54 protein-coding genes, 5 tRNA genes and 4 pseudogenes (1 of these 63 running past the window's edge) are annotated in these 56,799 nt (G+C 51.9%); 23 read left to right on the top strand and 40 right to left on the bottom strand.

Annotated elements, in window-relative coordinates:
- A protein-coding gene (norV, locus tag C2U41_RS16395) for an anaerobic nitric oxide reductase flavorubredoxin (RefSeq protein ID WP_044699694.1) crosses the window boundary here: on the bottom strand, positions 1-1,390 show its 5' portion. 59 nt of this gene lie to the left of the window's left edge; 1,390 of the gene's 1,449 nt are visible here — the first part of the coding sequence; it begins with the start codon at positions 1,388-1,390; its stop codon lies off the left edge, out of view.
- Between the two features lie 188 nt (positions 1,391-1,578).
- On the opposite strand from norV, the gene norR reads away from it, so the two are divergent.
- Positions 1,579-3,099: a nitric oxide reductase transcriptional regulator NorR gene (norR, locus tag C2U41_RS16390; RefSeq protein WP_003846057.1), complete on the top strand. Its 1,521-nt coding sequence runs from the start codon at positions 1,579-1,581 to the stop codon at positions 3,097-3,099.
- On the opposite strand, the gene gutQ is transcribed toward norR, so the two are convergent.
- From gutQ to srlA, 7 genes are all read right to left on the bottom strand, one after another.
- Positions 3,096-4,061 (bottom strand): arabinose-5-phosphate isomerase GutQ, encoded by a 966-nt coding sequence (gene gutQ / locus C2U41_RS16385; protein ID WP_003037353.1) that lies wholly within the window; start codon positions 4,059-4,061, stop codon positions 3,096-3,098. The two genes, norR and gutQ, sit on opposite strands and share 4 nt — an antisense overlap.
- Positions 4,054-4,827, bottom strand: a complete 774-nt coding sequence (gene srlR, locus C2U41_RS16380; RefSeq protein WP_003037350.1) for a glucitol operon DNA-binding transcriptional repressor SrlR — start codon at positions 4,825-4,827, stop codon at positions 4,054-4,056. Before srlR ends, gutQ begins: the two co-directional genes overlap by 8 nt.
- Before the next feature lie 137 nt (positions 4,828-4,964).
- Positions 4,965-5,324 (bottom strand): transcriptional regulator GutM, encoded by a 360-nt coding sequence (gutM, locus tag C2U41_RS16375; protein ID WP_086538553.1) that lies wholly within the window; start codon positions 5,322-5,324, stop codon positions 4,965-4,967.
- Positions 5,325-5,379: 55 nt separating this feature from the next.
- Positions 5,380-6,159 carry a sorbitol-6-phosphate dehydrogenase gene (srlD, locus tag C2U41_RS16370; protein WP_103848299.1) on the bottom strand — a complete coding sequence of 260 codons (780 nt, stop codon included), beginning with the start codon at positions 6,157-6,159 and terminating at the stop codon, positions 5,380-5,382.
- Positions 6,160-6,176: 17 nt separating this feature from the next.
- The gene (gene srlB, locus C2U41_RS16365) at positions 6,177-6,539 is read right to left on the bottom strand and encodes a PTS glucitol/sorbitol transporter subunit IIA (RefSeq protein ID WP_003846051.1); all 363 of its coding nucleotides are present in this window, start codon (positions 6,537-6,539) and stop codon (positions 6,177-6,179) included.
- A gap of 13 nt (positions 6,540-6,552) precedes the next feature.
- Positions 6,553-7,524, bottom strand: coding sequence for a PTS glucitol/sorbitol transporter subunit IIB (gene srlE, locus C2U41_RS16360; protein WP_003840246.1), 972 nt, complete (start codon positions 7,522-7,524; stop codon positions 6,553-6,555).
- Positions 7,521-8,084 (bottom strand): PTS glucitol/sorbitol transporter subunit IIC, encoded by a 564-nt coding sequence (gene srlA, locus C2U41_RS16355; protein ID WP_003037339.1) that lies wholly within the window; start codon positions 8,082-8,084, stop codon positions 7,521-7,523. Before srlA ends, srlE begins: the two co-directional genes overlap by 4 nt.
- Positions 8,085-8,349: 265 nt before the next feature.
- Between srlA and mltB the strand changes: the two genes are divergently transcribed.
- The 16 genes from mltB to C2U41_RS16275 all read left to right on the top strand — a co-directional run bounded on the left by mltB (position 8,350) and on the right by C2U41_RS16275 (position 21,340).
- Positions 8,350-9,429, top strand: coding sequence for a lytic murein transglycosylase B (mltB, locus tag C2U41_RS16350; protein WP_003037336.1), 1,080 nt, complete (start codon positions 8,350-8,352; stop codon positions 9,427-9,429).
- A gap of 192 nt (positions 9,430-9,621) precedes the next feature.
- Positions 9,622-10,119: a nicotinamide-nucleotide amidase gene (gene pncC, locus C2U41_RS16345; RefSeq protein WP_003037333.1), complete on the top strand. Its 498-nt coding sequence runs from the start codon at positions 9,622-9,624 to the stop codon at positions 10,117-10,119.
- Between the two features lie 92 nt (positions 10,120-10,211).
- On the top strand, positions 10,212-11,276 hold the full coding sequence (gene recA / locus C2U41_RS16340) for a recombinase RecA (protein WP_003037330.1): 1,065 nt from the start codon (positions 10,212-10,214) through the stop codon (positions 11,274-11,276).
- Between the two features lie 86 nt (positions 11,277-11,362).
- A complete protein-coding gene (gene recX, locus C2U41_RS16335) occupies positions 11,363-11,863 on the top strand; it encodes a recombination regulator RecX (RefSeq protein WP_046670379.1) in 501 nt (166 codons plus the stop codon).
- Positions 11,864-11,991: 128 nt separating this feature from the next.
- On the top strand, positions 11,992-14,619 hold the full coding sequence (gene alaS, locus C2U41_RS16330) for an alanine--tRNA ligase (RefSeq protein WP_016150875.1): 2,628 nt from the start codon (positions 11,992-11,994) through the stop codon (positions 14,617-14,619).
- Between the two features lie 237 nt (positions 14,620-14,856).
- Complete coding sequence (gene csrA, locus C2U41_RS16325; RefSeq protein WP_000906486.1) at positions 14,857-15,042, top strand: carbon storage regulator CsrA; 186 nt, start codon at positions 14,857-14,859, stop codon at positions 15,040-15,042.
- A gap of 341 nt (positions 15,043-15,383) precedes the next feature.
- Positions 15,384-15,476 (top strand) — tRNA-Ser (locus C2U41_RS16320).
- Positions 15,477-15,479: 3 nt separating this feature from the next.
- A tRNA-Arg gene (locus C2U41_RS16315) sits at positions 15,480-15,556 on the top strand.
- Between the two features lie 90 nt (positions 15,557-15,646).
- Positions 15,647-15,723: transfer RNA gene (locus C2U41_RS16310), tRNA-Arg, on the top strand.
- A gap of 39 nt (positions 15,724-15,762) precedes the next feature.
- Positions 15,763-15,839, top strand: a tRNA-Arg gene (locus C2U41_RS16305).
- A gap of 171 nt (positions 15,840-16,010) precedes the next feature.
- A tRNA-Arg gene (locus C2U41_RS16300) sits at positions 16,011-16,087 on the top strand.
- Between the two features lie 248 nt (positions 16,088-16,335).
- Positions 16,336-16,902, top strand: coding sequence for a fructose-1-phosphate/6-phosphogluconate phosphatase (gene yqaB, locus C2U41_RS16295; RefSeq protein WP_044699675.1), 567 nt, complete (start codon positions 16,336-16,338; stop codon positions 16,900-16,902).
- The gene (locus tag C2U41_RS16290; protein ID WP_003839664.1) at positions 16,899-17,327 is read left to right on the top strand and encodes a YqaA family protein; all 429 of its coding nucleotides are present in this window, start codon (positions 16,899-16,901) and stop codon (positions 17,325-17,327) included. The genes yqaB and C2U41_RS16290 overlap by 4 nt, the downstream gene beginning before the upstream one ends.
- 77 nt (positions 17,328-17,404) lie before the next feature.
- Entirely contained in the window at positions 17,405-18,961 is a 1,557-nt protein-coding gene (gshA, locus tag C2U41_RS16285; RefSeq protein WP_003037314.1) for a glutamate--cysteine ligase, read from the top strand.
- A gap of 149 nt (positions 18,962-19,110) precedes the next feature.
- The gene (gene luxS / locus C2U41_RS16280; protein ID WP_003037312.1) at positions 19,111-19,626 is read left to right on the top strand and encodes an S-ribosylhomocysteine lyase; all 516 of its coding nucleotides are present in this window, start codon (positions 19,111-19,113) and stop codon (positions 19,624-19,626) included.
- A gap of 346 nt (positions 19,627-19,972) precedes the next feature.
- Complete coding sequence (locus C2U41_RS16275; protein WP_048232664.1) at positions 19,973-21,340, top strand: carbohydrate porin; 1,368 nt, start codon at positions 19,973-19,975, stop codon at positions 21,338-21,340.
- A gap of 48 nt (positions 21,341-21,388) precedes the next feature.
- Here C2U41_RS16275 and emrB read toward each other — a convergent pair whose 3' ends face one another.
- From emrB to C2U41_RS16180, 18 genes and pseudogenes are all read right to left on the bottom strand, one after another.
- Entirely contained in the window at positions 21,389-22,927 is a 1,539-nt protein-coding gene (emrB, locus tag C2U41_RS16270; protein WP_003037306.1) for a multidrug efflux MFS transporter permease subunit EmrB, read from the bottom strand.
- Between the two features lie 16 nt (positions 22,928-22,943).
- Positions 22,944-24,116 (bottom strand): multidrug efflux MFS transporter periplasmic adaptor subunit EmrA, encoded by a 1,173-nt coding sequence (gene emrA / locus C2U41_RS16265; RefSeq protein ID WP_003037303.1) that lies wholly within the window; start codon positions 24,114-24,116, stop codon positions 22,944-22,946.
- Positions 24,117-24,246: 130 nt separating this feature from the next.
- Complete coding sequence (gene emrR / locus C2U41_RS16260) at positions 24,247-24,777, bottom strand: multidrug efflux transporter EmrAB transcriptional repressor EmrR (RefSeq protein WP_003037300.1); 531 nt, start codon at positions 24,775-24,777, stop codon at positions 24,247-24,249.
- A 90-nt stretch (positions 24,778-24,867) separates the two neighbouring features.
- Positions 24,868-25,203 carry an L-valine transporter subunit YgaH gene (ygaH, locus tag C2U41_RS16255; RefSeq protein ID WP_003037297.1) on the bottom strand — a complete coding sequence of 112 codons (336 nt, stop codon included), beginning with the start codon at positions 25,201-25,203 and terminating at the stop codon, positions 24,868-24,870.
- Complete coding sequence (locus C2U41_RS16250; protein WP_103848300.1) at positions 25,193-25,930, bottom strand: AzlC family ABC transporter permease; 738 nt, start codon at positions 25,928-25,930, stop codon at positions 25,193-25,195. Before C2U41_RS16250 ends, ygaH begins: the two co-directional genes overlap by 11 nt.
- A 122-nt stretch (positions 25,931-26,052) precedes the next feature.
- Entirely contained in the window at positions 26,053-27,237 is a 1,185-nt protein-coding gene (locus tag C2U41_RS16245) for an MFS transporter (protein WP_103848303.1), read from the bottom strand.
- Positions 27,238-27,428: 191 nt separating this feature from the next.
- Complete coding sequence (gene proX / locus C2U41_RS16240; protein ID WP_003037288.1) at positions 27,429-28,424, bottom strand: glycine betaine/L-proline ABC transporter substrate-binding protein ProX; 996 nt, start codon at positions 28,422-28,424, stop codon at positions 27,429-27,431.
- Between the two features lie 68 nt (positions 28,425-28,492).
- Positions 28,493-29,557 carry a glycine betaine/L-proline ABC transporter permease ProW gene (proW, locus tag C2U41_RS16235; protein ID WP_003037285.1) on the bottom strand — a complete coding sequence of 355 codons (1,065 nt, stop codon included), beginning with the start codon at positions 29,555-29,557 and terminating at the stop codon, positions 28,493-28,495.
- Positions 29,550-30,752: a glycine betaine/L-proline ABC transporter ATP-binding protein ProV gene (proV, locus tag C2U41_RS16230; RefSeq protein ID WP_003037282.1), complete on the bottom strand. Its 1,203-nt coding sequence runs from the start codon at positions 30,750-30,752 to the stop codon at positions 29,550-29,552. The genes proW and proV overlap by 8 nt, the downstream gene beginning before the upstream one ends.
- A 354-nt stretch (positions 30,753-31,106) precedes the next feature.
- A pseudogene (locus C2U41_RS16220) lies at positions 31,107-31,283 on the bottom strand (class 1b ribonucleoside-diphosphate reductase subunit beta); the annotation flags it as partial.
- A 6-nt stretch (positions 31,284-31,289) separates the two neighbouring features.
- A protein-coding gene (locus tag C2U41_RS16215) for an IS1-like element IS1B family transposase (RefSeq protein WP_095033700.1) occupies positions 31,290-31,987 on the bottom strand; the annotation gives its coding sequence in 2 pieces (ribosomal slippage) (positions 31,290-31,738 and positions 31,738-31,987; 699 coding nt in all).
- Between the two features lie 55 nt (positions 31,988-32,042).
- Positions 32,043-32,843, bottom strand: a pseudogene (nrdF, locus tag C2U41_RS16210) (class 1b ribonucleoside-diphosphate reductase subunit beta); the annotation flags it as partial.
- A gap of 10 nt (positions 32,844-32,853) precedes the next feature.
- Positions 32,854-34,200, bottom strand: a pseudogene (nrdE, locus tag C2U41_RS16205) (class 1b ribonucleoside-diphosphate reductase subunit alpha); the annotation flags it as partial.
- A 255-nt stretch (positions 34,201-34,455) separates the two neighbouring features.
- On the bottom strand, positions 34,456-35,460 hold the full coding sequence (locus tag C2U41_RS16200) for an IS110-like element IS4321 family transposase (protein WP_022542389.1): 1,005 nt from the start codon (positions 35,458-35,460) through the stop codon (positions 34,456-34,458).
- A gap of 67 nt (positions 35,461-35,527) precedes the next feature.
- Positions 35,528-36,325: pseudogene (locus C2U41_RS16195) on the bottom strand (ribonucleotide reductase N-terminal alpha domain-containing protein); the annotation flags it as partial.
- The gene (gene nrdI, locus C2U41_RS16190) at positions 36,298-36,708 is read right to left on the bottom strand and encodes a class Ib ribonucleoside-diphosphate reductase assembly flavoprotein NrdI (RefSeq protein WP_003037273.1); all 411 of its coding nucleotides are present in this window, start codon (positions 36,706-36,708) and stop codon (positions 36,298-36,300) included. The pseudogene C2U41_RS16195 and the gene nrdI, both read right to left, overlap by 28 nt.
- Complete coding sequence (gene nrdH / locus C2U41_RS16185; protein ID WP_003037270.1) at positions 36,705-36,950, bottom strand: glutaredoxin-like protein NrdH; 246 nt, start codon at positions 36,948-36,950, stop codon at positions 36,705-36,707. The genes nrdI and nrdH overlap by 4 nt, the downstream gene beginning before the upstream one ends.
- Before the next feature lie 279 nt (positions 36,951-37,229).
- Complete coding sequence (locus tag C2U41_RS16180; RefSeq protein ID WP_003037267.1) at positions 37,230-37,661, bottom strand: carboxymuconolactone decarboxylase family protein; 432 nt, start codon at positions 37,659-37,661, stop codon at positions 37,230-37,232.
- Between the two features lie 90 nt (positions 37,662-37,751).
- On the opposite strand from C2U41_RS16180, the gene pdxR reads away from it, so the two are divergent.
- Both pdxR and C2U41_RS16170 read left to right on the top strand, forming a co-directional pair.
- Positions 37,752-39,086, top strand: a complete 1,335-nt coding sequence (gene pdxR, locus C2U41_RS16175; protein ID WP_048217216.1) for a MocR-like pyridoxine biosynthesis transcription factor PdxR — start codon at positions 37,752-37,754, stop codon at positions 39,084-39,086.
- Between the two features lie 248 nt (positions 39,087-39,334).
- Positions 39,335-39,685 carry a DUF2002 family protein gene (locus tag C2U41_RS16170; protein ID WP_044699663.1) on the top strand — a complete coding sequence of 117 codons (351 nt, stop codon included), beginning with the start codon at positions 39,335-39,337 and terminating at the stop codon, positions 39,683-39,685.
- Positions 39,686-39,721: 36 nt separating this feature from the next.
- On the opposite strand, the gene alaE is transcribed toward C2U41_RS16170, so the two are convergent.
- A complete protein-coding gene (gene alaE / locus C2U41_RS16165) occupies positions 39,722-40,171 on the bottom strand; it encodes an L-alanine exporter AlaE (RefSeq protein WP_003037259.1) in 450 nt (149 codons plus the stop codon).
- Positions 40,172-40,728: 557 nt separating this feature from the next.
- Between alaE and stpA the strand changes: the two genes are divergently transcribed.
- On the top strand, positions 40,729-41,130 hold the full coding sequence (stpA, locus tag C2U41_RS16160) for a DNA-binding protein StpA (protein ID WP_003839690.1): 402 nt from the start codon (positions 40,729-40,731) through the stop codon (positions 41,128-41,130).
- Positions 41,131-41,166: 36 nt separating this feature from the next.
- Here the strand turns inward: stpA and C2U41_RS16155 are convergent, their stop codons facing one another.
- From C2U41_RS16155 to C2U41_RS16145, 3 genes are all read right to left on the bottom strand, one after another.
- The gene (locus tag C2U41_RS16155; RefSeq protein WP_003037253.1) at positions 41,167-41,346 is read right to left on the bottom strand and encodes a hypothetical protein; all 180 of its coding nucleotides are present in this window, start codon (positions 41,344-41,346) and stop codon (positions 41,167-41,169) included.
- A gap of 90 nt (positions 41,347-41,436) precedes the next feature.
- A complete protein-coding gene (locus C2U41_RS16150) occupies positions 41,437-41,964 on the bottom strand; it encodes a rhodanese family protein (RefSeq protein ID WP_103849172.1) in 528 nt (175 codons plus the stop codon).
- A gap of 9 nt (positions 41,965-41,973) precedes the next feature.
- Positions 41,974-42,273: an ArsR/SmtB family transcription factor gene (locus C2U41_RS16145; protein ID WP_096878955.1), complete on the bottom strand. Its 300-nt coding sequence runs from the start codon at positions 42,271-42,273 to the stop codon at positions 41,974-41,976.
- Between the two features lie 184 nt (positions 42,274-42,457).
- Here C2U41_RS16145 and C2U41_RS16140 point away from each other — a divergent pair, with 184 nt between their 5' ends.
- Positions 42,458-42,616: a YqaE/Pmp3 family membrane protein gene (locus C2U41_RS16140; protein ID WP_003037242.1), complete on the top strand. Its 159-nt coding sequence runs from the start codon at positions 42,458-42,460 to the stop codon at positions 42,614-42,616.
- Positions 42,617-42,711: 95 nt separating this feature from the next.
- Positions 42,712-43,161: a peptidoglycan-binding protein LysM gene (lysM, locus tag C2U41_RS16135; protein WP_003037241.1), complete on the top strand. Its 450-nt coding sequence runs from the start codon at positions 42,712-42,714 to the stop codon at positions 43,159-43,161.
- 12 nt (positions 43,162-43,173) lie between these two features.
- Here lysM and csiR read toward each other — a convergent pair whose 3' ends face one another.
- The 9 genes from csiR to C2U41_RS16090 form a co-directional block, all read right to left on the bottom strand.
- Positions 43,174-43,860 carry a DNA-binding transcriptional regulator CsiR gene (csiR, locus tag C2U41_RS16130; RefSeq protein ID WP_003037236.1) on the bottom strand — a complete coding sequence of 229 codons (687 nt, stop codon included), beginning with the start codon at positions 43,858-43,860 and terminating at the stop codon, positions 43,174-43,176.
- A 45-nt stretch (positions 43,861-43,905) separates the two neighbouring features.
- Positions 43,906-45,306, bottom strand: coding sequence for a GABA permease (gabP, locus tag C2U41_RS16125; RefSeq protein ID WP_103849468.1), 1,401 nt, complete (start codon positions 45,304-45,306; stop codon positions 43,906-43,908).
- 142 nt (positions 45,307-45,448) lie between these two features.
- The gene (gene gabT, locus C2U41_RS16120) at positions 45,449-46,732 is read right to left on the bottom strand and encodes a 4-aminobutyrate--2-oxoglutarate transaminase (RefSeq protein WP_046670394.1); all 1,284 of its coding nucleotides are present in this window, start codon (positions 46,730-46,732) and stop codon (positions 45,449-45,451) included.
- A gap of 25 nt (positions 46,733-46,757) precedes the next feature.
- On the bottom strand, positions 46,758-48,206 hold the full coding sequence (gene gabD / locus C2U41_RS16115; RefSeq protein ID WP_003846020.1) for an NADP-dependent succinate-semialdehyde dehydrogenase: 1,449 nt from the start codon (positions 48,204-48,206) through the stop codon (positions 46,758-46,760).
- 23 nt (positions 48,207-48,229) lie between these two features.
- A complete protein-coding gene (gene lhgO / locus C2U41_RS16110) occupies positions 48,230-49,498 on the bottom strand; it encodes an L-2-hydroxyglutarate oxidase (protein WP_102191029.1) in 1,269 nt (422 codons plus the stop codon).
- A 19-nt stretch (positions 49,499-49,517) separates the two neighbouring features.
- The gene (gene glaH, locus C2U41_RS16105; protein WP_003839704.1) at positions 49,518-50,495 is read right to left on the bottom strand and encodes a glutarate dioxygenase GlaH; all 978 of its coding nucleotides are present in this window, start codon (positions 50,493-50,495) and stop codon (positions 49,518-49,520) included.
- 239 nt (positions 50,496-50,734) lie between these two features.
- Complete coding sequence (locus C2U41_RS16100) at positions 50,735-51,448, bottom strand: MgtC/SapB family protein (protein WP_003037218.1); 714 nt, start codon at positions 51,446-51,448, stop codon at positions 50,735-50,737.
- A gap of 31 nt (positions 51,449-51,479) precedes the next feature.
- Entirely contained in the window at positions 51,480-52,715 is a 1,236-nt protein-coding gene (locus C2U41_RS16095; protein WP_003037215.1) for an MFS transporter, read from the bottom strand.
- A gap of 11 nt (positions 52,716-52,726) precedes the next feature.
- On the bottom strand, positions 52,727-53,551 hold the full coding sequence (locus C2U41_RS16090; protein ID WP_003037212.1) for an MBL fold metallo-hydrolase: 825 nt from the start codon (positions 53,549-53,551) through the stop codon (positions 52,727-52,729).
- A gap of 334 nt (positions 53,552-53,885) precedes the next feature.
- Between C2U41_RS16090 and C2U41_RS16085 the strand changes: the two genes are divergently transcribed.
- Positions 53,886-56,060, top strand: coding sequence for an extracellular solute-binding protein (locus C2U41_RS16085; protein WP_181013981.1), 2,175 nt, complete (start codon positions 53,886-53,888; stop codon positions 56,058-56,060).
- A gap of 52 nt (positions 56,061-56,112) precedes the next feature.
- Here C2U41_RS16085 and C2U41_RS16080 read toward each other — a convergent pair whose 3' ends face one another.
- Positions 56,113-56,718: a short chain dehydrogenase gene (locus tag C2U41_RS16080; RefSeq protein WP_103849170.1), complete on the bottom strand. Its 606-nt coding sequence runs from the start codon at positions 56,716-56,718 to the stop codon at positions 56,113-56,115.
- Between the last annotated feature and the right edge of the window lie 81 nt (positions 56,719-56,799).

Here is a 56,799-nt window from a genome sequence, read left to right as displayed (position 1 = left end):
ACAGGAAGTTGTCCGGAACTTCGCTCCATGGCGTACCCGGCGCAACGTCCTGCAACGGTTCGCCTTTCGCCGGATCGTAAATCCACTGGCACACGCTGCACTGCATGCTTGGACCAAGATCGGCGGCAGCCGCAGCGGCACACGCACAGGCTTCTTCCTGGGCGACGGCTTTCACGGTTGTTTCCGGCAATGGAGCCAGCGCCCACTGACGCGCGATTTCACGGCCGTGCTGGCGGCACAGTTCCAGTGCATCCAGGTCCGGACGCCATTTCGCTTTCAGGCTCAGTGACATCTCGAAACCTGCATCCTGCAAACGCGTGGACAAACGGTCTACTGCACCGCCGCTCCAGCCGTGCGAGCCAAAGGCGCTGGCACGCTTGTTACGAAAACGCAGGCCAGTCATCTCTTCCACCAGACCGGCAATTTTCGGCATCATCACGTTGTTCATTGTGGAAGTCCCGACCAGCACGCCTTTAGAGCGGAAGACGTTGGTCAAAACTTCGTTTTTGTCGCTACGGGCGACGTTAAAGATTTTTACCGCTACATTCGGGTCGACTTCGTTGATGCCCTGGGCAATCGCGTCCGCCATCATGCGGGTGTTGTTGGACATGGTGTCGTAGAAAATGGTGATGCGGTCTTCCTGATAATCCGCCGCCCATTTCAGGTACAGCTCAACGATTTGTGTCGGGTTGTCGCGCCATACCACGCCATGGGAAGTGGCAATCATATCGACCGGCAGGTTGAAGCCGAGGATCTCAGTAATTTTCGGTGTAACCAGACGGCTGAATGGCGTCAGGATGTTGGCGTAGTAACGCTGGCACTGTTCGAACAGTTCAGTCTGGTCAACTTCGTCGTTAAACAGACGTTCGTCGCAGTAGTGCTGACCGAAGGCGTCGTTACTGAACAGCACCGCATCGCCGGTCATGTAAGTCATCATACTGTCCGGCCAGTGCAGCATCGGCGTTTCAACGAAGATCAGCTGCTTGCCGTTACCGATGTCCAGGCTGTCACCGGTTTTCACTACGTTAAAGTTCCATTCCGGGTGATGGTGGTGCCCGTTGATAGAGTCAATGGCGTTGGCGGTGCAGTAAATCGGCGTGTCCGGGATGCAGGACATCAGCTCGGTCAGCGCTCCGGCATGGTCTTCTTCAGCGTGGTTAATGATGATGTAGTCGATATCCGCGAGGTCAATTTCACTGCGCAGGTTCTGCACGAATTCACGACTAAACTTGTGGTCTACTGTATCGATCAGGACATTTTTTTCTTCACGGATGAGATAGCTGTTGTAGCTGCTGCCGCGCAGCGTTTTGTATTCAGTTCCGTGGAAATCACGCACTTCCCAGTCACGTTGGCCAACCCAATGAATGTTATTTTTAACCAGAATAGACATAACAACCTCAATTAATTCAGCGTTTTTCAAAAAAGATGTTTTGCTAATTGCAGGTTGCGTGCCAACTTTTTATTTGTTTGATTTTAAAGGATTAGTTGTTTTACCACCTATAAGGTGGTAGTCAAAATGACTATATGTTTTATTGTCAATATGACAATATGAATTGTCAAAATGACAATGAGGTAGACATGAGCTTTTCCGTAGACGTGCTGGCGGGCATCGCCATTGAATTACAAAGCGGTATTGGGCATCAGGACCGTTTTCAACGACTGATAACCACCTTGCGTCAGGTGCTGGAGTGCGACGCGTCGGCACTGCTGCGCTACGAGTCGCGACAGTTTATTCCGCTGGCGATCGATGGGCTGGCGCAGGATGTTCTCGGCAGACGCTTTACTCTGGAAGGGCATCCGCGTCTGGAGGCGATTGCCCGCGCCGGGGACGTGGTTCGTTTCCCTGCCGACAGCGATTTGCCAGACCCGTATGATGGTCTGATTCCGGGGCAGGAGAGTCTGAAGGTGCATGCCTGTATTGGACTGCCGTTGTTCGCCGGTCAAAATTTGATTGGTGCGTTAACCCTGGATGGCATGGAGCCCGATCAGTTCGATGTTTTCAGCGATGAGGAGCTTAGGCTGATTGCCGCGCTGGCGGCTGGCGCATTGAGCAATGCGTTGCTGATTGAACAGCTGGAAAGCCAGAATATGCTGCCAGGTTCGTCGACGGCTTTCGAGCAGGTGACGGAAACCCAGATGATTGGCCTGTCGCCCAATATGATGCAGTTGAAAAAAGAGATTGAGATTGTGGCGGGGTCCGATCTCAACGTGCTGATTAGCGGCGAAACAGGGACCGGGAAGGAGCTGGTGGCTAAAGCTATCCATGAAGGTTCACCGCGCGCGGTGAATCCACTGGTGTATCTGAACTGCGCGGCGTTGCCGGAAAGCGTTGCCGAAAGCGAACTGTTTGGTCACGTAAAAGGCGCGTTTACCGGGGCTATCAGCAATCGTAGCGGTAAGTTTGAAATGGCCGACAATGGAACGCTATTTCTCGACGAGATAGGCGAACTCTCGCTGGCGCTACAGGCTAAGCTGCTGCGCGTATTGCAGTACGGTGATATTCAGCGCGTGGGTGACGATCGCAGCTTGCGCGTGGATGTGCGAGTGCTGGCGGCGACGAACCGTGATTTACGCGAAGAGGTGTTGGCCGGGAATTTCCGTGCGGATTTGTTCCACCGGCTGAGCGTCTTTCCCCTTTCGGTACCGCCTCTGCGTGAGCGCGGTGAAGATGTGGTTTTGCTGGCGGGTTATTTTTGCGAACAGTGTCGGCTGCGGCTGGGACTTTCCCGCGTGGTGTTAAGTCCTGGCGCGCGTAGTCATCTGTTGAGCTACGCCTGGCCCGGGAATGTGCGCGAGCTGGAACATGCCATTCACCGCGCGGTGGTTCTGGCAAGGGCGACCAGGGCAGGGGATGAAGTGGTGCTGGAGGCGCAGCATTTTGCCCTGCAGGATGAAGCGCCAGTAACACCGGCGGCGGAAGTTGTTGCGGAGATCCCACAGCATCACAACCTGCGTGAAGCAACAGAGTCGTTCCAGCGGGAGATGATCCGCCGGGCGCTGGCACAAAATAACCATAGTTGGGCGGCAAGTGCGCGGGCGCTGGAAACAGACGTCGCCAACCTGCACCGGCTGGCGAAGCGTCTGGGGTTGAAGGATTAGATAATACCGGCCTGATAGAAATCCTGCAGGTTGATAGCACCGGTGAGTTTACCGTTTTCATCGACCACCGGTGCGGCAGTGATTTTGCGCTTCATCAGGATCTCTTTGGCGTCAATCGCGCGGCTCTGCGCCTGCAGTGTAATGCCATTCTGGGTCATTGCTTCGCTAACCTGAGTGGTGAGCGCTCCGCCGCCAACTAGCCAGCGGCGCAGGTCGCCGTCGGTAAAGACCCCTTTCACCAGTGACTGGTCGTCGCAGACCGCGACCAGGCCAAGACCCGTGCGGCTGAGCTCCAGCATCGCGTCCATGACGCTGGTGGTAAGCGTCACCTGCGGGATGGCATCGTCACGGCGCATCAGATGATGCACTTTATTTAACAGACGAGCGCCCAGCGCACCTGCCGGATGCGAGCGGGCAAAATCTTCCTCGTTAAAGCCGCGCGCCTGCATTACGGCGATTGCCAGCGCATCGCCCATCATCAACGTATTTACGGTACTGGACGTCGGTGCCAGGCGCATCGGACAGGCTTCGCGCTCAACGGAAATATCCAGCACGGCTTTGGCGGCCAGGCCCAACGGTGAGGTCGGTTTTCCGGTCATTGCCAGCAGGGCGACGGATTTGTCTTCCAGGCGCGGAATGATGAGATCCAGCTCTTTCGCACCGCCGGAGTAGGAGATAAACAGCATGACATCACGGCTTTCGATCATCCCTAAGTCACCGTGCAGCGCTTCCGCCGGATGCACAAAAAAGGCAGGCGTGCCGGTACTGGCGAGGGTCGCCGCAATTTTTTTGCCAATATGACCTGATTTACCAATACCGGAGACAATGACTTTGCCTTCACAGTGGATGATAGTATTGGCGGCGCGGACAAAATCATCGCCCAGTCGCTCAGGCAAACGGCTGGCTTCCTGTAGTTCCAGCATTAACGTCTGACGGCCCGCGTTCAGTAGTGCATCACTCATTGGTTTCTCCGGTTATGATCACTTCAATCCCTTTTGCTTCCAGCGCCTGACGAAATGCAGGGTCGATACCTGCATCGGTAATCAGCTTGTCGACGCTTTCCAGACTGCATACAACATTAGGGCTTTTGCGCCCAAATTTTGACGAGTCAGCCATCAGAATCACTTCGCGAGCGGCATTACACATCGCTTTACTGACGCTAAACACCTCATTAAAAGTGGTCACGCCGGCATTGAGGTCAATGCCGTCGGTTCCCATGAAGAGTTTATCAAAGCTGAACTGCTCAAAGGCGTTTTCTGCCAGCTGACCGTGAAATGACGCAGATTTTTTGCGAAAGGTCCCGCCCGGCATCAGGATGGTTTGCTCGTTGTCCAGCTCCGAAAGGGCGTTAACAATGTGCAGGCTGTTGGTCATAACGGTGATGTTGCTAAAGCGCGTGAGCATCGGCACCATCTGCAGTACGGTGCTGCCCGCATCCAGAATAATAGAGTCGCCATCGTGTATAAAACGGACGGCAGCTTCGGCAATCTGCTCTTTTTTATGCGTATTAATTAGCGTTTTGTGATCGATTGGCGGGTCGGATTCGTCTTTATTTAATACTACGCCGCCATAGGTACGAATGACGGTTCCGGCGTTCTCCAGAATGACCAGGTCTTTGCGAATGGTCGTGCCAGTCGTGTCAAAGTAGTGGGCCAGTTCTTCAACCGAGCATTTTCCCTGCTTTTGCAGGTGCTCCAATATGGCAGCCTGACGCTGACGAGGTTTCATAGGCGTGATTACCCTGACTTATGTATTTACCCGTCATACTTCAAGCTGCATGTGCGTTGGTCTTCCTGCAACTCGAATTATTTGGGGTATAGGTTGCAAAATGATAATTTCGCAAGCTATTAGCATTCACAACGAAATTACCCATGTTTCAGTTTAAGCGCCAATGATAGTGCATTCTGCGCTAACGGATCATGGGGAAAGATCACATCAGGCTGTAAATCATCAAGATGTTTGCCCATTATTGTGGCAATTTTGCCGGGTCTGGCGAATACGGTAAGACCTTTCATAAATAACGTATCAGTTACCCGCTGTTGTTCATCCAGCGCGATGGCGACCACCACGCGCGGTTTAAAACGTCCGCCGGAACGACCCACGCCGACCCGACCCTGCTGGCAGAGCTTATCGAATGCCCGATTAAAGCGGGAAATTTGCCAGCCACCAAGCGCCAGTTGCAGGCACCAGGCGATAGCGGCGACGGTAATCAGTGCGGAAACCATTATGTACTCCTTTGATTTTGCCGGATAAGCGCAGACGCCATCCGGCAATTCAACATTAAAACATCACCTGACCGCCGGTGACGTTGATGGACTGCCCGGTACAGTAAGAGGCTTTCGGACTGGCGTAAAACAGCAGCATGTTTAGCACGTCCTGATAATCGCAGCCGCGCTTAAGCGGGACCTTATCAATGTAGTACTGCTCCACCTGGTCCGGCTTAAGGCCAAGTTTGGTTGCATATTGCGGTAATAACGACTGGAACATCGGTGATTTCAACAGATTGCCGAGCATCAGTGAATGCACGGTGATCCCGTATTCCGCCAGATCCAGCGCCAGTGACTGGGTTAAGCCCACGCCGCCAAATTTTGCCGCGCTGTAGCCTGAATTGTGTTTGCTGCCCACTTTCCCTGATTTGGAGTTGATCTGGATAATGCGTCCCTGCACGCCATCGCGGATCATCAGGCGTGAGAATTCACGTGCACAGAGGAAGTAGCCAACCAGATTGACCTGCAGCGAGCGGTCGAAATCCCCAAGCTGAAAGTCGCTGATAAACGCGGCTTTAGCGATACCCGCGCTGTAAACCAGCAGATCAACACGACCGAATATTTCATCCACTCCGCGCGACAGCGCCAGCACGCTCTGTTCGCTGGTGGCATCTGCGCCAAAACCGTAGGCGGTGCCTTCGCCAAACTCGGCGTTAATTTCTTGCGCCACGTTGGCGGCTTTATCGCTTTGAATATCCACCACCGCGACGCGGTATCCTTCTGTCGCAAGCCCACGGCAAAGGAATGCCCCAAGGGTCTGGCCTCCACCAATGACAACGGCAACCTGATTCATCTTTATCTCCTTCAATCTTAAGCAACAAACTTCAAAATACAGCCCGGCGCGATACCGTCCGGTACGGGACCTGCAACGTGTACGGTACCGGGGAATTCCGCTTCACTCAGTCCGTCAAAGCGCAGAGTGATATGCCCGAGTTCACGTAAGTTTTGTTCCGCCACGCTGCCAACGGCGGTGACCGGGTAGTGATGCTGGCCTAGTTCAAACTGGATCCCAGCTTGCAACGAACCGTTCAGCTCGCCGTGGCAATGGATGAAGCAAAACTCCTCGATATCCGCGGGCGCGCCTTCACGAAAGGTAATCAGCATCTGGTCGCACAATGCATCCGGGGCGCTCTGGCCGATACGGGTGATGGTGGTTTGATAAATCACGGTCATTTTTGAGTGCCTCTTATTGGTAAATAAAGCCGGAAACAAACCAGGCGATGAGAACGGTTGGCGCGCCGGTCAGAAAGCGGCTCACCAGAACGGATGGCACGCCGACGCGGACCGTGTCCTGACGCGCTTCGGCCAGCGACAACCCGACAGGAATAAAGTCACATGCGGCCTGGGCGTTAATGGCGAACAGGGCAGGTAGCGCCAGATGTGGGGGAATATTCCCCAAACCAATCTGTACACCGATCAGCACTCCGATAACCTGGGCGATGACCGCACCGGGGCCGAGGAAAGGCGAAAGCAGTGGGAAAGAGCAGATCAGTGCCAGCGTGACCAGTCCCAGCGGATGGCTGGCCAGTGGTGCGAGTCCATGGGCGATCCAGTCTCCCAGACCCGAAGCCATAATGATGCCGATCAGTGCTGAGACGAATGCCATAAACGGCAGAATGGTTTTCAGGACGGTATCAATAGTGTCGCGCCCGGCCTGGAACAGAACCGCAACGGCTGAACCCATGCCCATTCCGACTTTTGCCAACAGACCATCACTTTGCTCGGTAATTTTCTTGCTGGTGTCGTAATCGCGTCCCATGCTGCTGCTTGCGGGCGTTGGCGTGGCGGACGCTTCGCCGACAACGGTAATGTTTTCTTCTTTTACGCCAGAGACATAGATATCTTCGACAATGTACTGAGCCAGTGGGCCGGATTTACCCGTAGCGTGAATATTCACCGTCGGTATACGGCGTTTAGGGTAGATCCCACAGCGCAGCGTGCCGCCGCAGTCGATGATCGCCACACCAATTTCGCTCTCCGGCGGCTCGCCCTCTTTGAAGCCATCAACGGCCTGCCAGCCGGTCAGGCTTGCTATCCTGTCGACGATCGCGGGGCGAGTTCCTGCGGTGATATAGACAATTTTCTTGCCCGGAACGGCATCCAGTTCAAGCGGGCCACCCCAGCCGCCGGTGCCTTTTTCAATACGAATACGTGTCATGATGTTGCTCCCGCCAGATGTACCTTCTGCTCAAGTTGAATGCCCATTTTTTTCTCGAAGATAGTGGTGGTGAAATCGGTCACCCAGCCACGGAAGAAGTTGGTCACCAGACCGACCAGCAAATAGCTCACCGCCAGTGGGCCAAGCGGAAGCCCCAGCGTGGTCAGTCCGCTGGCGATCCCCAGATAGACAAACAGTTCGCCGGGGTTGATGTGCGGGAATAAGCCGTTCATGGAATGGCAACTGTAAGACGCGGCGGCGTAGTAACTGGGCTTGTATTTTTCTGGCATAAAGCGACCCAGACTCAGCGTCATTGGGTTACAAAACACAAATGTGCCGATGCACGGCAGTAGCAAATAGCGGGACAGCGGGTTTCCGGCGCAACGCTGGGCAAAACGTTCAATACGCTGCTGACCGATAAAGTTAATCAGCGCATTCATGATGACCAGCAGACTGATCAGCAGTGGCAGAATACCGGTCACCATGCCGGTAAACACTTCTCCGCCTTTCTGGAACAGCCCGATAAACCACTCAGCACCGAGTGTGATGGTGTCGATCATTATTCTCTCCTGTAGGGATTTTTAGTTATCTTGCCAAACGGTGGCTGATTTTAATCAGATTGAAAGATATAAAAGTGTTATTTTGATCTCAAAATAAAAGATAAATATTTTAATTTGAAAGTTTTTGCGTGAAAGCTCGCAAATGTGATGGTCAGAGATGAAAGGGGATGTAAATTCTGTGAAGGAGAGCGACTACCGCTTCCTTGTATGGCGGAGGATGCTTTACCATACTTCTCCCAGGCTGAATTTGTTTAATGGATGTCTCATGTTCAAGCGTCGTTATGTAGCGTTACTCCCCCTTTTCGTACTGCTCGCTGCCTGTAGCAGCAAACCTAAACCTTCAGAGACTCAAACGACTACGGGTGCGCCATCCGGCGGCTTCCTGCTTGAGCCACAGCACAACGTCATGCAAACGGGCGGCGATTTTGCCAATAATCCGAACGCGCAGCAGTTCATCGAGAAAATGGTGAACAAGCACGGCTTCGACCGCCAGCAGCTGCAGGAGATCCTGTCGCAGGCCAAGCGTCTGGACTCGGTATTGCGTTTGATGGACCGCCAGGCACCGACGACTCAACCGCCAGCCGGACCTAACGGCGCATGGCTGCGCTATCGCAAACAGTTCATCACACCTGACAACGTGCAAAACGGCGTGGCTTTCTGGAATCAATATGAAGATGCGTTGAACCGTGCGTGGCAGGTCTACGGAGTTCCGCCGGAAATTATTGTCGGTATTATTGGTGTAGAGACTCGCTGGGGCCGCGTGATGGGTAAAACGCGGATTCTGGATGCGCTGGCGACGCTTTCGTTTAACTATCCTCGTCGTGCGGAATACTTCTCTGGTGAACTGGAAACCTTCCTGCTGATGGCGCGAGATGAAAGCGACGATCCGCTCGATTTGAAAGGTTCTTTCGCGGGGGCAATGGGATACGGCCAGTTTATGCCGTCTTCCTATAAACAATATGCCGTTGATTTCAATGGCGATGGACACATTAACCTGTGGGATCCGGTTGATGCCATCGGTAGTGTGGCGAACTACTTCAAGGGCCACGGCTGGGTGAAAGGCGATACGGTCGCGGTTCCGGCAAATGGTCAGGCACCTGGGCTTGCGAACGGCTTTAAAACCCAGTACAGCATTTCTCAGCTTGCTGCCGCGGGTCTGACGCCGCAGCAGTCGTTGGGGAATCATCAGCAGGCCAGCCTGCTGCGCCTGGATATTGGCACGGGTTATCAGTACTGGTATGGGTTGCCGAACTTCTACACGATTACCCGCTATAACCACAGCACGCATTACGCGATGGCAGTCTGGCAGTTAGGTCAGGCGGTGGCGCTGGCGCGCGTACAGTAATCGCTCCACCGGCCTACCGGAAGATATCTCTGGTAGGCCGGATAAGATGTCCTGGCATCGCCATCCGGCAGGCCTTATTTGTGCAACGGAGCAATTTTTGGAATCCCCCTCGTAAAACGTTCTCCCCATCCCCACATTGGTCATGAAAGTGCTATCTTGTCCGGCATATTTTTTTAACTGACAGAGGCTGAAATGACCGACAGTGAACTGATGCAGTTAAGCGAGCAGGTTGGCCTGGCGCTGAAAGCGCGCGGGGCAACCGTGACGACGGCGGAATCCTGCACCGGCGGCTGGGTAGCCAAAGCGATTACGGATATTGCCGGAAGCTCCGCCTGGTTTGAACGCGGGTTTGTGACCTACAGCAATGAAGCCAAAGCGCAGATGATTGGCGTGCGCGAAGAGACGCTGGCCCAGCATGGCGCGGTGAGTGAGCCTGTGGTGGTAGAGATGGCGATAGGCGCGTTAAAAGCCGCCCGTGCGCATTTCGCTGTTTCGATAAGCGGTATTGCGGGGCCGGATGGCGGTAGCGAAGAAAAACCTGTGGGAACGGTATGGTTTGCCTTTGCCAGCGCGAGCGGCGAGGGGATTACCCGCCGGGAATGCTTTAGCGGCGATCGCGATGCGGTCCGTCGACAGGCGACCGCCTACGCGTTACAAACCCTGTGGCAACAATTTCTACAAAATACTTGATACTGTATGAGCATACAGTATAATTGCCTCAACAGAACATTATCTATCACGTTTCGCGGTTTAACCCGAAAGCGGCATGACAGGAGTAATTAATGGCTATCGACGAAAACAAACAGAAAGCGTTGGCGGCAGCGCTGGGTCAGATCGAAAAGCAATTCGGTAAAGGCTCCATCATGCGCCTGGGTGAAGACCGTTCCATGGATGTGGAAACTATCTCCACCGGTTCGCTTTCTTTGGATATCGCATTGGGCGCGGGCGGTTTGCCAATGGGCCGTATCGTCGAAATCTACGGGCCTGAATCCTCCGGTAAAACAACGCTGACCCTGCAGGTTATTGCCGCTGCGCAGCGTGAAGGTAAAACCTGTGCATTTATCGATGCAGAACACGCACTGGACCCGGTCTATGCCCGTAAGCTTGGCGTTGATATCGATAACCTGCTGTGTTCTCAGCCGGATACCGGTGAACAAGCGCTGGAAATCTGTGATGCACTGGCGCGCTCCGGTGCGGTTGACGTTATCGTTGTCGACTCCGTTGCCGCATTGACGCCGAAGGCAGAAATCGAAGGCGAGATTGGCGACTCTCACATGGGCCTTGCGGCGCGTATGATGAGCCAGGCAATGCGTAAGCTGGCCGGTAACCTGAAGCAGTCCAACACGCTGCTGATTTTCATCAACCAGATCCGTATGAAGATTGGCGTTATGTTCGGTAACCCGGAAACCACCACCGGTGGTAACGCCCTGAAATTCTATGCGTCTGTTCGTCTGGATATCCGTCGTATTGGTGCGGTGAAAGAAGGTGACAACGTGGTTGGCAGCGAAACCCGCGTTAAGGTTGTGAAAAATAAAATTGCAGCGCCGTTCAAACAGGCTGAATTCCAGATCCTTTACGGTGAAGGCATCAACTTCTACGGCGAACTGGTTGACCTGGGCGTGAAAGAGAAGCTGATTGAAAAAGCTGGTGCATGGTACAGCTACAACGGTGAGAAAATCGGTCAGGGTAAAGCGAATGCGACCAACTGGCTGAAAGAAAACCCGGCAACTGCGAAAGAAATTGAGAAGAAATTACGTGAGCTACTGCTCAATAACCAGGATTCAACGCCTGATTTCTCCGTTGATGACAGCGGCGAAGACGTAAAAGAAACGAACGAAGATTTCTGATAATCTGTTTTGAATCGCATGTTTTGAATCGCATATATTAAAGGGCTGCATATCATGCAGCCCTTTTTCATTTCTGAAGGTTTACTATGACAGAAGCAACTTCCCGCCGTTCCGCTTATTCCCGACTGCTTGACCGCGCCGTACGTATTCTGGCGATGCGCGATCACAGCGAGCAGGAACTGCGGCGCAAGCTGGCCGCTCCGGTGATGGGGAAAAATGGACCAGAAGAAATTGATGCCACGCCGGAGGATTACGACAAGGTCATCGCTTGGTGTATTGAAAGTCGTTATCTGGATGATGAACGCTTCGTGCAGCAGTTTATCGCCAGCCGTAGCCGCAAAGGTTATGGGCCTGCCCGGGTGCGCCAGGAATTAAACCAAAAAGGGATCACGCGTGAAGCTATCGAGCGGGCCATGCGTGAGTGCGAAATTGACTGGGCAGTGCTTGCGCGTGAGCAGGCCATTCGGAAGTACGGTGAACCTTTACCTGTCGATTTTTCAGATAAGGTAAAGGTCCAGCGTTTTTTGCTCTATCGCGGCTATCTGATGGAAGATATTCAGGCAATATGGCGAAATTTTGACGATTGACCGCATACGGGATTTTACTTCCCAGTAAAGAAAACTTATCTTATTCCCACTTTTCGATTGCCAGAGGCGCAGTTTGCTTGCCGATGCTGGTAATGACATTTCGTTAGCTTGATTTCTTCAGGATAATTATGAGCAAGAGCACCGCTGAGATCCGTCAGGCGTTTCTCGATTTTTTCCATAGTAAAGGACACCAGGTAGTTGCCAGCAGCTCCCTGGTACCGAACAATGACCCTACTTTGTTGTTTACCAACGCCGGGATGAACCAGTTCAAGGATGTTTTCCTTGGCCTCGACAAGCGTAATTATTCCCGCGCAACCACCTCGCAGCGTTGTGTACGTGCGGGTGGTAAGCACAATGACCTGGAAAACGTCGGTTACACTGCACGTCACCACACTTTCTTCGAAATGCTGGGCAACTTCAGCTTCGGCGATTACTTCAAACACGATGCTATTCAATATGCATGGGAACTGCTGACCGGTGAAAACTGGTTTGCCCTGCCAAAAGAGCGTCTGTGGGTCACCGTCTATGAAACTGACGATGAAGCCTATGAAATCTGGGAAAAAGAAGTCGGTATTCCGCGCGAACGTATCATCCGCATCGGTGATAACAAAGGTGCGGCTTATGCGTCCGACAACTTCTGGCAGATGGGTGATACCGGTCCTTGCGGTCCATGCACCGAAATTTTCTACGACCACGGCGACCATATCTGGGGTGGGCCTCCGGGAAGCGCTGAAGAAGATGGCGATCGCTACATTGAGATTTGGAACATCGTCTTCATGCAGTTCAACCGTCAGGCTGACGGCACCATGGAACCGCTGCCGAAACCGTCCGTGGATACCGGTATGGGTCTGGAGCGTATTGCGGCCGTGCTGCAACACGTTAACTCCAACTATGAAATCGACCTGTTCCGTTCACTGATTGAGTCCGTGGCGAAAGTCACCGGCGCGACCGATCTGAGCAACAAGTCGCTGCGCGTTATCGCCGACCATATCCGTTCCTGTGCGTTCCTGATTGCCGATGGTGTTGTGCCGTCGAATGAAAACCGTGGCTATGTGCTGCGCCGTATCATTCGTCGCGCGGTGCGTCATGGCAACATGCTGGGCGCGAAGGATACCTTCTTCTACAAGCTGGTTGGTCCGTTGGTGGACGTCATGGGCTCTGCTGGTGAAGAACTGAAGCGTCAGCAGGCTATGGTTGAGCAGGTTCTGAAAACCGAAGAAGAGCAGTTTGCGCGTACGCTGGAGCGTGGTCTGGCGCTGCTGGATGAAGAACTGGCAAAACTGTCTGGCGATACGCTGGACGGCGAAACCGCATTCCGTCTGTATGACACTTACGGTTTCCCTGTTGACCTGACGGCAGACGTTTGCCGCGAGCGTAACATTAAGGTTGATGAAGCTGGCTTTGAAGCTGCAATGGAAGAACAGCGCCGTCGTGCGCGTGAAGCCAGCGGTTTTGGCGCAGACTACAATGCAATGATTCGTGTTGATGGCGCTTCTGAATTTAAAGGCTACGAGCAGCTGGAACTGAACGGCAAAGTCACCGCGCTGTTTGTTGATGGTAAAGCGGTAGACGCAATTAACGCTGGTCAGGACGCTGTTGTCGTACTGGATCAGACGCCGTTCTATGCGGAATCTGGTGGTCAGGTTGGCGATAAAGGCGAACTGAAAGGCGCAGGTTTTGCGTTTGCCGTTAGCGACACACAGAAATATGGCCAGGCCATTGGTCACATTGGCAAGCTGTCTGCGGGTTCTCTGAAAATTGGTGATGCAGTGCAGGCTGATGTGGATGAAGCGCGTCGTGCGCGTATTCGCCTGAACCACTCCGCAACGCATCTGATGCACGCGGCGCTGCGCCAGGTTCTGGGCACTCATGTGGCACAGAAAGGCTCGCTGGTTAACGATAAACTGCTGCGCTTCGACTTCTCTCATACCGAAGCGATGAAGCCTGCTGAAATTCGTGCTGTTGAAGATCTGGTGAATGCGCAAATCCGTCGCAACTTGCCGATTGAAACGAACATCATGGATCTCGAAGCGGCAAAAGCCAAAGGCGCAATGGCGCTGTTTGGCGAGAAATATGACGACCATGTGCGCGTTCTGAGCATGGGTGATTTCTCTACCGAACTGTGTGGCGGTACTCACGCCAGCCGTACGGGTGATATCGGTCTGTTCCGCATAGTGTCCGAGTCAGGTACTGCGGCAGGCGTTCGTCGTATCGAAGCGGTAACCGGTGAAGGCGCTATCCAAACCGTGCATGCTGAGAGCGATCGCTTAAGCGATGTTGCGCAGCTGCTGAAAGGCGATAGCCAGAATATCGCTGACAAAGTTCGTTCCGTGCTGGAGCGTACACGTCAACTGGAAAAAGAATTGCAGCAATTGAAGGAACAGGCTGCGGCGCAGGAGAGTGCAAATCTTTCCAGCAAAGCGGTTGATATCAACGGTGTGAAGCTGCTGGTCAGTGAACTCGCGGACGTTGAGCCGAAAATGTTGCGTACCATGGTTGATGATCTGAAAAATCAACTGGGGTCTACCGTTATCGTTCTGGCAACGGTAGTGGAAGGTAAGGTTTCTCTGATTGCGGGTGTGTCTAAGGACGTGACAGATCGCGTGAAAGCAGGGGAACTGGTTGGAATGGTCGCTCAGCAGGTCGGCGGTAAGGGTGGCGGTCGTCCGGACATGGCGCAAGCCGGTGGTACGGATGCAGCGGCTCTGCCTGCAGCGTTAGCCAGTGTGAAAGGCTGGGTCAGCGCAAAACTGTAATAACTATAAGCGTCAGCGCATGCCGAAACCCTAAGTTACGGCATGCGAATCAACGCTATCGACAATGATAAAGTCAGGTTGAAGTTGTGTATATCGGCTAAACTTAGGTTTAACAGAATGTGATGCCGTGACTGCTTACACTTAGGTGTTTGTCATCGCTTACTTTTTGGCGTTATATGATGGATAATGCCGGGATACAGAGAGACCCGACTCTTTTAATCTTTCAAGGAGCAAAGAATGCTGATTCTGACTCGTCGAGTTGGTGAGACCCTCATGATAGGCGATGAGGTCACCGTGACAGTTTTAGGGGTGAAGGGCAACCAGGTGCGCATTGGCGTAAACGCCCCGAAAGAAGTTTCTGTCCATCGTGAAGAGATCTACCAGCGTATCCAGGCTGAAAAATCCCAGCAGTCCAGTTACTAAGGTTTTCGCGTCTCACCTTTCTGGTGAGGCGCAACCTGATTGAGTCACCCTTTTTCTTCTCTTCTCTTTTCTTCTTCGTCCTCCCCATTTTTTCGATTCTACTGGGCGTAATGCCTTTCCCGACGAAGTTTCCGTTTGTTCACTGCTTCAGGAAATTGCCAATTTATCTGTTGATAAAACACTCTTTTTGCCGTTTTTGCAGACTAATTGCGCGTGAAATGTGCAAACGATAAAAGCTCTGGAAAAATTGTTTGACTTATAAGTCCCAGAAAGTAATATGTGCGCCACGCAGCGACGATGAGCAGAAACAAGTTCTTCGAAGCACTCGCAAGAGGCGTGTTGGTGAGGTGGCCGAGAGGCTGAAGGCGCTCCCCTGCTAAGGGAGTATGCGGTCAAAAGCTGCATCCGGGGTTCGAATCCCCGCCTCACCGCCATTTGCATCCGTAGCTCAGCTGGATAGAGTACTCGGCTACGAACCGAGCGGTCGGAGGTTCGAATCCTCCCGGATGCACCATCTTCTCTGCAATAACGCATTAGCGTTGTTACGGAAATCGATATCACTTTAGCAGCGATATCAAATCTGCAGTAAGTAAGTTTTCCTGATGCATCCGTAGCTCAGCTGGATAGAGTACTCGGCTACGAACCGAGCGGTCGGAGGTTCGAATCCTCCCGGATGCACCATCTTCTTCGCAGTATCAGTAGTAATCAGCAATTCCCGATGCATCCGTAGCTCAGCTGGATAGAGTACTCGGCTACGAACCGAGCGGTCGGAGGTTCGAATCCTCCCGGATGCACCATCTTCTCCGAGATAGCAGCAAAACTGTTGTTTCATGGTCTGCGAGATAATCGCCAGTACCAGGGAGAATAACGTTGCTTCAGCAACGGCCCGCAGGGCGAGGCGCAGCCGAGTAATCCTCCCGGATGCACCATCTTCTTCGCAGTATCAGTAGTAAACAGCAATTCCCGATGCATCCGTAGCTCAGCTGGATAGAGTACTCGGCTACGAACCGAGCGGTCGGAGGTTCGAATCCTCCCGGATGCACCATCTTCTCCGAGATAGCAGCAAAACTGTTGTTTCATGGTCTGCGAGATAATCGCGAGCACCAGGAAGGATAACGTTGCTCCAGCAACGGCCCGCAGGGCGAACGCTAGTGAGTCATCCTCCCGGATGCACCATCTCCCCCCTTTAAATTATTTCCACATACTCTCTGAACCCCCCTCAATTCGCTGTCAGCGACAAAATCAATCAATTACGATAAAATAACGTCTGGTCATTCGGCTTGTGAGAAGACGATGTACGAACGTTATGCGGGTTTGATTTTTGATATGGATGGCACCATCCTGGATACTGAGCCAACGCACCGTAAGGCGTGGCATGAGGTATTGGGGCATTATGGGCTGCGGTTTGATGAACAAGCCATGGTCGCCCTCAACGGCTCCCCAACGTGGCGTATTGCCCAGTCGGTAATTGAATTGAATCATGCCGATCTTGACCCCCATGCCTTAGCGCGCGAGAAAACTGACAAAGTGAAAAGCATGTTGCTGGATAGCGTCCAGCCTCTGCCGTTGGTTGACGTCGTGAAAGCCTGGCATGGGCGTCGGCCTATGGCGGTAGGAACGGGGAGTGAAAGCGCAATTGCAGAAGCGCTGCTCGCTCACCTTGGACTGCGTCGCTATTTTGATGCTGTCGTCGCAGCCGATCACGTACAACGCCACAAACCTGCTCCTGATACGTTTTTGCTTTGTGCCGAACGTATGGGGGTTATTCCGGCTCGTTGCGTCGTGTTTGAAGATGCCGATTTTGGAATACAGGCGGCGCACGCTGCGGGAATGGACGCCGTGGATGTCCGGTTATTGTGAGTGATGGACTGTCGCTCCTGTCACTGTTTGCCAGTAGTTTTCTCAGCGCCACGCTATTACCCGGCAATTCTGAAGTTGTTTTAGTTGCTTTGCTGGTCTCCGGGATAAGTCATCCCTGGGTCTTAGTCTTAACAGCAACAATGGGTAATAGCCTTGGAGGGTTAACTAACGTTATCCTTGGGCGTTTCTTTCCTTTGCGTAAAACATCGCGCTGGCAAGAAAAAGCCACTGGCTGGCTGCGGCGCTATGGCGCTGTCACACTATTATTAAGCTGGATGCCGGTTGTAGGTGATTTATTATGCCTGTTAGCCGGGTGGATGCGCATCTCGTGGGGTCCAGTTCTCTTTTTCTTATGCCTTGGCAAGGCGCTGCGCTATGTTGTTGTCGCAGCGGTTACGACGCAAGGCATTATGTGGTGGCACTAATTGTGTTGTGAGATAGCCTTCAGGGTAACCAATACCATTATGCTAATTAAAACGATTTTGACAGGCGGGAGGTCAATTTGATCCCGGACGTATCACAGGCGCTGGCCTGGCTGGAAAACCATCCTCAGGCGTTAAAGGGGATTCAACGTGGTCTGGAGCGCGAAACGCTGCGTGTTAATGCAGATGGGTCATTAGCAACGACAGGCCATCCTGAGGTGTTAGGCTCAGCGCTAACGCATAAATGGATAACTACTGACTTTGCCGAAGCGCTGCTGGAATTTATCACTCCGCCAGGCGATGACATTGAGAAAATGCTCACATTCATGCGCGACCTGCATCGTTATACCGCCAGAAACCTGGGCGACGAGCGTATGTGGCCGTTGAGCATGCCTTGCTATATTGCCGAAGGCCAGGATATCGAACTGGCGCAGTACGGCACGTCGAACACCGGTCGCCTGAAAACGCTGTACCGTGAAGGCCTTAAAAACCGTTACGGTGCGTTGATGCAGACAATCTCGGGCGTACACTACAACTTCTCGCTGCCAATGGCTTTCTGGCAGGCGAAGTGCGGCGTAACCGAAGGCGAAGATGCTAAAGAGAAGATCTCCGCGGGCTACTTCCGTCTGATCCGCAACTACTACCGTTTTGGTTGGGTGATCCCGTATCTGTTTGGCGCCTCTCCGGCCATTTGTTCCTCATTCCTGCAAGGAAAACCGACAACCCTGCCGTTTGAAAAAACCGACTGCGGGATGTACTACCTGCCGTACGCGACATCGCTGCGTCTGAGTGATTTGGGGTATACCAATAAGTCGCAAAGCAATCTCGGAATTACGTTTAACGATTTGCATGAGTATGTGGCAGGATTAAAGCGTGCGATTAAGACTCCTTCCGAGGAGTACGCGGCGATCGGTCTGGAGAAAGACGGTAAGCGTCTGCAAATCAACAGCAACGTTCTGCAGATTGAAAATGAGCTGTATGCGCCTATCCGCCCGAAACGCGTCACTCGTCGTGGTGAAACGCCGTCTGATGCGCTTCTGCGTGGCGGTATCGAGTACATCGAAGTACGCTCGCTGGATATCAACCCGTTCTCACCGATCGGCGTGGACGAGCAGCAGGTACGCTTCCTCGATCTGTTTATGGTCTGGTGTGCGCTGGCCGATGCCCCGGAAATGAGCAGTGATGAATTGCTGTGTACACGTAAAAACTGGAATCGTGTGATTCTCGAAGGGCGTAAGCCTGGACTGACGTTAGGTATTGGCTGTGAAACAGCCCAGTTCCCGCTGCCTAAGGTTGGGAAAGATTTGTTCCGCGATCTGAAACGCGTGGCACAAACGCTGGACAGCATCGATGGGGGAGAGGAGTATCAGAAGGTCTGTGATGAACTGGTTGTCTGTTTTGACAATCCTGAACTGACTTTCTCTGCCCGGATCCTACGGTCTATGATTGATGAAGGCATTGGCGGTACGGGCAAAGCGCTGGGTGAGGCTTACCGAAATCTGCTGCGTGAAGAGCCATTAGAAATATTGCAGGAAGCTGAATTTATTGCTGAAACCGAGGCTTCGAAGCGTCGTCAGCAGGAGATTGAAGCGGCTGATACTGAGCCGTTTAGCGTGTGGCTGGAAAAGCACGCTTGATACAAAAGAAAAAGGCCACTCGGGAGTGGCCAAAATTTCATCTCTGAAAACAGGGATGATGATAACAAATGCGCGTCTTTCATATACTCAGACTCGCCCCGGAACAAAGAGTTCAGATTATTTTTAAAAAATTTATCGGAGGTGGCTAAATGCCGTTGTTAGATAGTTTTACTGTCGATCACACCCGGATGGAAGCTCCCGCGGTCCGGGTTGCAAAAACGATGAACACCCCGCATGGCGACGCAATCACCGTGTTTGATCTGCGTTTCTGCATTCCGAACAAAGAAGTCATGCCTGAGAAAGGTATCCATACGCTGGAGCACCTGTTTGCAGGTTTTATGCGTAACCACCTGAACGGTAATGGCGTTGAGATTATTGATATCTCTCCGATGGGATGCCGTACCGGTTTCTACATGAGCCTGATTGGTACGCCGGACGAGCAGCGTGTTGCCGATGCGTGGAAAGCGGCAATGGCGGACGTGCTGAAAGTACAGGATCAGAACCAGATCCCGGAGCTGAACGTTTACCAGTGCGGTACGTATCAGATGCACTCTCTTAGCGAAGCACAGGATATCGCGCGTCATATTCTGGAGCGTGATGTACGCGTGAACAGCAATGAAGAGCTGGCGCTGCCGAAAGAGAAATTGCAGGAACTGCATATTTAGTCTTATTGATTAGCTGTTCCAGTATTTAAATTAACCCCGGTTTATGTCCGGGGTTTTTTATTTCGTCATATAATCTATATCTATTATATTTACGACAGGAATATAATTTAAGCTAATTAATTGGTGACCTGTTAAATAACAAAACGTGATCTGGTAAACAGAAAATAATGGATAATTAACGATGCCAGCTCACACCGATCACATAAATCAAAAAACATAAATAATTAATAGAAAAACATAATGGAATACGCCAGATATCCAGGTAATAAAAAGACTCTTTTCATCGCTGGTGGATGGGGTTTTTATCAAATCTTATCTGGTATACATTAAACTTTAGGGATAAAAAATGAAGGTGAAATATTTAGCGCTTGTGGTCGGCGCTTGCTTTTCGCATAACCTTTGGGCAGCAAATACCGCTATTGAACAGCGTCTTGCTGAACTGGAGCAGCGCGTGATTAATGCCGAACAGCGAGCCGCAGATGCTGAATCGCAAATTCGCTCGCTGAGGCAGCAGCAGGTAGCCGCAGCGCCGACGGTGCAAGTACAATCTGCTGAACCCTCCGCCTCTACGGAAAATCCACCCAAGTTAACGCTATCCGGTTTTAGCGATATCAAGTTCTATGGCGACGTTGAGTTTAATATGGATGCGGCAAGCCGTTCTGGTAGCCTGACATCAACCAGAACTTCAGCAAATAAAGATTGGGCGCCGGGAACGAATGAACGTTGGGATATCAACGGGCGTCTGCTATTAGGGTTTGATGGCTACCAACGACTGAACAACGGTAATTTCGCCGGATTCTCAGTTCAGCCGCTGGCAGACCTGACCGGAAAAATGAATCTCGATGATGCAGTGTTCTTTTTTGGCCAGGAAAAAGACTGGCAAATTAAGGTCGGACGTTTTGAAGCGTACGATATGTTCCCGCTGAATCAGGATACGTTTATTGAATATTCAGGTAATACGGCGAATGATCTTTACAGTGATGGCTATGGCTATATTTATATGATGAAAGAGGGGCGTGGACGTAGCGACAGCGGCGGTAATTTCCTGATAAGTAAAACCATCGATAACTGGTATTTTGAAGTGAATACATTGATGGAAAATGGCAGTACGCTCTATACCGAGAAGCAGTACCACGGGATGGACTTAACCAATGATAAAAACGTGGCTTACGTGCGCCCGGTGATCGCCTGGCAAAACGGGCGTTTCTCGACGGCAGTGGCGATGGAAAGTAACGTCGTTAACAACGCCTACGGCTATTATGAGAACGGGAAGTGGATCGATCAGTCCGATCGTACGGGGTATGGTTTTACCATGACCTGGGACGGACAAAAAACCGATGCGGAAGACGGCGCGGTGATTAACCTGAATACTGCTTATATGGACGCGACCGATGAGACCGATTTTACCGCTGGGGTAAACGCGTTGTGGCATCGATTCGAACTGGGCTATATCTATGCGCATAACAACATTGACGCTTTCAATGCCACTAACCTGGAAGCCGTTTGCGAGGAAGACTGCTGGATCACCGATCCGGGCAGCTATGATATTCACACCATCCATGCCTCATACTTATTCCCTAACGTAATGAATATGAGAAACTTTAATATCTATCTCGGTGCTTATGCCTCATGGGTTGAGGCCGATCCGAACAATGGCGACAACAGCGAAGATGCACGTTACGGCGGACGCCTGAGATTCAAATATTATTTCTGATGCTGGCCACAATAAAAAAGGGATCCGCAGATCCCTTTTATCAGATAGTTAGTGCGCTCCGCCGCCGCCGCCGCCCGCGCCGAAGGGTGGTTTAGCGAACCACACCAGACCAAGCAAAACCAGGAAGATACCCGCCGACATCCAGAAGATTTCGTTGGCGGAAATAATCAGACCCTGATTAGTGATCTGCTGAGCTATCCACCCTGACGCCTGCTGGTGCGTCATCCCTAAATCCTGCAGCTTGTCGTACATTGCCTGAGCATTTGGGTTGTAGGGGTTAACAGATTCCGTTAGCTGAGCATGGTGCAGCGACTCACGGTTAGTCCACATCGTTGTTGTAATCGATGTACCAATAGAGCCAGCCAGCGTTCGCGTAAAGTTAGACAAGCTCGATGCAGCCGCCAGACGCTCAGGCGGTAAACCGGACAGCGTAATGGTCGTCAGCGGCATAAAGAAGCAGGCTACTGCGAACCCCTGAATAAACTGCGGCCAGGCCGATGCGCCAAAGTCCATACCCGGCTCGAACGTCCACGCACGCCAGTAGAAACAGACGGCGTACATAATAAAACTGAATGTCACCAGCCGACGCATATCCAGCTTGTGCGCAAAGCGACCGATTATTGGCGACAGGATCACCGGAATAATCCCAACCGGCGCGGACGCCAGACCAGCCCAGGTTGCCGTATAGCCGTAAACCTCCTGCAATAGCTGCGGCAGCAGGACGATGGCGCCGAAGTAGAGCATATAGGCCAGGCTAATACACAGGCAGCCGATGGTAAAGTTGCGCGACTTAAACAGCGAGAGATCGACAATCGGGTGCTCGTCGGTAAGCTCCCAGACGATCAGGAAGCTGATAGCAACCACGGCGACCACCGTCAGGATGATAATCTCCTGCGAGGCGAACCAGTCCAGCTCTTTGCCGCGGTCGAGCATAATCTGCAAACTGCCGATACCGATGACCAGCAGTGCCAGACCAATGGCGTCAATGCGCCGCTGCTCGGTTTTGGTTTCCCGACCGCGCAGGGTTTGCAGGGTCATCAATACCACCGCAGCTCCGATTGGCACGTTGATAAAAAATATCCAGCCCCAGTGATAGTTGTCGCTGATATAGCCCCCAAGAATTGGGCCACATATCGGGGCAACAATCACCGTCATCGACCATAGCGCGAGGGCGATGGAACGCTTGGCGGGTGGATAGTTATTCAGCAACAGGCTCTGTGACAGCGGAATTAATGGACCGGCGACAATACCCTGGATTACGCGGAAGAAAATCAGCATGTTCAGGCTGGTGGACATCCCGCATGCCCATGACGCAATGACGAAGGCGATAGTTGACCACATAAAGAGTCTTACTTCGCCAAAGCGTTTTGCCAGCCAGCCGGTGATCGGAATAGAGATAGCGTTCGCTACCCCGAATGAGGTGATCACCCAGGTTCCCTGGCTCAATGAAGAGCCGAGGTTCCCGGCGATAGTGGGGATCGCCACGTTAGCAATGGTGGAGTCCAGCACCTGCATGAATGTCGCCAGGGACAGCGCGATCGTCATTATGACGAGCTGCGCGCCTTCCAGCGGTTTTTGCTGTTGCATCACACGCACCTTTGAATTAGCCCGCGTTGGCCCGCACGATCTCTTCGATCATCTTATTGACCGGAGCAAGGTCGATTTCACGTGCATTACTTTCTGATACTGGCGTGGTGCGGACCTGGCTTGCCAGAATTTGTCCGTCACGATTGGAGGTATCGACTGTAACCAGCGTAGACAAACCGATCCGCAGAGGATGCTGTGCCAGTTGCTGCGCATCCAGTTCGATACGCACCGGCAGACGCTGGACGACTTTGATCCAGTTACCGGTCGCGTTTTGTGCTGGCAGCAAGGAGAAGGCGCTGCCCGTTCCCATATCGAGGCCGACAACTTTACCGGTATATTTCACGTCATCGCCATAAATATCGCTGACAACCGTCGCGGGTTGACCAATACGAATGTGGGCGAGCTGTGTTTCTTTGAAGTTGGCATCCACCCACAGGTTGGTGGCCGGAACAACCGCCATTAACGGCGTGGTTGGGCTAATTTGCGCACCAGGCTGTACGGCGCGACGGGATACATAACCGGTCATTGGGCTGACAATTCTGGTACGTTCCAGCGCCAGCCAGGCATCGCGCACTTCGGTGGCGGCCTGTTGTACGGCGGGTTGATCTTCCAGCTTGCTGCCGAGAATCATTGCCTGGTTAGCATTATATTGTTGGATTGCGACATCAAGCTGAGCCTGAGCGCTGGCGACGGCATCACGCGCATGTTGCAGCTCTTCGCGGCCAATCAGGTTGGCGTTGCCCAGCGGGACTCGGCGATTAAAATCGCTTTGTGCCTGCGCCAGAGCTGTTTTCTGCACTTCAATGTTGGCCTGTAACTGCTTGCTGTTGATCATCAACTGGTGCGTCTGACGCACGCTGGAGGCCAGCGCAGTTTTGGCTTTTTCAAATGCCTGTTTGGCATCTGTCTGGTCGAGGGTGACCAGCACATCGCCTTGTTTTACAAAGTCAGTGTTATCAGCCCAGACTTTCGTCACGCTGCCTGATACCTGCGCCATGATTTGAACCTGGTTCCCTGCCACGTACGCATCATCTGTATCTTCGTAATGACGCAGTACTAAAAACCAATAAATCCCATATGCCACGGCAATGATAATAAAGAGCAAGGTCAGAAGGAGAAGCAGACTTTTACGTTTGCCATTCTTCTTGACCGGTTGCTGCGGGGTTTGAGTCTCCGCATTTGCGCTCATGTTTTTCTCCACGATCTTCTTTTTATTCACATCGGCTGAGCCGACCTGTTTATCAGACAGGCCAGCAGTATGCGTGCTGGCCTGTCGGTTTTTTCATTTATAAATCTGGATTTCTGAGCGAGTCGACGCCTTAGCGCAGCGCTTCTAACACCGCGCCATCCTGCTCCATCTGATCAAGACGGGTCAGAAGTTTACGGGTAATTTGCTCAAGCTGATCTTTTTCGGTGGTGCTAAGAGACGACCAGAGCTGGTGCAGGCAATTATGCTGAGGCGGTAACACCTCTTGCAAAAATGCATGGCCTTTCTCGGTCAATTGCAGATGCAGACAGCGGCGATCGTTATCGCTTTCGCGACGTTCGATCCAGCCACGTTTTTCTAACTCATCCGCGATGCGGGTAGCGTTAGTACGTGACGAGCCAAGCGCACAACTCAGTTCAGAAGGCTGAATACTGTGGTTTTCCTGAGACTCCAGCGTAATCAACGCCATAAACAACGTCTCGTTAATCCCTTGAGCTTTCAGCATCTTATTGCGATTTTCCAGCAGCTTGCCCTGCATGTGCATGCATAGACGAGTCAGAAGCACTTCCTGATAAGGGAACTCTTCGTAGCGGCTGGCGCGAAATTTTAGCATTTGTTCAATGGGCGTAAACGAACTATCCATTTGGGTATAACCTCATTAATTTCAGCCGATATAGTAACGACAGTGACAAATAAAGTAAATGTATTATTAATTTAAAATGATTGTTTTTATCTATAAGACAACCAGCATTTTCCAGGCTAATCCATAGCCCAGAGCACTCAGTAACGTTGGAATGATGATGCTGCGGGTCTTATAGAAGCTTGCACCCAGTATGACAAACCCCACCAGAGTAGGCACGAACCGACGAGCGTCGTGCATCACTTCTGGCGCGGTAGACACCACCAGCAGGGCGCAAATTGATGTAATGCCAATAGTGTCGAGTAATATGCCCGTCGCGCCGCGCTTCGTCGGGCGAACATTGCCGACCCCAAGACGGAGCGGCAAATAGCGAAAACAGTAATTTACGCAGCCGACCAACAGGCCAAGTAGCAGAACTTCATAGCTCATCAGGACCTCCTTGCCAAAATGACTGGATGAGCGCCGTCAGGCATCCACAGACAATACCTGCAAGGATAGCGGCAGGGATGGAAAACAGCATGACGCCAGCCAGCGCCCCGGCGAGTGCCGCAGTCACGCAAAGCGCCTGTTTTCGTTGGAATGACGCGAGCAGGAAGCTCATAAACAGCGCCGGGAGCATGAAGCCCAGTGCCGCTTCAACCGCCGGGTAATCTTTGAGTAAACCACTGCCGGAAAACGCGCCGAGCACCGTACCAAACACCCAGGAGGCCCAGGAGCATAGCGCAATGCCGATCATCCAGTTTTCACTCCAGCGCCGGTTATCCCGTACCAGTTTCGCCGTTGCAGCGGCAAAGACTTCATCGGTAAGGCCAAAAGCCCACAGCGCGCTTTTGGGTTTACTCAGTCGCTGGGTGATCCGACTACGCAGGGAAGGGCCGTACAAAACATGACGGACATCCATGGCCATGACGGTTAGCGCGGCGACCCACAGCGAACTGCCTGCGGCGAGCATGGTGGTAATGACAAACTGGCTGGCTCCCGCATAGATAATGCAGGAGAAAAAGACGCTTTCAACCGGCGTAAAGCCAAGGCGAGTGGCATTGAGACCAAATGCAAAAGCGACCGGAATATAGCTGATAACTATTGGCAGGCTGTCTTTGAATCCTTCCGTTAACGTTGCCGAACTGGATTCAGACTGGGGTACAGGGCTTTCCATAGGGTTATAGGTTTCATTACCGAAATTAATATAACTTGGTTCAATGAGTTATAACCTTAGCAGACTGATGGGCTCCTTAACACCCTGTGGAGCCCAATCAGCGGTAAACATGCGTTATACGCTTAATTTACGGCTTCCTGACGGTGAAAACCTCGCCACCAGACCAACAGGTTGAGTATGGCAACGGTCGTACCTGCCAGACAAACGCCAGCCCACCCGGCATGCTGCCAGGCAGAGGCTGAAATCAGCGAACCTGCCGCTCCGCCAATAAAATAGCTGGTCATGTATCCGGCGGTCAGGCGATTACGCGCGTCAGGATGAATGCGATAGATAACCGTCTGGTTGGTGATGTGCACTCCCTGAACGGTGAGGTCCAACACCAGAATACCGATAATCAGCATGGGGACTGAAGCATGCCCAAACCAAATAGCAAGCCAGGAGAGCAGTAGTAATAGCAGCCCCATAGTTGTGGTCAGGTGGGATTTACCTTTATCGGCAAAACCGCCCGCCGGACGTGCGCCTAACGCCCCTGCGGCACCCGCCAGACCGAACAGACCAATCATTCCTTCCGAATAGTTAAACGGCGGCGCGGCGAGCAAAAACGCCATCGAGGTCCACAGAATACTGAAATTGGCAAAAGTCAGGCAGCCCAGCATCGCGCGGGTACGCAGCAATTTATCGTGAATAAACAGGCAGAATACGGAGCCTAACAGCTGCGGATAGTTGAGATGGGTATCGGATTTCATCTTCGGCAGGCCGCGCCACAGTGCAACCGCCATCAGCGCCATTAATACTGATGCGACCCAAAATACGGTGCGCCAGCCGCCAAGATTCGCCAGTAATCCCGCCACGGTGCGCGCCAGTAGAATACCTAGCAGCAGGCCGCTCATAATCGTCCCAACAACTTTACCGCGCTTGTCCGGTGTGGCAAGCGTTGCCGCCAGCGGAACCAAAATCTGTGCCACTACCGAGAACAGCCCGGTCAGGGCAGTACCGAGGATCAGCATACCCAGCGACTGGCTGCTGGCGGTGATCAGCATGCCACCAGCCGCTAACAGCGTCATGGAGACAATCAGCATCCGGCGTTCAAACATATCGCCGAGCGGCACTAAGAACAGCAGGCCGGCGGCGTAGCCGAGCTGGGCCGCGGTGACGATAAACCCTGCGGTACTGGCAGAGAGCGAAAAGTTGCGCGCGATGGTGTCGAGCAGCGGCTGCGCATAATAGTTACTGGCGACGGCGAGGCCGGTGGCGATAGACATTAACAGGATTAGCGAAGGGCTAAGTCCCTGAGTTGTTTTCGTCATGGTTTTCAACTGAATAATGGATAGCAGAAAACAATCATAACGGAAGTGATTAAATGTTGCTGATTTGTTGAGTGATGGATTGTGCGATTGGAGGAGGGTGGATAGGCCGGATAAGGCGCATCGCGCCACCATCCGGCATTGGTATGGTTATTGTGCCTGATGACGCTACGCTCATCAGGCCTGCGAGTGGGTTATTTCTGCGCGGCCAGCGCTTCGTTCACCCAGCCGTCAAACTGCTGCTGGTGGGCTTTGATCCAGCCGTCAACGTGACCCTGCACGTCGGCTTCAGACGCTTTCCCGTCGTGCATCATTGCGTTTTGCGCGTTGATATCCGCCAGCGGCAGCTTCATGATGGCAAACAGTTTCGCCGCAGCCGGGTTTTTCTCCGCCCAGGCTTTATTGGCGACAATATGCATCGTGTTCACCGGGAAGCCGTAGTTGGCGCCGTTTGGCAGCTTGGTATCAATATCTTTCTGCTCGCCAGGCAGGGAAGAGAACGGCACCTGCAGCCAGACCACATCTTTACCCGGCTTCATTACGTCGCTGACCCAGTACGGTGTCCAGGTGTAGTAAAGAATGGGTTTACCTTCTTTGAAACGGGTAATGGTGTCAGCCATCATCGCTGCATAGTTACCGTGGCTGACCTCGACGGTTTTTTCCAGATCAAAGGCTTTGTTCTGGTGGTTGATTACTGCTTCACAACCCCAGCCCGGTGAACAGCCCATCATATCGGCTTTTCCGTCACCGTTGGTGTCAAAGATTTTGGCGATCTTCGGATCTTTTAACTGGGCGATATTGGTGATTTTGTACTGCTCAGCGGTTTTTTTGTCGATCAGATAACCCTGTGCGGCACCCGTAACGAATACCCCCTCGCGATAAAACTTTTTGTCTCCGCCCGCTGCGGCGTACATATCATCATGCAGCGGCTGCCAGTTCACGGCGGTAAAAGTTGCATCGCCAGAGGCAATGGAGGTATAGCCGACGTTGTAGTCAACTTCGCTGGTTTTGTTAACGGTGTAACCCAGTTTCTCCAGCGCACGGGCGACTAACTGCGTCTGGAAGGATTCTTCAGAGATAGTGCTCTGGATTGGCTGTACGGTAATGCCTTTGCCCGGCAGGTCGGCAGCGAAAGTGCTGGTGGAGACAAGGGTGGCAAACGCTGTGGCAATAATTGCTTTCTGTCGCATCGTTGTTCCTTAATTATTGGAGGGACGTGTAGGCCCGGTAAGCAATGCGCCACCGGGCAACGGGTGAATTACTTCGTGAAAGGGCGAGTGATAAGCCCAACGGGACCAGTGGTGTACCAGCGACGGTTGCCACGGCTACGCGAATCGCGACCAACGGCCTGCGTCAGGCGATCCAGAATGATGGCGAGGATCACAATCCCAACTCCGCCGACGGTGGCAAGCCCCATATCCAGACGACCAATTCCGCGCAGAACCATCTGACCCAGCCCGCCCACGGCAATCATCGACGCGATGACGACCATTGAGAGCGCCAGCATCAGCGTCTGGTTAACCCCGGCCATAATGGTGGGCATTGCCAGCGGGAGCTGCACTTTAAACAGCATCTGACGCGGGCTGGCACCAAACGAACGCGAGGCTTCAATCAGATCGGCTGGCACCTGGTTAATCCCCAGAATAGTCAGACGTACGATTGGCGGCAGGGCGAAGATAATCGTCACTACTACGCCCGGGACGTTACCAATACCGAACAACATGACAATCGGCACCAGATAGACAAACGCGGGTGTGGTTTGCATGGCGTCCAGCAGCGGGCGAACAATTTTTGCTGCCCGTGGACTGCGCGCCAACCAGATCCCCATCGGCAGACCGATCACCACGCAGAACAGCAACGCGGTCAACACCAGCGCCAGGGTTATCATGGCCTGCGACCACGCGCCGATGGCACCGATGGCAATTAAGGAAATCAGCGTAGCAACGCCCATCCCAACGCCGGAAATCTGCCAGGCAATCAGCGCGAACAGGATAATCGCCACCGGGGCTGGCATACCTAACAGCAGCTGCTGAAAACCGTTGAGAATGTAATCCACCGGGACACGAATGCCCTGGAAGACCGGACGGAAATGGGTAACGACCCAGTCGATCCCCTCTGTGACCCAGCTGTCCAGTGGGATCAGTGTTTTATGGAACGGATCCATAATATTGAAATGCTCTGGTGCCGGCGCGGGGGCGCTGGTCAGCCAGTCCGCGCCACCGCCGTCAGTGGGCGCACCGGATGGCGTGCTCCAGGCATCGGCAGTTTGTGCGGCGCTGTCGGCCGCTGGTGTGGTATCCCACGGATTAGTTTGATCAGCCATTGTTTACCCCCTCACGATCTAAAGCCTGTAACAGCATGCGTTTTGAAATGACGCCCACATACTGCTGTTCCTCATCAACAACCGGCACCGCGCACGGGGCCTGGCCGACATGAGAAAGCAACTCGCTGAGAGGAGTTTGTGCATCTACGGCTAACGGCTCATCGATCAATGCTGCTTCAATACCTTGCGCCTGACTTAACGCTGTTTTTAAGGAGTCGATTGAAACAACGCCAACGAATTTATTGCCGCGTTCGATCACGTAACCATATTCGCGATCTTTGTCCTGCAATAATTGCAGCGCCGAACGTGGACCCACCCCGGGCGTTTTACGAATTAAACCTTCGGGGCTACGGCGTGAAATATCTTTCGCACTGAAGACCTGGCTAATATCAACGCCACGGAAGAAGGTGCGTACATAATCATTGGCTGGATTATTCAGGATTTCATCCGGCGTGCCGACCTGGACCACTTCACCGTTTTGCATAATGGCAATTCTGTCGCCAATACGCATAGCTTCGTCGAGATCATGCGATATAAAGACCACGGTGCGTTGATGCTTCGCCTGTAGTTTTACCAGTTCATCCTGCATCTCAGTACGAATTAATGGATCGAGGGCTGAGAAGGCCTCATCCATTAATAAGATATCAGGGTTAATGGCTAATGCGCGGGCGAGGCCTACACGCTGGCGCATACCCCCGGAAAGTTCATCCGGGTATCCGTGAGCATAATTCTCCAGACCAACCTGACGTAGCGCATCTAACGCTTTTTCACGACGTTCATCCGCACCAACACCGGCTAATTCCATGCCGAATGCCGTATTGTCCAGCACCGTCATGTGCGGCATCAGGGCAAAGGACTGGAACACCATCGCAATCTTTTTTCTGCGCACCTCGCGAAGCTCAGCATCGGATATCCGGGCGATGTCTACGCCGTCAATCAATACCTGCCCGCGGGTGGGTTCAATCAGGCGATTGAGAAGGCGTACCATTGTGGATTTACCCGAACCGGATAATCCCATGATGACAAATATCTCGCCTTCTTCAATGGCCAGACTGGCGTTCTTAACGCCAAGCGATAGCCCCGTTTTATCCAGAATCTGCTCTTTTGAAAGTCCTTTTTCAATATATTTGAAGGCTCTCTGCGGATGCTCTCCAAATATCTTATAGAGATTTTTAACTTCTAATTTAATTGCCATGCAATAGAATGATTCCTGTTATTTGTTTATATCGATATATTACCTGATGGAAATAGTGACCTTTTTCTACCCTAACATACTGAGAATCTGAGACAACCCTGAATTTGGTTGTGGCATGAATATTGCCAAAGGTCAGGTGGCGGGACTTCCCGTGATATAAGGGCTGAGCGCGAATGTGAGCGGCTTAATATTTTTTGTAAATGGCAATGAAAAGTCGCCTGAATTGCTGGAATGCAGGCGAATAATGCGTCTGATATTGAGTGTAGATCACACAATTATATTTGCACGACAAAAGTGTGATCCTGTTAAAATATTTCCGCGAAAAATGTACGGTATTTCCCGTGAAAATGGGTGCTAGAAATTCCAGTCGTCATCTTCAGTTTCGACCGCTTTTCCCATCACATAGGATGAACCGGAACCCGAGAAGAAATCGTGGTTTTCGTCAGCGTTGGGCGACAGCGCGGCAAGGATTGCCGGGTTAACCTCCGCCATTTCAGGCGGAAATAGCGCCTCATATCCCAAGGTAATGACTCCAACTTATTGATAGTGTTTTATGTTCAGATAATGCCCGATGACTTTGTCATGCAGCTCCACCGATTTTGAGAACGACAGCGACTTCCGTCCCAGCCGTGCCAGGTGCTGCCTCAGATTCAGGTTATGCCGCTCAATTCGCTGCGTATATCGCTTGCTGATTACGTGCAGCTTTCCCTTCAGGCGGGATTCATACAGCGGCCAGCCATCCGTCATCCATATCACCACGTCAAAGGGTGACAGCAGGCTCATAAGACGCCCCAGCGTCGCCATAGTGCGTTCACCGAATACGTGCGCAACAACCGTCTTCCGGAGCCTGTCATACGCGTAAAACAGCCAGCGCTGGCGCGATTTAGCCCCGACGTATCCCCACTGTTCGTCCATTTCCGCGCAGACGATGACGTCACTGCCCGGCTGTATGCGCGAGGTTACCGACTGCGGCCTGAGTTTTTTAAATGGCGGAAAATCGTGTTGAGGCCAACGCCCATAATGCGGGCGGTTGCCCGGCATCCAACGCCATTCATGGCCATATCAATGATTTTCTGGTGCGTACCGGGTTGAGAAGCGGTGTAAGTGAACTGCAGTTGCCATGTTTTACGGCAGTGAGAGCAGAGATAGCGCTGATGTCCGGCGGTGCTTTTGCCGTTACGCACCACCCCGTCAGTAGCTGAACAGGAGGGACAGCTGATAGAAACAGAAGCCACTGGAGCACCTCAAAAACACCATCATACACTAAATCAGTAAGTTGGCAGCATCACCATATCCCAAATTCATTAATGCCTTATTGGCGTTGTAACAAAGGAAGGCTTTGACGTCATCCACCCAGCCGGTCTCTGCATACAATTCTTCCGTATAACGCGCTTCGTTATCATACAATTCCATCAACAGGTCAAAGGCAAAATGCTTTAACTCGTCGCGTGCTGATTCGGAAATATGCTCCAGACCTTTTTGATATTTATAACCAATGTAATACCCATGAACCGCTTCATCACGAATGATCAGACGAATGAGATCGGCGGTATTGGTCAGTTTACCGCGACTGGAGAAATACATCGGTAACCAGAAGCCAGAATAGAACAGGAAGGATTCCAGAAACACGCTGGCTATTTTTTTCTTCAACGGTTCGTCGCTGGCGTAATGTGCCAAAACGATCTGCGCCTTGCGCTGGAGTGGGGTATTTTCTTCACTCCAGGCGTAAGCTGCATCCACATCTTTGGTCTGGCAAAGGGTGGAGAAAATAGAGCTATAGGAACGGGCGTGCACCGCCTCCATAAAGCTGATATTCGACAGCACCGCCTCTTCATGCGGCGTTAACGAATCAGTCATTAACGCTGGTGCTCCGGCAACATTCTGAATGGTGTCGAGCAGCGTCAGCCCGGTAAAAACGCGGATTGTTAGCTGCTGTTCGGCTGCGTTCAACGTTTGCCAGGCCGGAATGTCATTGGAGAGCGGGACCTTTTCCGGGAGCCAGAAGTTACTGGTCAGACGGTTCCATACCTCAAGATCTTTATCATCCTCAATCTTGTTCCAGTTGATGGCGCTCACGCGGGATAATGTCATTTTCTTCTCCTTACAGCGCGCATGACACGCAGCCTTCGATTTCGGTGCCTTCCAGCGCCAGCTGGCGTAGTCGGATGTAGTACAGGGATTTGATGCCCTTACGCCAGGCGTAAATCTGCGCTTTGTTGATATCGCGCGTGGTGGCGGTATCGGGGAAAAAGAGCGTCAGTGAAAGCCCTTGGTCGACATGCCGCGTTGCTTCAGCGTAAGTATCAATGATTTTTTGTGGACCGATCTCGTAGGCATCCTGATACAAGGCCAGATTCTCATTGGTCATAAACGGGGCAGGGTAGTAAACGCGCCCGGTTTTGCCCTCTTTGCGAATCTCCACTTTCGACACGATCGGGTGAATGCTTGACGTGGCATGGTTGATGTAGGAGATAGAACCGGTGGGCGGAACCGCCTGTAAATTCTGGTTGTAAATACCGTAGCGCATCACATCTTCACGCAGTTGCTCCCACATCTCGCGCGTCGGCAGCGTAATGCCGCTGACGGCAAACAATGTGCGGACCTTGTCGGTTTTTGGCTGCCAGTCGCCCTGCAGATACTGGTTAAAATACTCGCCGCTGGCGTAGCGTGACTGTTTGAATCCGGCAAAGGTTTGACCCCGCTCGCGAGCGATCTTCATTGACGTATTCAGCGCATGCCATGTGATGGTGTAGAAATAGAGATTGGTGAAATCCAGCCCTTCCGGCGAGCCGTAGGCGATCCCTTCCCGCGCCAGATACCCGTGCAGATTCATCTGCCCAAGACCAATCGCGTGCGACGCGCTGTTCCCGGCGTCGATCGAAGGCACGCTGCGGATATGGCTCATGTCCGAAACGGCGGTTAAGCCGCGAACCGCCGTTTCCACGGTGCGACCAAAATCGGGTGAATCCATGGTATGGGCAATGTTCAAGGAGCCGAGATTGCAGGAGATATCGTGCCCGATCTGCGCGTAATTGAGATTTTCATCGTAGGTGGAGGCACTGTTAACCTGCAAAATCTCCGAGCACAGGTTGCTCATATTGATCCGACCGGCAATCGGATTGGCGCGATTCACCGTATCTTCAAACATGATGTAAGGATAACCAGACTCAAACTGGATCTCGGCCAGCCGCTGGAAGAATTCGCGGGCGTTAATGTATTTTTTGCGCACGCGTTCGTCGGCCACCAGTTCGTCATACCGCTCACTCACGGCGATATCACCGAACGGTTTGCCGAAAATCCGTTCCACGTCATACGGTGAGAACAGCGCCATCCGGGCATTTTCTTTCGCTAGCCGGAAGGTGACGTCGGGGATCACCACGCCAAGCGAGAGCGTTTTGATACGGATTTTTTCGTCGGCGTTTTCACGTTTAGTATCGAGAAAACGTAATCTATGGTCACTCCCGTTTTTGCAACACCGATTTTGACGACAAGTTGGCTTGCTTGAATCTATCCGGCGTCTGAATGGGATTTTATTCCCGCGCCTTGATGAGTTCCGCGCCTGATGAACCTCCAGAAAATATACGGCTTCAATGAGCCTTTCCGTTTTACAGGTTCCTCAACAGGCCGGTGGGCCGTTAGTATCATCAATATCAGTATTCGCAAAACCAGATCAGTAATTCTTTAAACCGGTGTATTTCTGCCGTTATGCTACATAAGTTTGCTGTCGTGCCGTTAGGGCCCAGGCTATTCTGGCCAGCTTGTTTGCCAGAGCACAAGTGACGACAAAGTTGCTTTTCCGGCACAGTAAATCCCTGACCCAATCGGCCAATTTGCCAGACTGGTGTTCCAGTTTTTGTATGAATACCCTGGCACATTGAACCAACAAAGTTCGGATCTTTTTATTACCTCGCTTACTAATTCCCAGCAATGTCGTCCTACCTCCCGTGCTGTACTGCCGAGGTACAAGCCCTGTTGCCGCCGCAAAGTCACGGCTGCTGGCGTACTGCTTCCCGTCGCCAATCTCAGTTGAAATAGTACTCGCTGTCAGTGTTCCGACGCAGGGAATGCTCAGCAAGCGCTGTCCAACCTCATCTTCGTCCAACTTTCGTTTCAACTGGGATTCCAAATCTTTAATCTGCTCAACAAGATAGTGATAATGCTGTTGTAATTTCAGCAATAACTGGCTGAGGTAAAGAGGCAAACTATTGTCCTCAAGAAGGGTACTCAGTCGGCTAATAACGGCAGCTCCTCGGGGAACGCTAATGCCAAATTCCAGCAGAAAAGCATGCATTTGATTGGTTGTTTTTACCTTATCCTGAACCAGGGATTCACGGACACGATGCAGAGCCCGCATTGCCTGCTGAGATTCCGTTCTGGGCTGCACAAAACGCATAGACGGACGCGATGCAGCTTCACAAATAGCTTCGGCGTCGACAAAGTCGTTTTTATTGCTTTTAACGAACGGGCGGACAAATTGTGGTGATATCAGCTTTGGGGAATGCCCCAACTCTTCCAACTTGCGTGCCATAAAGTGAGAACCGCCACAGGCTTCCATTGCGATGGTTGTAGCGGGGCATGTCGCCAAAAATTCGATCAACTTTGGCCGGGTAAATTTTTTACGGTAAACAGCCTTCCCGCGACGATCCTGGCAATGAATATGGAAAGAGTTTTTACCCAGATCGATACCAATGAGCGCAATGTTTTCCATGATAGTTCTCCGAATGAAAGCCTGTCCTCAGCATAATACCGGGAAGGAGGGAGTGACCATCTCATTAAATATCCGGATGGTGTGCGTGCAAATACACCGCGCCTGCGCCCTGACGTGCCCCGAGTTGATTCGCATAAGAAAACGCATCTTCCAGCATTTTCATTACCGGGATCACCCCAGAGGACTGGTTCTCAATGCGTTTAATGGGCGCACCTGCCTCGCGCAGGTTGGAGAGCAAAAATGCCACGCCGCCGCCGCGTTTGGAGAGCTGAAGTGCGGAGTTGACCGCCCGACCAATAGACTCCATGTTGTCTTCAATACGCAACAGGAAGCAGGAGACCAGCTCACCGCGTTGCTGTTTACCGCAGTTTAAAAAGGTTGGTGTGGCGGGCTGAAAGCGCCCGGAGAGCATTTCATCGGTCAGTTGCATCGCGAGTGCTTCATCGCCCTGCGCCAGCGTGAGCGCCACCATCGTTACCCGATCCTCAAAGTCTTCGAGATAGCGCTTACCGTCGAACGTTTTCAACGTATAGCTGGTGTAGAACTTCCATGCGCCGAGGAACGTCTGGAAACGGAATCCGCTGGCGTGGGCGTGGGCGAATAGCTTCAGCACGAACGCGCGATCGTAGCGGGCTAACACGCTGGCATCGTAATAGCCTTCATCCACCAACGTTTCCAGGTGCTCCTGCTGGCTGGCAAACGCCACCGAGTTGGGGCGGACGTGTGCGGCAAAGAAAGCCTCCACCGCCTGATGGTCTTTGTCGAACTGAATGCGCCCGGCTTTATCATACAGATTCAGCATGGCGTTCAGGGCGTGATAATCCAGCGTTGGCTGCATTACACGTTCTGCGGTTGTCGTTGCCAAAATTCGCTCACTCCTTTTCGAACGTTGTCGATATCGCTTTGGGTGCCCATCAGCTCAAAGCGATAGAGCCACGGCACGCCGCATTTTTGTGAGATGACATCACCCGCGCGACCGTAGGCGTCACCGAAATTACGATTGCCTGAGGCGATCACTCCACGGATTAACGCCCGGTTGTGCGTATCGTTTAAAAAGCGGATCACCTGTCTTGGGACCGCGCCAGCAGTGCCGCCGCCGCCGTAGGACGGCACGATTAATATGTAAGGTTCGTCTACCCGGATCGGCTCGCGTTCGTTAAGCGGAATGCGGATGGCAGGCAGCCCCAGACGCTGCATAAAGCGGTGCGTATTTTCGGAGCTGCTGGAGAAGTAGACGAGCTGACTCATGCGCTGGCCACACGGTGTTCCGGATGCAGACGGTTGATCATGTCCGGGCGAAACCCTGACCAACTGGTTTCACCCGCGACTACGACCGGTAACTGGCGAAACCCTTGATCGCGCAGGTTATCAGCCAAATCGGGCTGTAAATCGACGTTTACCATCTCAAAGTCAAAACCACGGCTTTCCATTGCCCGTTTGGTGGCATGGCACTGAACACAGTTATTGCGAGTGTAAATAATAATACGCATGATTCGTATTTCTATTTAAAAATAAAAGATCGGCGCGATAGAGGGCGTCGGGTTGTGTGTGTCCTGATAGGAAAGATACTAGATGTAGTTTTAAAAAGATTCAACCATACAAGATATGGGAATTTTAGATTGATGATGGGCTGGGTTATGGGCATGGCAGGGGAAGTGATATGTACCATCGCAGGTTGCCGGATGGCGCGCGTCGCGTCTAATCCGGCCTACAGGAAAGCACTTCCCAGGCCGGATAAGGCGTTTATGCCGCCATCCGGAAGCGCAGAATCACATGCGCATCCCCACCGCCAGGCGGTTAAAGCAGTTCATCAGGCTAATGGCAAATGTCAGGTCGCTAATCTCTTTCGCGCTGAAATGGTCGAGCAGCGGCAGATAAACGTCATCTTCGGCGTGACTAGTGGCAATTTGAGTGACCGATTCGGCCCACGCCAGCGCCGCACGTTCCTGCTCGCTGAAGTGGTGACTCACCCGCCAGCCTGCCAGCGCATCCAGTTTGGCCTGCGCAACTCCGGATTTGCGCAGTGCTTTACTGTGCATTTCCAGACAAAAGGCGCAGCCGTTGATTTGCGAGACCCGCAGGTAAATCAGTTCCGTCAGCGTAGGTTCCAGCGCGCAGTTCTCCAGCGCTTTGCTTGCCTGAACCAGAGCGTTATAGATTTCGGGGCTGAGTTCATAATAGGGCTGGCGTAACATGGTCATGGTATTTCTCCTCGTTTGGATGAGCCGCAATGTAGCACTATAATGGACTGCTACAGAGAGCCATATTGTTACCAAAAAAGCAGACCATAAATGCCGCGCTATCAGCAAATCGCCCGTCAGTTAAAAAACGCAATTGAGAAAGGTGAACTCAAGCCCGGTACCAGATTGCCCTCCAGTCGGACCTGGGCCCAGGAGCTGGGAGTATCACGCTCGACGGTGGAAAATGCCTATGCAGAGCTGGTGGCGCAGGGCTGGCTCGCGCGGCGTGGACAGGCAGGAACGTTTGTCAGTGAGCAACTGCAACCAGAAAGGGCGTCTGCATCTCCTGCCATCTTTGCCGGAGAAAATCCCAGACCGCAAACTTTTCAGATGGGATTACCCGCACTCGATCTTTTTCCGCGCGAAGTCTGGGCGCGGGTGATGGGACGGCGTTTGCGCACCCAAACGCGTTTTGATCTGGCGGTGGGCGATGTGTGTGGCGAGCGGGCGTTACGTCAGGCGATTGTGGATTACCTGCGGGTCTCACGCAGCATTGAATGCCAGCCAGAGCAGATTTTTATCACTTCAGGTTATGCGGCATCAATGACGTTAATCCTGCGCGCTCTGGCGCATCCCGGAGAGGGAATGTGGGTCGAAGATCCCGGCTTTCCGCTGATTCGGCCCGTGGTGGCTCAAGAACGCATTGAGTTGAAGCCGGTAGCGGTGGATGCCGATGGTCTGGATGTCAGCGCCGGGATTCGCGACTACCCGCAGGCGCGTTTTGTACTGCTCACTCCCGCACATCAAAGCCCACTGGGAGTAGCACTGTCTTTAGACCGTCGCCACCAGTTGCTGGAGTGGGCGACTCGTGCGCAGGCGTGGGTAATCGAAGATGACTATGACAGTGAATTTCGTTACCACGGTAAGCCGTTGCCGCCGCTAAAAAGTCTGGATGCGCCCCAGCGGGTGATTTATGCCGGAACGTTCAGCAAATCGATGTTTCCGGCTTTGCGTACGGCATGGCTGGTGGTGCCCCTGACCCAGGTTGAACACTTTCGCCAACAAGCGGCGCTAACGGCCTGTAGCGTCCCGGTTCTATGGCAGCAAACGCTGGCGGATTTTATGCGAGACGGCCACTTCTGGCGACACTTAAAACGTATGCGACAACATTATGCCGAACGACGACAATGGATGGAAAACGCCCTGACCGAACAAGGATTTAGCGTCATTCCTCAGGAAGGTGGGATTCAACTGGTGATGAGTGTGGACGGAGATGATGTTGCGCTGGTGCGTAAAGCGAATCAGGCCGGGTTAGCTGTTCAGGCGTTAAGCCGCTGGCGAATAACGTCAGAAGGAAAGGGGGGAATATTGCTGTCATTTACCAATATCAGCTCGGCGGAAATGGCGCAACAGGCGGCGTACCAACTGCGGATGGCGCTGACATAAATCTATACCCGTCATACTTCAAGTAGCATGTGCGTTGGCTGCGTTCGTTCACCCCAGTCACTTACTTTAGTAAGCTCCTGGGGATTCGCTCCCTTGCCGCCTTCCTGCAACTCGAATTATTTAGGGTATATAAGGTTCTTACGATATGCGTCCCACCATCGCCACCCGTTTATGGACTTTTCTGAAAGCGTTGCTAATGCTGAATCAGGTAAGGTAAGCCCGCAGTAAAAGATAACGAGGAAAATAATATGTATTTACGACCTGATGAGGTGGCGCGCGTACTTGAAAAAGTGGGCTTTACCGTTGATGTAGTGACGCAGAAAACGTACGGCTATCGTCGTGGCGAAAATTATGTGTACGTTAACCGTGAAGCACGCATGGGACGTACCGCATTAATTATCCATCCCACGCTAAAAGAGCGCAGCTCTTCGCTGGCAGAACCGGCGACGGATATTAAAACCTGCGATCATTACCAGCAATTCCCGCTGTATTTAGCCGGAGATACTCATGAGCATTATGGTATTCCGCATGGCTTTAGCTCGCGTATTGCGCTTGAGCGTTATCTGAGCGGGTTGTTTGGCGACGTTAATTCTAACTAATAACGCGACTGGCAGTGCCAGTCGCGAAGAAGCGTGTCAGGCTTTAGCCTGATGATAGCTGCTGACCTTAAACAAGCGGCGGCAATAATCAAGAAAGTAGCCATAGACAGCGCCCATCAGCATTGATACCACGATGTTCGAACTTACTGCAGCCGTAATCTGGTGCCAGTCCGCGCCAACCGTCAGCAGAATAATCACATACACCGGCGACTGGAAGGTGACATAAGCCAGCACATCCGCCAGATTTTTTGCCCATCCTGCCTGCGTGGCTTTACGCGCCGCGCGCATGAACAAATCACGGTACATGCCGTATGGCCACGCGATCAGTATGTTGACAGGGATAGCGACTAATCTGGAATACAGCGACTGTTCGAAGCTCATTCCAGAAAGGAATATTTCGATCAACATGTTCACGACAGAACAATAAACAACCATCGCGAACGTGTCTGCTACTGCATGACGCAAGCGTGACTGCGGAGAGAACATGTTAATGCTCCTTGTAAAAAGGGGGAAAAAGGTTTTGAATACCTTAACTGCTAGTGATTTGTCTTGCTGCTTTCGCGTTTTAATAGGATATCTGCCTGGATAATAACTAGCAACTAGCTTAAAATTTTTATTTATTGTCTTTTTGTCGATAAAATGCTCTGTAATGGTTTGTTTTTTGTTCGTTTTGGTGTTTTCGTTGCTGTGTTAATTAAAATTCTTTTAGATCAAAGAGTTATTTTTTCTTGTTTTTCTGAAATTTTTGCGCTCCTTTTCTGAATGTTGACTGATGTGCAATATGTATACTCGTTGGTTCCACGCGATGCTATGGCCTGTTTCTTAAGTGACGCACTGAGATACCTTGCAGGTATATTCAAAGCTGCAATCAGGGTCATAGAATATATTGTCTGAGCGATAGCAGAATGGATGCTATAAATATCAGAGTTGGCTATTTGTTTAATGACCTGCGAATAAATTAGACTGGAAATATAATAATCAGTTGCATACAATATTTAGCGTAATACCATTTTTATGTTTTACGTTAAAGAGGTTTTGTTAATATGAGTTCAATGTTAAAAAACTTAAATAATATCCGCTCGCTGCGTGCAATGGCTCGTGAATTTTCCGTTGATGTACTGGAAGATATGCTTGAAAAATTCAGGGTAGTGACCAAAGAACGGCGCGATGAAGAAGAACAGCTACAGCGCCAACGCGCAGAACAGCAGGCAAAAATTAATGCCTTGCTGGCGCAGATGCAGGCAGACGGGATCAGCCCGGAGGAGCTGCTGAGCATAACACCGGCTACGACACGTTCAGTTAAAAAACGCCAACCGCGCCCGGCGAAATATCGTTTTATCGATCTCAATGGTGAAACGAAAACATGGACTGGGCAAGGTCGCACACCGAAGCCAATTGCCCAGGCGCTGGCTACCGGTAAATCTCTTGATGACTTTCTGATCTAATTACGAAGGCGGTGAGGAGATCCTCACCGCTTATTTTCAGCAAACGCCGAAATCACCCTCTTCGGTATATCGCGTGACATCAGCTGCTTTCAGCGTGAATTTATCACCGTTTTCATTACTGGCTTGTACCGCCACAATTTGATCGTCATTGACTTCAACAACCTTCAGTTTTGGACCGCCCATACGCGGTTGAACCAGATCGCCAGGTTTAAACATATTGTTGCGCTCCTTTATTTATCATTTATCGCAGAACTCACCATAGATCACGTCAACCGGCGGGTACAGTGCTGTTTCAATGATTACCGCTTAATGAGTACGTCGGTTCCAGGGCATTTTGTCCAGCAGACGCGCCATGCCGCAAAAGCCGGTCACGCCAGCGAGAATCATCCCGGCCCCGACAAAACCGCTCAGCAGGAAGAAAGCACTGCTGACGGTGTAACCCAGAATAACACCGAGTAAGGCAAGGCTACCTGCGGCTATCTGCACCTGACGCATCAGCGGTAACGGTTGTGAACTGTCTTTCGTCACCGGCAACCCTGCGGCTTTCCAGCCGTCAATTCCACCTTCCAGCAGCCAGACCTGCGCGGGCGCAGCAATGGCGCTCAGTTTTGTTGCCGCATTTTGTGTACGTTTGCCTGACTGGCAGTGAAAAATCACCTGCTCGGCGCGTAAATTCGCAGGCAGCGATCCCTGCTCAAGCGCGGGCAACGGCGCCAGATGAGCCTCAGGAATATGCTCGTGCAGATACTCGTCAGCGTCGCGGATATCAATCAGTTTTGCACCTTGCGCGACCAGTGTCTGCGCCTCGCGCGGGGAAATCGTCCCAATAGTCATGATGGCTCCTTATGGGCAATACAGTGTTTTTAATGTGGCGATCAGCGAATTCACTGCCGCATTTTTAATGGAGTAGAGGATGCGCTGGGCATCGCGCTGGCTTTCTATCAGACCTTCTTCACGCATACGCGCCAGATGCTGGGAAGTGGCGGAAGGGCTAAGGCCGGTAACACGGGCTAACTCGCCTGCGCTGGTACCGGGTGAACCGCAGAGCATGCACAAAATCAGCAACCGTTTCGGGTTACTCATCGCTTTTAGCAGGGCGGCAGCTTGTTCTGCGCTGGCCTGGAATTGTTCAAGTTCAGTCATATGTATTTAAGCACAATCTAAATTAAGCACATTCTAAAATAAACAACCAACGTACGCCAGCGTAAAGAGCGTAAAGGAGGGTAAAACAGCCGCGGAATGCTGGCGGAGTTGGGTAGAATGGCTACTCTTAGAGATAAAATCTCTTTTTAAACAATGATTAATTTTTTGCTTGTAGGGAGTGTGTATGGGTTTCTGGAGAATCGTTTTTACTATTATTCTGCCCCCGCTTGGCGTGCTGCTGGGGAAGGGGTTCGGCTGGGCATTTATCCTCAATATCGTTCTGACGCTGCTGGGCTACATCCCTGGTTTGATCCATGCCTTCTGGATACAGACGCGTAATTAATTCCTTTCAACTACGGCGCTTTGGCGCCGTTTTCTTTGGCCCCCTTTCTCCTCTGCTACACTTTTGGGTGTTAATTGTTAATTACCGAGGTGGATATGGGACTCTTCAATTTTGTAAAAGATGCGGGTGAAAAACTGTGGGATGCGGTCACTGGAAACCATGACACAGCCGATCTGGCAAAAAAAGTGCAGGAACACCTGAACAAAACTGGCATCCCTGATGCGGATAAAGTGGACGTGCAAATTAACGAAGGCAAAGCCACTGTTTCTGGTGATGGATTAAGTCAGGAGGCGAAAGAAAAAATTCTGATCGCGATTGGTAATATCTCCGGTATTGCCAGCGTAGATGATCAGGTTAAAACCTCTGCGCCCGCGAGCGAAAGCCAGTTTTATACCGTGAAATCAGGGGATACCCTGAGCGCTATTGCTAAACAGGTTTACGGTAATGCCAACCTGTATAACCAGATATTTGAAGCGAATAAACCAATGCTGAAAAGTCCGGATAAAATCTATCCTGGGCAGGTGTTACGTATTCCGGAGCAGTAATATTATTCAGGCTTATTCCGTCAGCAATTTACCGGACATCGCCTGTTGAATAATCGGAATCGGCGTCAGCAGGTGCTGGCGCATTAATTCGCTGGCGCGCGCGGCATCGCGTGCAAGAATTGCTTCGGTCAACGTTTGGTGCTGATCGTGTTTGTCTTCCAGCATCTCCACCGACAGCACCGTTTTTCGCAGCCAGATAAACCGGTAGCGCGCCGCCAAATCGAACAGTCGTTCGCGCATTTGCAGCAGATATTGTGAACCACAGCCAGCGACAATCGCCGAGTGAAACGCCTGATGGCGCTGATCCCACTCGTCGAGCATCTGTTCGCTGGCATCAATGGCTTCAAGCTTACTAAGCATATGCGCGCGCGCCAGAATTTCAGCTTCCCAGGCATCGTCGCCGCGTTCAATGGCCAGCGCGACCAGCATGGCTTCCATATTGGCGCGGGCATCGAAAATATCGAGCAACTCCTGCTCTGACATCGGGGCAACACGATACCCTTTCTGATTTACTACCGTCACCAACCGCTCGGCAACTAACTGCGAAAGCGCTTCGCGTAGCGGTCCCACGCCAAGCTCATAGCGTGAGGTCAGCAGGCTCATACGCAGTTTTTCATCAGGCTGATACACACCGCGGATGATGTCGTTCTTCAGCCAGCGGTATCCATCAATGGCCGTCGGTTGGGGAATGGCGGTCATGGTCATACTCCTGAAAGGATTTCCCGGCCTGCGCCGGGAACAGGTTTAATGCGTATTTTGCAATGGTGCTTTTTGCCACGATAGCAGTTTTTTCCAGCGTGACATAATGGGCACGGTGCAAATAATTCCTATGGCTAACAATCCGGTAGAGATAACTTCCAGCTGTTGTGCCGGGCGAAACAGCATGACCACCAGCACAAAGATAATAAATGCGATGACCAGCCAGGTAAGCCACGGATAGAGCCACATTTTCAGTTTAATTTCGCCGCCTCGCGCTAGCAGGATTTTACGCATCCGCAGTTGAGAAACAGCAATGACCAGATAGACCAGCAGTGCGATGGCACCGGAACTGTCGATCAGGAATTTAAACACCTTGGCCGGGGCGTAATAGTTGACGATGACGGTGAGGAATGCGGCACCGGTAGACAGCAACACCGCCACATAAGGCGTTTTACTGCGGTTCGTTTTACCCATAAAAGCGGGGGCATCGCCACGGCGGCTCAGGGAGTAGAGCATACGCGAGGACGTATACAGCGCGGAGTTGAGACAGCTAGTCACCGACAGCAAAATGACGCAATCCATGATCAGTTTCGTGTGCGGGATATGCAGTAGCTCCAGTACCGAGCGGTAAGAACCGACTTCTTTCAGTCCCGGCATGTTCCACGGGATCAGCGCCACCACCACAAAAATAGAGCACAGATAGAAGATGGAGATACGCCAGATAACCGAGTTGGTGGCGCGAACGATATGTTTATCCGGGGTATCGGATTCGGCGGCGGCGATGGTAACTATCTCTGCGCCCATAAAGGAGAACATGGTGATTAACATTGCGCTGATCACGGCGCCAAAACCGTTGGGCATAAAGCCGCCCTGATCCCACAAGCGCGAAACCCCGCTGACATCGGCATAAGGGTAGAAACCGCTAATCGCCGCTGCGCCGAGGGTTATAAACGCCAGAATGGCAATCACTTTGCACAGCGCCAGCCAGAACTCGAACTCACCATAATTTTTGACGCTCAGCAAATTACTGCCGGTTAATGCCAGCGTGATAACCAGAGAAAACAGCCAGATAGGAATACCAGGCACCCAGGAGTGAAGAATGATGGCGGCGATATTCGCCTCCAGCGGTATAACCAACACCCAGAACCACCAGTACAACCAGCCGATGGTGTAACCTGCCCAAGGGCCGATGGCCTTATCGGCGTATGTGGAAAAAGAACCGGTATCCGGTGTGGCGACGGCCATTTCGGCCAACATGCGCATAATCATCACCACCAGCAATCCGGCGAACAGATAGGCTAATAATACTGCGGGGCCGGCTTCTGCAATCGCCACGCTTGAACCGACAAACAGACTTGCGCCGATTACCCCGGCAATAGACAGCATGGTGACGTGGCGTGATTTCAGCCCGCCCCCTAAATCATGTGATTGTGACACTTGCCCCATCTTTAAACCTCTCGAAAGTATTTCACTTGGGAGAGCACCCCGGCATTCCCGCGCCGGGGCACGCGTATTATTGTTATTGACCCTGTTTGCCGGATGGCGGCTCCGCCTTATCCGGCTTAAAACTCCCCGTTTTGATACGGGTTTAACCCTGCTTTGCCTCGGCAAAACACTGGGCGATAATGTCCAGCCCCTGGCGGATTTGCGCATCTTCAATAGTCAGCGGGACAAGAATGCGCAGCACGTTGTAGTAAGGTCCGCAGGAGAGCAGGATTAGCCCTTTATCGCGGGCACGAGCGACGATTTCAGCTGTCAGTTTGGCATCGGGCTTCGTGCGATCGCCGTCTTCGAACAGTTCGATAGCAATCATCGCGCCCAGCCCGCGTACGTCGCCAATCTCGCGGTGGGTTTCCGCGATAGCCAACAGGCCTTCACGCAGGGTTTGCCCCAGCTCGTTGGCTTTTTGCAGCAGATCTTCCTGCTCGAAAATGTTTAGTACCGCCAGCGCAGCGGCACAGGCAATTGGGTTACCTGCATAGGTACCGCCCAGACCGCCCGGTGGAATAGCGTCCATGACATCGGCGCGTCCGGTCACGCCTGCCAGCGGGAAGCCTCCGGCGATGGATTTAGCGAAGGTGGTGAGATCGGGCGCAACGCCCATCTGCTCCATGGCAAACAGCGTACCGGTGCGACCCGCACCGCTCTGTACTTCATCAGCAATCAGCATGATCCCGTGTTCGTCACAAATAGCGCGCAGACGTTGCATAAAAGCAGGGGAAGCGGCGTAAAAACCACCTTCGCCCTGGACGGGTTCAATTACGATGGCGGCGACGTCTTCTGGCGCGGCATCGTTTTTGAAAATGCGGTGAATACTGGCGATAGCATCGTCGTCACTGATGCCGTGCAGCGGGCAAGGATAAAGTGCGCGATACACGTGGCCCGGCATCAGCCCCATTCCGGCAGAGTATGGGTTCACTTTCCCGGTCAGTGACAAGGTGTAGTGGGTACGGCCGTGGTAAGCACCGCTGAAGGCGATTGTGCCGGTGCGTTTGGTGGCGGCGCGGGCGATTTTCACCGCATTTTCTACCGCTTCAGAACCGGTGGTCACCAGCAGGGTTTTCTTGGCGAAATCACCCGGCACTTTCTTATTCATGATTTCGCACAGCTCCAGGTATGGCTCATAGGCCAGTACCTGGAAACAGGTATGGGACAGCTTTTTCAACTGCGCTTCTACCGCAGAGACGATCTGCGGGTGCAGGTGACCGGTGTTCAACACTGCAATACCGCCAGCAAAGTCAAGGAATTCACGGCCTTCAACGTCCCAGACCCGACAGTTTTCTGCACGCTCGGCAAAAATAGGGTGGATCTGGCCTACGCCACGGGGAACGGCGTTGCTGCGACGTTGCATAAGTTCTTTGTTGGTGCTCATCAGGTGTTCTCCAGTATTTATTTTATTAAAGGCCGATGCACATATATTTGATTTCTAAGTAGTCTTCGATGCCGTATTTTGATCCTTCACGGCCAAGACCGGAGGCTTTGATTCCCCCAAACGGGGCGACTTCGTTGGAGATAATGCCGGTGTTAATCCCGACGATGCCGTACTCCAGCGCTTCGCCAACGCGGAAGACGCGACTTAAATCACGGGCGTAGAAATAGGCGGCCAGACCAAACTCGGTGTCGTTGGCCTGAGCGATGACGTCGGCTTCGTCTTTAAAACGAAACAGCGGAGCCAGCGGTCCGAACGTCTCTTCTTTGGCAACCTTCGCGTTGTCAGGCACATCTACCAGAATGGTGGGCTGGAAGAAGTTACCGCCGAGCGCATGAGGTTTACCGCCCGCGATAATGCGCGCGCCTTTATCCAGAGCATCGGCGATGTGTTCCTGCACTTTGGCAACCGCTTTATCGTCGATCAGCGGTCCGGTAGTGACGTCAGGTTGCAGACCATCGCCGAGATGCAGTTTGCTCACCGCCTGCTGAAGTTTTTCGGCAAAACGCTCATACACACCGTCCTGCACGTACAGGCGGTTGGCGCAGACGCAGGTTTGCCCGGCGTTACGGAACTTCGAGGCCAGCGCACCTTCCACGGCTTTATCAAGATCGGCATCGTCAAAGACGATAAACGGCGCATTGCCGCCCAGTTCTAGCGATACCTTTTTGATGTCTTTGGCGCACTGCTGCATTAACTGACGGCCAATTTCGGTTGAGCCGGTAAATGACAGTTTGCGCACCAGCGGGTTGCCGGTCAGCTCGTTACCGACCGCGCTCGCAGAACCGGTCACCACGCTGAAAACGCCTGCCGGGATCCCGGCGCGATTAGCCAGTTCTGCCAGCGCCAGTGCGGAGTAGGGGGTCTGGCTGGCGGGTTTAAGCACCATCGTACAGCCTGCTGCCAGCGCCGGACCGGCTTTGCGGGTGATCATCGCTGAGGGAAAGTTCCACGGCGTAATCGCGGCGGTAACGCCGATCGGCTGCTTGATGACGATCAGACGCTTATCGGCCTGATGACCAGGAATTGTATCGCCATAGATGCGTTTACCCTCTTCGGCAAACCACTCAATAAATGAGGCGGCATAGGTGATTTCGCCTTTGGCCTCCGCCAGCGGTTTACCCTGTTCCAGGGTCATCAGGCGGGCGAGATCGTCCTGATGCTCAATCATCAGGTTGAACCAGCGGCGCAGGATATTGGCTCGCTCTTTGGCAGTCAGCGCACGCCAGGCCGGCAGAGCGCGGTTTGCGGCGTTAATCGCTTCGCGGGTTTCATCTGCCCCCATTTTAGGTACGCTACCCAATTTCTGACCGTTGGCGGGATTGGTCACCGCGATGGTCTCGCCGCTGTTGGCGTCACGCCAGTTGCCGTCGATCAATGCCTGCTGGCGAAATAAGGTTGGATCGTTAAGTTGCATGATTGCTTCCTGTCTTAATCGGTTTAACGGGTAAATGCGGCGTGTAATGTCTCCACGCTACGTGCCGCACGCAGCGTGCGTCCGGGATTACTCTGGTTCTCCAGCAGCGCATGAACTTTGCTGACAATATGTGCACCGATAGGGATTGCCGATGTTGCCGCCGGAGAAGGCGCGTTACAGGTGTGAATTGAGCGTGGCGTGGTGACAAACAGAAAATCGTCGATAAGCTTGCCATCAGGTGATACCGCCTGTGCCCGCACGCCCGCAGGCCACGGTTGCAGATCCTTAAGCATCAGGCTCGGACAGTAATTTTGTACCAGCCGCAGATAACCGCTTTTGCACAGCGAATTCTTCATTTCGCCAAGCCCTGAGCGCAGGTTGTTTTGCAGCACGCGGCGAATACCAGAAGAGCCGAGGATCTCCAGCGTATCGCTGAGCGAGAAGTCACGCTTACGGTAGCCTTCACGTTTAAATGCCAGCACCGCGTTGGGGCCGACCGTGACGCTGCCGTCAATCATCCGGGTCAGATGAACACCGAGAAACGGCATTGCCGGGTCGGGGATGGGGTAGATCAGATGGTTAACTATCTGATTATGTTCTGGTGCCAGGCGGAAATATTCGCCACGGAACGGACAGATGATAAAGCCAGGTTCAACGCCGAGCATTTTCACCAGTCGGTCCGCCATCAGGCCAGAACAACTAATCAGCGTCGCGCCTTCATATTCCTGACCCTGACGGGTATGGACAATCACGCCCGTAGCGTGCTCTTTCAGCGCGCTGACCTCGGCGTTGTAAATAATCTCACCGCCTTTGGCCTGGAAAATATTCGCCATCGCGGCGGTGACTTCACGGTAGCTGACGATCCCGCTCGACGGAACAAAAATGCCGCCCAGACCGGTGATATTCGGTTCACGCTCGCGAAGCTCCTGCGCATTCAGCCATTCGCGCTCCAAACCGTTAGCGGCGGTGCGATCCCATAGCGCGCGCATGCGCTCCATTTCCAGAGGGGAGGTGGCAACCAGCATTTTTCCGCAGACGTCGTAGCGGATGCCGTTTTGGTCGCAAAAGGCTTTTGTGGCGCGATTTCCGGCCAGGCAAAACTGCGCCTTCAGGCTGCCGGGAGTGTAATAGACCCCGGCATGAATGACGCCGCTGTTATGGCCCGTCTGGTGACAGGCCGGGCCGGACTCTTTTTCCAACAGCGCGATTCTGGCGTCCGGATAGACATCAATCAGCTGCATGGCGGTCGACATGCCGATAATGCCGCCGCCAATAATCACAAAATCATACATCCGCTTTTTTCCTTCGCGCTTACTGATGAGTCTGGTAGTGGTTTGTCGCGTAAGCGAAATAACCACGTTGGCGCATCAGTTCGCGGCGCAGGTCAGGATGCGAGGTGAAACGATCGCGACCGTGTAGCCAGAACAGGTTGTTGATCAGCAGGAATTTACCCACTGAAACCGGTACGGAAATAATACTTTTGCTGGTTTCCAGCGCGTCGGACAGGTCACTCAGCCAGACGCCTTCTTCATAGTCTTTTGGCTGGACGAACTGGTCGATGTAGCGCATCACCGGACGACCCTGCTGGTCAACGTCAAATACCGGATGGAACACTTCCTGGCTCACGTTTTTGCTTGGCGGTGCGGCAAAGCGCATAGGGCGACGCGCCAGCGGATGGGTAAAGTACTGATCCAGATGTTCCCAGTCGTCGAGGTGCAGCAGCAGCGAGTTACCGCCGGTCATGTTCTGCTCGTCAATCTTCATCATCAGCACGTAATCGGTGATTTCTTCGAGATAGGTTCCGTCGTTGTGCAATTCCATCACTCGGTGAGGCTGGCGCAGATAGCTGTCTGAGTTATCGACGTTTTTCACCACAAAACGTGCGTAATATTGACCGCTCATCGCATCAAAATTCGAGCGTCCGATTAGATGTGCTACCGCCGTCGCCAGCTTGACCATCTCTTCTGCCTGCGCCACATCATCCACGCCAACGGCATTGATCAGCAGTGCGCCTTCGGCACGATCGAGCAACGTTTTCAGCAGCAGAGGCTGCAACTGATTGCCGCACAGGTCGTCGAGGATCTTGCCCACTTTGAAGCGCAAGAAGGATTTGTATTCCAGCGCCTGCACCGGCCACTGCGCGACGGCCTGCAGAAATTGCTCAGTGGTCTCAGCAGAAAAAGTCAGCTCCAGCAGGCGTGGGGATTGGGCTGACGGTTTCAGCGTGAAACCGCTGTAGTGCTGGGCTGGATCTTCAGCGTTCGGTTTTACGGCAGTCAGTGCGTTCATCAAATCGTTCCTCTCAGTAGATTGTCAGGGAGATATGGCGCAGCTCGTTTCGTAGCCATAAATTAAAAATATCTACATTTTTGAAAAACGCGCACATAATGAGCTTGTTTGTTTATTATTTGTGATCAAAAGCAACAAATATTTAACATTGCAAACAATAGGGATTTAAAGCGAAGGCAGGGATAGAGCGGTTATATCAGGTGGTAACCACCTGATTTTAAAGAGGGAAATAAAGCATCTTAATGTTCAAGAGCAATAGCGCAGACGTGTTCAACATGAGTGAGATCGTGGTACAAGTCGGGCAAGGTCATCTTCTTACGAATTACGATTTTGAGATTAACCTCGATTTTACCCTTCTTAATATCCCTGATCGTTATGTTTTCAATAATGTTTTTCTGTTGATGGATGCGGGTTATCAGATTTTCGAGCGCATCGCGTTCATCAAGAATAACCCTGACTTTTACTTTTCCGGGGAACTGGTTTTTAGTCTGTAAGAAAATAATGAACGGGCTTAATTTAATTGCCAATAAAAATAAAGCCGTGGCAAAAAAAGCATGAAAATAAAAACCGGCCCCACAGGTGATTCCCACCCCAGCAGATGCCCAGACAATTGCCGCAGTAGTGAGACCAGAAATAGCATCGTCGTGTCGGTGCAGAATGACTCCCGCACCGAGAAAACCAACGCCACTAATAATCTGAGCCGCCAGACGCATAGGATCGCTACGGATGTTCATCGAAATTTCAGCATAGTATTCTGCAGATTGTATTGATACGACAGTTAACACACAGCTGGCTACGGATAAAATAACGCAAGTTTTGAAGCCAACCGGTTTCCCTTTCGATTCTCTTTCCAGGCCTATAATGCCACCCAGAATAAATGCAATGCTGATTTTGATGATCGTAGTTAAAGGCAACAATCCTTGCTCATTGATGATGGCGGCCAGATTATTCATGCAATTACCTTAATGAAAGAGTCTTTAACGATCAGGAGTTTGCTTTTTTCAATGGGAGGTCTGCTTTGCGTTTTGAAATATCGTCCCGGAAGAATATCAGGAAAAATACGCTGACCACTGCGGCAACGCCTGCTGAAACTAGCCAGAATGTTTCCCATTGCGGTAACGCCTGTGGGCCTTGTTCCGTCACGGTGCTGTTGAAGATTTGACCGCATACGGTAGAGGCAAACAGCAAACCGACGCCGTTGGAGACGATAAATCGCAAGCTTTGGGCTTGTGCTTTGATCTCTGGCGCGGCTTTACGGTCAACATAAATGTCGCCCACGGTAAAGAAAAAGTCCCAGCAGAATCCCTGCAACATCAGGCCGATCAGCACAAACATCATGTTGGCATCCAGTGATGCATGAGCAAACAACAGTGTGCGGATGATCCAGCAAACGGCGCCCAACATGAGAGTAATTTTGAAGCCGGCTTTCAGTAAGAAAAACGAGAGCAGGAACATAAAAATGACTTCACAGGCGATGCCGACCTGCATCATTGACGCGGCGTTATCGAATCCAAGCGCTTTTAAAAAGACCGGGATATAGGCGGAATAAGCTGTTTTGGGGATCATCAGGACAAAAATACTGAGCATCAAAACCGAGAAACTGCGGTCCTTGAAGAGTGCCAGAGCGTCCAGACATAACAGATCGCGGAGTGTAAATACGCTTCCTTTTGCTTTCGGTGGGGTGTTTGGCAACGTAAAGCAGTAAAGGCCGAGCACGACACCGGAGGCTGACGCAATATACCAGGTGATGGTATTTCCAGAATAGCCCATTTCACCAATAATAAAACCGATGACCATAAAGCCAAATGTGCCGAATACACGAATAAAGGGGAAGTATTTCACCCCGTTAATGTGGCTGAAACTGATGCTGTTAGCCAGCGCAGTTGTTGGATAAAACAGCAGACCGACCAGGAAGATCATGGTCAACGTCATGCCCGTGTTTTGTGCCTCAATAAATTGTGGAACAAACAACAGTACGCCAGCATTAATTAAATGCAGGATCGCCATGACTTTTTGTGACGAAAAGAAACGGTCGGCTACCATGCCAATAAAGAGTGGCGAAAGAATGGTCGCCAGACCAAGCAAAGCATAAGATGAGCCAATAATGGTCGCCATACCATAGGTACTTAATACCAGTCCCATGGTCATATTCCAGGCGCCCTGCATGAAATATTGTATGAACATCATAACCAGCAGGCGTGGTGTTTTATTAAGGTCCATATTGCATATCCTTATTGGTTGATGCTCAGGTTAAGCCCATCCCAGGCGACAAGAATGTTCTCTTTGTCGCACGCCGCCACGAGATCGTCGTGCAGTAGACCGCCGCTGTGTGAGACATGCGAGACGATGAGTTGGCTATTTTTCTCAAGGCAGCCCAGTTCTGCAAGCCTGTCTCTGGCGGCGAAAACGGTTTCCAGACTCATGTGGTTATTTGTACGGTTATCACCATTAAAACCGTAGGTACATTCCAGCACCGTTAAATCGATCTTTTTACCTTTCAACCATTGCCAGGTGAGTTCAGGGAACCAGCCCGAATCATGTCCATAGAAAATTGACTGACCATCTTTTTCGATAAACCAGGTATAACAAAGCTCCCATTTGGCATGGTTCGCCAGCAGTGGAGTGATTCGGTATCCGCGGGTTTCAACGGTTACGAAGGGAACCAGGCAATGAAAAGCAAATCTTTCTGCGCTGTAGCCTGGTAACACTTGTGCCGCGCCGTTAATCGCACGGTCATTACCAAAAATGTGCAACGGATGAGTAATCTCAAATCCGTACCCTTCCATTCGGCTAAAAAGATCGCCGACGTTGAAATGATCGGGATGTGTATGCGTGAACAGCAGCGATTTGATCTCTGTTGCGTCCAGGCCATCTCGCAGCAGTTGCTGGCTGAATTCAGGCGCGACATCGATCAACAGTTCATCGTCGATGATCGCTGAGGAGTGCGTGCGTATGTCTTTGCCTTTACGAATACGGGCTTGCTGACAGTGCTCACAACGGCAAAAAGGATTGGGTATCCCTTCGGATGCTGCGGTTCCCAGAAAATGAATATTCATGTTTCCCTCTTGATCAAAACAGAGTGTTGTTTTTTGAACGAAAATGTAATGAAACGTAATTGGAACGTGTCAATTATTATCCTGCAACTTCAAGGCAACAATGATCTTTTGTTGTAGAAGTGATCCTCTTCAAGAATTTAATAATTTATTTCTATATTTCATAGTGTTGAAATTTTTAGTTCATTTCTTCGTGCTATGTAGGGTTGAGAGGTAGTTATATGAGTGTGTTGATAAAATGCACTTTTTAATATTGTAACGTTCAAATTATCTTGCTGGAGATAGTTTCCTGATGAGCGCCGTGCTAGCATCAAAACATCAGGGGAAGGGTGTAAAAATGCCAACTATCAAAGACATAGCAAGAATTGCCGGTGTATCGCATGGGACTGTCTCGAATGTGCTCAATGGCAGAGGAAATGTAAGCGTTGAGAAGATTGAAGCGGTTCAACGTGCGGCCCGAGAAGTTGGCTATCAGTTGAATGCGCAGGCGCAATCATTGAGAGCCAGCAAAAGTCAGGGAGTGGCCTTGATTCTGCCGGACATCAATGCGGAGCGTTACTATCAACTTTATCGGGGATTACACCAGGCCTGGCAACCTTCACTCAGCGAACCGGTTGATCTTTACCTGACTAATGATTTGCCCAATCTGGAACTGGATATTTTGCAAACACTGGCGGCAAAGTCTTACCAGGCTGTTGTCACCGTGAGTTGCCTGGACAACAGCCAGCCCTATTACGATATGCTCAGGCTCTCTCCGGAGAATGTGCTTTTTGCGTATCGCCAGCCAGCCGGTGCAGTTTGTTATATTAGCCTTGACTATGTGACCGCAGGGGAAGAAACCGCAAGAAGGGCACTGGCGCAGCAGCCGGGTCATATTGGTGTTTTCTGCGAACCGCTGGAATTTGCCCACAGCGCACGCTTTACTCAAGCTATACAGAAGGTATGCCGGGAGTTAAGTCCGCACACAAAGCTTACGGTTATACCTGCGCATGCCAGTGAAGTTAACACCGTCGCGTTTGACTTTTTCCGGGGGGCGATACCCGATCTGTTTATTGTTCAGGACAGTGAGAAGACGCGTGCGTTGACGCAAGCGTCCTGGTTTGGGAGTTCTCAGTCCTGCCCGCCGATAGTACAACTGAGTGATAATCTTCCTGCATCTTTTGATGGAATCACCAGCTATCAGATGGATTATGCCCGCCTGGGGACAACTATTGCTTCATGTATTCGCCAACCCAAAAGTAAAGAGAAGCACCGTATTCTGACGAATTGCGGTTTTTCCTGGAATGGACAATATGCTCCGCCTCATGAGACGGAGGCGACGCTGAATATGTTAATTTTGCCCAGCCCTTCGACCGATGCGCTGAAGAAACTGTTACCTCACTTTTATCGCCAGACCGGTATTAAGGTTAATCTTGCGGTTTATCCGTATGATGAGGTTTTTGAAATTCTCTCTCATCTTCACCTGCACCCTTATTACGATTTACTGCGAATCGATATGGCATGTTTTCCCTGGTTTGCAGAAAAAGCATTATTGCCGCTGGAGTCGGTCTCCCCCGAGCTCCCGTTATTGCTGGATAACTTCTCTGAGCAAATTCAGCAGCACTTCAGCCAGGTGAATGGGACTGCATGGGCAATTCCCTTTGATGCCAGTATGCAGCTTCTGTTTTATCGACGAGATCTGTTTGAAGATGCGACGATTAAACGGATGTTTTATGAATCAACAGGCAAAGAGTTAACGCTACCAGAGAATTTCGCACAATTTGATGAGATTGCCGCTTTCTTTAGTCAATTGCATCAGCCAGAAAACAGACAGCGCCCAATGGGAACGGCGGTGACGTTGGGCAGCTCAGGACTTATCGCCACTGAGTACTTGCTACGTTACTACGCGTTAGGTGGACGATTGGTGCGTGAGGGCGAGCCGGTACAACTTGATGCTTCGCTTGCTGCCGCTGCACTCGAAGAATATCTGCACCAGCTTTCTATCGCCGTGAATCTCCCTGGTGAGTGGTGGAGTGATGCGGTTAAACAGTTTGAGCGTGGAAATCTCGCCATGCTGATTATGTATCTCAATTTGTTTAACGATGTTGCGCATACGACTATCGCCCCCACGATTGGCTATGCTCCCGTTCCGGGGCACCTTCCACAATTGGGCGGTGGCTCTATTGGAATGTCTCGCTACAGTAAGAAGAAAAAACAGGTTGAGCAGTTTTTTCATTGGCTTTATTCCGATGAAATTTCGCGCCATCTGGTTCTATTGGGGGGCAACAGCGCCTGGTCTGGAATATGTCACGATCAAAATGTTCTCAATCTCTACCCGTGGTTTAATTTACTGAATGAAAAAGGCATGACGGGAATACGGGAGTCTCAGGGAAGTAAAGGTGAGCCTTTTAACCTGCGACAGGCAGAGATTATTATCGGGCAAGGCGTGACGAATGCGATTAACGGCATTATGGACGTCACGCAGGCCGTGGAATACATCAATGCGCGGATCAGAAACGAAACGGGTGCCTGAAATATGCGACTCCTCGCCTCTTACTGATGACGTAAGAGGCGAGAAAAAGCGGTTAACAGTAACCCACTTTATAAATGCGCCCGCTCTGGATGCCTTCGACGCTGCGGCGATAGGCGTTGGCGACCGTGACGGCGGGGACGCTTTCAAAGCCGGGGAAGAACCCGTCAAAGGCTGCGGCGGATTCACTCAGTACGGTCGGACTTATCAGGTTAATACGCTGACCACGCTCTAGCTCACAGGCAGCGGCGCGCACAAATCCTTCCAGACCGGCATTGATCGTTGCCGCATTTGCGCCTTGTGCGATGGGCTCGTGGGCGATAATGCCGCTAATTAACGTTATCGAACCGCCATCATTGAGGAAATGCTGCCCGGTTAAGGCCAGACGTATCTGGCCTAACAGTTTATCCTGAAGCCCCTGATTAAAGTCCTGGTCGGTCATTGTCGACAGCGGTCCAAAGAACAGATTGCCGGTGGCGGAAACGATCGCATCTACCCGACCGACTTTTTCGAACAATGCCTCGACACTCTCCTGCGAGGTGATATCGACCTGGTAATCCCCCTGCGTGCGACCTACGCGGATCACCTCATGTTTACGGCTTAACGTTTCTGTGACTGCGCGACCCACTGTACCACTGGCACCAATAATGACGATTTTCATAACCACCTCCGCAATAGTGTGAGCCGCTATTCTTTAATGAAAATGAAATCGGATAAACTGGCTAAAAGTTAGATGATTACT

It is taken from the genome of Citrobacter freundii complex sp. CFNIH4 (assembly GCF_002934505.1).
Taxonomy (GTDB): Bacteria; Pseudomonadota; Gammaproteobacteria; order Enterobacterales; family Enterobacteriaceae; genus Citrobacter; species Citrobacter freundii.
Note: the sequence above shows the minus strand (reverse complement) of the source record. Positions and strands in the feature narration are given on the sequence as shown.

Excerpts from the sequence above, each read along its gene's own strand:
- C2U41_RS16080 (WP_103849170.1), bottom strand. The coding sequence starts at position 56,718 with ATGAAAATCGTCATTATTGGTGCCAGTGGTACAGTGGGTCGCGCAGTC.
- recA (WP_003037330.1), top strand. The coding sequence starts at position 10,212 with ATGGCTATCGACGAAAACAAACAGAAAGCGTTGGCGGCAGCGCTGGGT.
- proX (WP_003037288.1), bottom strand. The coding sequence starts at position 28,424 with ATGCGACAGAAAGCAATTATTGCCACAGCGTTTGCCACCCTTGTCTCC.
- lysM (WP_003037241.1), top strand. The coding sequence starts at position 42,712 with ATGGGACTCTTCAATTTTGTAAAAGATGCGGGTGAAAAACTGTGGGAT.
- C2U41_RS16250 (WP_103848300.1), bottom strand. The coding sequence starts at position 25,930 with ATGGAAAGCCCTGTACCCCAGTCTGAATCCAGTTCGGCAACGTTAACG.
- srlR (WP_003037350.1), bottom strand. The coding sequence starts at position 4,827 with ATGAAACCTCGTCAGCGTCAGGCTGCCATATTGGAGCACCTGCAAAAG.
- C2U41_RS16180 (WP_003037267.1), bottom strand. The coding sequence starts at position 37,661 with ATGACCATGTTACGCCAGCCCTATTATGAACTCAGCCCCGAAATCTAT.
- ygaH (WP_003037297.1), bottom strand. The coding sequence starts at position 25,203 with ATGAGCTATGAAGTTCTGCTACTTGGCCTGTTGGTCGGCTGCGTAAAT.
- C2U41_RS16170 (WP_044699663.1), top strand. The coding sequence starts at position 39,335 with ATGTATTTACGACCTGATGAGGTGGCGCGCGTACTTGAAAAAGTGGGC.
- yqaB (WP_044699675.1), top strand. The coding sequence starts at position 16,336 with ATGTACGAACGTTATGCGGGTTTGATTTTTGATATGGATGGCACCATC.
- C2U41_RS16245 (WP_103848303.1), bottom strand. The coding sequence starts at position 27,237 with ATGACGAAAACAACTCAGGGACTTAGCCCTTCGCTAATCCTGTTAATG.
- stpA (WP_003839690.1), top strand. The coding sequence starts at position 40,729 with ATGAGTTCAATGTTAAAAAACTTAAATAATATCCGCTCGCTGCGTGCA.
- emrB (WP_003037306.1), bottom strand. The coding sequence starts at position 22,927 with ATGCAACAGCAAAAACCGCTGGAAGGCGCGCAGCTCGTCATAATGACG.
- glaH (WP_003839704.1), bottom strand. The coding sequence starts at position 50,495 with ATGAACGCACTGACTGCCGTAAAACCGAACGCTGAAGATCCAGCCCAG.
- pncC (WP_003037333.1), top strand. The coding sequence starts at position 9,622 with ATGACCGACAGTGAACTGATGCAGTTAAGCGAGCAGGTTGGCCTGGCG.
- C2U41_RS16140 (WP_003037242.1), top strand. The coding sequence starts at position 42,458 with ATGGGTTTCTGGAGAATCGTTTTTACTATTATTCTGCCCCCGCTTGGC.
- srlE (WP_003840246.1), bottom strand. The coding sequence starts at position 7,524 with ATGACACGTATTCGTATTGAAAAAGGCACCGGCGGCTGGGGTGGCCCG.
- pdxR (WP_048217216.1), top strand. The coding sequence starts at position 37,752 with ATGCCGCGCTATCAGCAAATCGCCCGTCAGTTAAAAAACGCAATTGAG.
- C2U41_RS16155 (WP_003037253.1), bottom strand. The coding sequence starts at position 41,346 with ATGTTTAAACCTGGCGATCTGGTTCAACCGCGTATGGGCGGTCCAAAA.
- C2U41_RS16200 (WP_022542389.1), bottom strand. The coding sequence starts at position 35,460 with ATGGAAAACATTGCGCTCATTGGTATCGATCTGGGTAAAAACTCTTTC.
- C2U41_RS16150 (WP_103849172.1), bottom strand. The coding sequence starts at position 41,964 with ATGACTATTGGGACGATTTCCCCGCGCGAGGCGCAGACACTGGTCGCG.
- gabT (WP_046670394.1), bottom strand. The coding sequence starts at position 46,732 with ATGAGCACCAACAAAGAACTTATGCAACGTCGCAGCAACGCCGTTCCC.
- emrA (WP_003037303.1), bottom strand. The coding sequence starts at position 24,116 with ATGAGCGCAAATGCGGAGACTCAAACCCCGCAGCAACCGGTCAAGAAG.
- proV (WP_003037282.1), bottom strand. The coding sequence starts at position 30,752 with ATGGCAATTAAATTAGAAGTTAAAAATCTCTATAAGATATTTGGAGAG.
- alaS (WP_016150875.1), top strand. The coding sequence starts at position 11,992 with ATGAGCAAGAGCACCGCTGAGATCCGTCAGGCGTTTCTCGATTTTTTC.
- C2U41_RS16275 (WP_048232664.1), top strand. The coding sequence starts at position 19,973 with ATGAAGGTGAAATATTTAGCGCTTGTGGTCGGCGCTTGCTTTTCGCAT.
- C2U41_RS16100 (WP_003037218.1), bottom strand. The coding sequence starts at position 51,448 with ATGAATAATCTGGCCGCCATCATCAATGAGCAAGGATTGTTGCCTTTA.
- alaE (WP_003037259.1), bottom strand. The coding sequence starts at position 40,171 with ATGTTCTCTCCGCAGTCACGCTTGCGTCATGCAGTAGCAGACACGTTC.
- nrdH (WP_003037270.1), bottom strand. The coding sequence starts at position 36,950 with ATGCGTATTATTATTTACACTCGCAATAACTGTGTTCAGTGCCATGCC.
- gutQ (WP_003037353.1), bottom strand. The coding sequence starts at position 4,061 with ATGAGTGATGCACTACTGAACGCGGGCCGTCAGACGTTAATGCTGGAA.
- C2U41_RS16090 (WP_003037212.1), bottom strand. The coding sequence starts at position 53,551 with ATGAATATTCATTTTCTGGGAACCGCAGCATCCGAAGGGATACCCAAT.
- proW (WP_003037285.1), bottom strand. The coding sequence starts at position 29,557 with ATGGCTGATCAAACTAATCCGTGGGATACCACACCAGCGGCCGACAGC.
- lhgO (WP_102191029.1), bottom strand. The coding sequence starts at position 49,498 with ATGTATGATTTTGTGATTATTGGCGGCGGCATTATCGGCATGTCGACC.
- recX (WP_046670379.1), top strand. The coding sequence starts at position 11,363 with ATGACAGAAGCAACTTCCCGCCGTTCCGCTTATTCCCGACTGCTTGAC.
- csrA (WP_000906486.1), top strand. The coding sequence starts at position 14,857 with ATGCTGATTCTGACTCGTCGAGTTGGTGAGACCCTCATGATAGGCGAT.
- C2U41_RS16095 (WP_003037215.1), bottom strand. The coding sequence starts at position 52,715 with ATGGACCTTAATAAAACACCACGCCTGCTGGTTATGATGTTCATACAA.
- gabD (WP_003846020.1), bottom strand. The coding sequence starts at position 48,206 with ATGCAACTTAACGATCCAACCTTATTTCGCCAGCAGGCATTGATCGAC.
- csiR (WP_003037236.1), bottom strand. The coding sequence starts at position 43,860 with ATGACCGCCATTCCCCAACCGACGGCCATTGATGGATACCGCTGGCTG.
- emrR (WP_003037300.1), bottom strand. The coding sequence starts at position 24,777 with ATGGATAGTTCGTTTACGCCCATTGAACAAATGCTAAAATTTCGCGCC.
- luxS (WP_003037312.1), top strand. The coding sequence starts at position 19,111 with ATGCCGTTGTTAGATAGTTTTACTGTCGATCACACCCGGATGGAAGCT.
- gutM (WP_086538553.1), bottom strand. The coding sequence starts at position 5,324 with ATGGTTTCCGCACTGATTACCGTCGCCGCTATCGCCTGGTGCCTGCAA.
- C2U41_RS16085 (WP_181013981.1), top strand. The coding sequence starts at position 53,886 with ATGCCAACTATCAAAGACATAGCAAGAATTGCCGGTGTATCGCATGGG.
- mltB (WP_003037336.1), top strand. The coding sequence starts at position 8,350 with ATGTTCAAGCGTCGTTATGTAGCGTTACTCCCCCTTTTCGTACTGCTC.
- nrdI (WP_003037273.1), bottom strand. The coding sequence starts at position 36,708 with ATGAGTCAGCTCGTCTACTTCTCCAGCAGCTCCGAAAATACGCACCGC.
- srlB (WP_003846051.1), bottom strand. The coding sequence starts at position 6,539 with ATGACCGTGATTTATCAAACCACCATCACCCGTATCGGCCAGAGCGCC.
- srlA (WP_003037339.1), bottom strand. The coding sequence starts at position 8,084 with ATGATCGACACCATCACACTCGGTGCTGAGTGGTTTATCGGGCTGTTC.
- srlD (WP_103848299.1), bottom strand. The coding sequence starts at position 6,159 with ATGAATCAGGTTGCCGTTGTCATTGGTGGAGGCCAGACCCTTGGGGCA.
- norR (WP_003846057.1), top strand. The coding sequence starts at position 1,579 with ATGAGCTTTTCCGTAGACGTGCTGGCGGGCATCGCCATTGAATTACAA.
- gabP (WP_103849468.1), bottom strand. The coding sequence starts at position 45,306 with ATGGGGCAAGTGTCACAATCACATGATTTAGGGGGCGGGCTGAAATCA.
- C2U41_RS16145 (WP_096878955.1), bottom strand. The coding sequence starts at position 42,273 with ATGACTGAACTTGAACAATTCCAGGCCAGCGCAGAACAAGCTGCCGCC.